We start from the raw sequence: 56,549 nt of genomic DNA, 5'->3' as shown, positions 1-56,549 counted from the left end.
GCCACCACGTCTACAGCCACCGACGCACCCTCAATCTGTTCAAGATGGAAGTGAGGGAATCAAGCTGACCAAATCACAAACTCGCCGGGGCCCTGAACCATCACCCGGGGGCTTCATTCGGTGATCGCGGTGTCGTGCGATCAGTTTCTCGAACAACTTCATCGTTGCGGCTGCGATCACGCCGTCTGCCGTGGATTGGGCGATGAAAAGCGTAACTTCGTGAAAGAGGCCGCTATCGGCTCCCCAGCTACCTCTACCTGCACGTTCTTCGATGATATGATTTACGTGATCACCCTGAAGATAGGTGCTCTCAACCTCATCTCGGATATATCGCGCTTCGCTTCGAGGGAGCGCTACGGTCAAGAGCCACACTCGGGAAGGTGATGAGACGAGCCATTCCTTCTCCGCAACACACACGGTGACTCCTACGCAATCGTTCACTGTCGCTTTCGATGGTCCCAGCACAGTTACCTCCAGACGTTTGCGACTCGGCGCTACCGCAGGTTCAAATCCTGTCGTCCCGACTAGGTTTTTCCTGATCACGCAAGGGGTTTCGGAGATGCTTCGCAGCCTCCTTTTCTGACCTCGGGAGCCATCAAGTGCGCCGGCCCTGCTTATTCATGACCCTTACCCGCGTTGCGCACCCTTGGTACTTCGGCTGGCTCCCCGAGCACCGCAAGAGAGAGAGAAGGGGTTGCACAGCGCAGCCTAGATGCCATGCGCGGTCCGCAGGTCCAAGATCCTGGACCGAGATCATCCAGGTGGTTAGTCGGTCGGCGCGCTCCCCGCCCGCACGGACTGACTAAAACGGGCAAAGCCCCCAGGAAGCCACCGCAAACACGAGTGTTACGTAACTGTGACTGATCATTTCTAGGGGGGCATAATCCGGATTATCGTCCTCTCTGAGCAGCACATCTATACGCGGACCTACGCTCTTGACCTGCATGATTGAGTCGAGGGTGTACGTACACCACGGGCTAAGTGCCTGTACAATTAGCGGCCTTTTTTCGACGCATTGATCGTCAATGAACGCATCGTATTCCGCGTAGAGTGCGATCTGCACCGCCCCGCCTGAGGTCTAACAACTCTGCCAGGAGCATCCTCAGACGTGGGCGGCTTCGAAACCCCTACGTGAGAGGAATCGCATGTGAGCAGCCTACCCCCACCTTGGCATCCTGTACTTACTGCTGGCATTCTGGCCACGCTTGCATTAGCTCTTGCCTTGGTCGGCTACACCGCAACGGACATCACTCAGATCATGAGCCAGGTCACAGCGCTCGTCGCTATGTATGTGATCAAGCAGCCACCCAGTCCGTCGGCATAGCTGTACATATAGAGCAGATCATGATGTAGAGCTGAGGGGTGCATGCACGAGGCGCGGCACCCCTCTCAGATGACAGTGCGAGAGCGGCAAGCCTCACAGGGGGACTAGACGGGGACCACGCTCCCCTACATGTGGCCCAAACGAACGGTCGCAGGCTGCAAGGCGCCATGGTGAACACGCTCAGGCAGTGGCCGAGATCTGACTTTCTTCATCCCGGCCAGATTACGTATCGGGCATGGAGCGGCCGCTACTACGCCGGCGCCGTCATGACCGGAATCCTGCCTTACCGTCCTCAGGCACGTCCCTTGGGCGACCTTAAGCTCTGCCTGGCCTCGTCTTCGAACCACAGCGAGGTGTCGGCGCCAGCGAGAACCGGCCCTCAGAGAACGGCCGAAACAACGTCTTGCCCCATGGAGAGCCTGCATAGATGTCACATGGTCAATGGACTTGCAGCATCCAACGGCCATGTGAGATCCTGATCGGCTGCCCAGTCGGGAAAGGATCTTCATGAAGCCTGAAGCGTCGCAATTTATTCAGATAATCACTCAAATTGCGAACTCGACTATATCCGCTCTTCCTCATCCCATAGGTGAAGAATCATACACCGACGCGGTTTCTGATGCAGTGTATCGCTGCATCAATAACACTGAGAGCCTTACTCCAGAGCAACATGCACGGAGCCTGGAACTGGCGAAGCAAGGTAGGGAACGTCGGAAGCGGCAGGCCAGAAGAGCCGAAGGCAAAATACGGAAGCACTTCAGCGCAGCATTCGATGCCTGGGAATTAGCCCTGGCGTCATCCGAGCTGGTAAATCAACTGCTTATCCAAGTACTGGTGCGTCAAATGCGATCGAGCGATCCGCAGGCAGAAAGCAGACTGTTCGACTTGGGTGAGGAGCTAGGAGGAGCCGCCCTTAAGACATTGGTCTTGGCGGGAATGCAAGCACGAATGACAACGTACTCTAGCGAGATACTGGTCTTACTACGCGGCGGCTACCACAATGGCGCACATGCGCGCTTAAGAACCCTTTACGAAATGGCAGTTAAGTCGTTCTTTATTTGTAACAACGAACCCCTGTTGGATGGCTACGAGCTTGCAGAGAGATATTACGTCTCTGCTCGGCTAGAAGCACTTGATCCTCTGCAGCTAGACTCCTATGACATGAAAGTCCTCGAAGAAGCCCGCAAGCGATGGGGAGACTCATTTTTTGGCGGCGATAACAACTGGGCCGAGCCCGGTCTTGGTATTCCACGTAGAAGACGCATCACCTTCCGAGACATCGAAGATGCCATTGAGGGCAGTCAACTTCGATATATATACCGAGCGTCCAATGCTGCCGTTCATGCTGGCTCGATGCAGGTTGTTACCGCCATGAACATGGAGCATGGGCCCATTTTCGGGATGCGCGGATCGGTGAACACACAGGAGGTCGCATACATAGGTGCGACATGTATCGAGATGCTTAAGATGGGTACAACGGAGATTTTGAAGCGAGTCGCGAGGAGCGCGAGTGAATGGGATATTTTACTGGAATCCGCCGCCTTCACGTGGCACACAACTATGGCACGGGATCATTTTGCCAGCAGACCAGAGATAACGACCCTTAGTTGGGATGAAATGGCGGATGGTTGAGATCACCAGCACTCGTCATAAGGATTAGCTCGCGGACTTACTCGGCAGGCTGTCATGGTAATCCAGCTTGCATGCCCAATGGCTGAAGGCGGATGTCATGAGCCGAACGTTGTCCCGGAGCTCCGACACTCCGGGACAATGGTATGTCAGCTCAAACCAAAGAGGATCTTGATGGGACCGATCGCGAAGTAGATCACGAAGAGGGCCGTTACTACCCACAGCAGAGGGTGAACCTCGCGTGCCTTGCCCTTCACCAGCTTGATCAAGACGTACGTGATGAACCCACTACCTATTCCGGTAGAGATTGAGTAGGTGAAGGGCATCAGGACGATTGTGAGAAAGGCGGGGATGGCGATCTCGTAGTCGTTGAAGTCGATCTCCCTGATGGCGGTCATCATCAGGAAGCCGACCACGACCAGGGCGGGCGCCGCGGCCTCGTAGGGGACGATGTCGACCAGCGGCGACAGGAAGACCGCCAGCAGGAAGAGGATTCCGGTGACCACGCTGGCGAAGCCCGTACGGGCGCCCTCGCCGACGCCGGCCGCCGACTCGATGTAGGTGGTGTTCGACGAGGTCGAGGCCGCGCCGCCGGCCACCGCCGCGAGGGAGTCGACCAGCAGGATCTCCCGCGTGCGGGGCAGCGTGCCGTCCTCGGCCACCAGACCCGCCTGGCGACCGACGCCCACGATCGTGCCCATCGTGTCGAAGAAGTCCGTGATGAGCAGGGTGAACACCAGCAGCACGGCCAGCACCACGCTGACCTTGCTGAACGAGCCGAACAGGCTGAACTGGCCGATCAGGCTGCGGTCGGGCCAGCCGACGATCTTTTCAGGGAACACCGGGACGACGAGGCTCCAGCCCAGCGGGTTCTTGCCCCCGTTGGACGGGCCGACCTTGGCGACCGCCTCGACGATGATCGCCAGGATGGTCGTGCCGACGATGCCGAGGAGGATCGCCCCCTTGACCTTGCGGGCTACCAGCAGCACGGTGAGCAGCAGGCCGATCACGAAGACGAAGATGGGCCAGCTGGTCAGCGCACCACCGATGCCGAGTTCGAGTGGCGTCCCCGCGGCCTTGCGGACGAATCCGGAGTCGACGAAGCCGATCAACGCGATGAACAGGCCGATGCCCACGCTGATCGCGGTCTTCAACTGGCTCGGAATCGCGTGGAACACGGCCGTGCGGAACCCCGTCAGCACGAGGATCGTGATGACGATGCCTTCCAGCACGATCAGGCCCATCGCGTCTTCCCACGACATGCTGGACGCGATGCCGAAGGCCACGAAGGCGTTCAGGCCGAGGCCCGCCGCCAGGGCGAAGGGCACCCTGGCGACGACGCCCATGAGGATCGTCAGGATCCCCGCCGTCAGCGCGGTCGCCGCGGCGATCATGGCGTAGTTGGGGACGCTTCCGTCCCCGAGGTACTGGCCGTCCGCGTCCTTGACGCCGCCCATGATCAGCGGGTTCAGGACGACGATGTACGCCATCGTGAAGAAGGTGGCCAGTCCGCCACGGATTTCACGGTTGAGCGTCGACTGGCGCTCGGAGATGTGGAAAAAGCGGTCGAGCCAGCCGAGAAGACCCGTCGGCTGGGACACGGGGGCAGTTATCTCGCTCACGCGGGCAGAGTGACAGGCGACATTACAGTCGGGAAGTCCCCTGAGGCGCTCGTGGTCCGAATGAGACCAACTTGTGTACGGTTCGGATCCTGCGGCGGGTTATCCGACCCGGGCAGCAATGTCAGGACCGTTCTCGCCTAGGCTGGAGTGCGTGAACGAGTCGCGCCCCCCGGATCCCGCCCCGTTGGAGACCAACGACACCGCGACCATTCTCGCGGGCACGGGCCTGTGGGTGGTCGCGCTGATCGTGCTCCTGATCATGAACCCCTCGCCCGACCACCGCTGGTGGATCTGGACCTGCGTGGCCGGCATCGGGTTCGGGCTCTTCGGCTGCTGGTTCGTACGGCGGCGTGACCGGCGCGGCGACGGCCCATCGGGCACCGGCGACCAGAAGGACGAGCCGGTCCCGGGCCGCGTGAACGGCCGCGCCTCGTCGTGAATGACCGCTCCACGCCGTGAACGCCCCGCGGCACAGACGGCCCCGTGCCGCGGGTCAGTGATCAGCCGTCAGCTGTCGAGGTCGGCCTCGGCCAGGAGCAGGGGTACGGCTTCCGGGTCGCGCAGCAGGGCGGCGACCGCGAGCCGGTCTCCCCACTGGCCGCTCGCCCAGGCGAGGCCCCTGGCCAGCCCTTCCACCCCACTGGCGTGGACGGCTCCCTCGAAGAAGCGCCACGGCACCTTGACGCCGTCGACCTCCAGATCGGCGTGCTCGACGTAGCTCGCCGGAGCCGAAGGCAGCAGTGAGCGCACCTGGGCGGGCACCTGCCGCTCCTGCCCGGACGAGGTGACGTCCCCGGTGACCTCCTCGCCGATGACCGGCAGGTCGAGGAGCTCCGACAGCGCCTCCGCGAGGTCGAAGGGCGCGAGCACGAGCGGGCGCGAGGCGACCAGAGGCAGCAGGTCGGGCGCCTCGACCACGACCGGCCCGCCCGTGGCGACCAGGCCCTCGGCCAGGGCGTGGCCGTTGCCGCCGATGGGGTGGCCGTCGTCGGCGTCCGCGACGACGATCTCGCCGTTCAGCACCGCCCGTACGGCCGTGGGGGGCGCGACGCGCGAGGGCTCGACGGCGGCCAGCGCGATCCACAGCGCCCGTAGCTGGGCCCGGTCGACCTCCAGCGAGGGGTCGGCCAGCAGTTCGAGCAGCTCATCGGGCCCGCCGTGCGAGGCGAGCAGGTCGGCGAGCGTCGTGCGCACGCCGATCATCGCGAGCGCCGTCTCGTCCACGCCCTGCGGCGCGTCGCCGTAGAGGCCGTACAGCAGGGGGTCGCCCGTGGCCAGGCGCAGGGCCGTCGGGCGCCTGCCGTCGAGCACGGGGTGGTGCGACAGCCACCAGGAGGTGTACGACGGAGCCTCGGCGATCTCGCCGTTGACCAGCGCGCGGAGCGGCTGGAGCGCGGCGCGCAGCGGCGGCCGGGACAGCAGCGCCAGCGCGTGCGGCCAGTCGGCGACGTACTCCAGGTCGCGGATCGCGGTGAACTCCCGCGCCACCGGAGGCACGTCGGCCTCGGGCAGCACGTCGAGCACGGCTTCGAGCCACTCGTCCTCGGCGTCGAGGTCGTGGTCGCACTCGTCGGGGTCGAGCAGCACGTCGGAGTCGTTGACCACGGCGAAGCCGTCGAGCACGCCCGCGGCCGACAGGACGCGCGAGCCGTACCGCTCGACCAGGTCGGGGGCGGCGACGCCGAACGGCACGTCCTGGTCGATCAGCTTGGCCAGCGAGCCCTCCCCCAGCAGCAGCTCGCCCGCGGGGTACAGCTCGCCGTCGGCTCCGCGCAGCGCCAGCGCCGACAGCCACGGAGCCTCCCCCGCCGTCAGCCCCGCCGCGTCGACCAGCGCCAGGACGGCCTGCGCCACCGGCTCAGGGTCGGCGCTGTCGAGCGACTCGGACACCGTCGCGCGCGTGAGCGGGTCCTCAAGGACGCTCCTCGGGCTGGCCTCCGCCGCGCCCAGCCGGAGCAGGAGCGGGTGGGCGGCCTCCGGGTGCACGACGCGCAGCCCGAGCGGACCGAGCAGCGCCGGATCGAGGGACGAGCCGTCCGTGAGCAGCAGCGTGCCGCGCGGGCCCCGTACGAGACGGCCGTCGGCCAGCGGGACCGGCACGGCGCCGAGTGCCTCGCGGTCGTCACCGGGCACCACGTCGTACAGCGCGTGCCACCAGGCGGCGGACCTGTCGTCGACGGCGTCGCCCGAGAGCATGTCGACGACGTCGGACAGCTCCACCCGCGTGACCCCGAGGGTGGTGAGGGCGGGATGCCTCGACGCCCACCCGGCCGGCAGCAGGCCGGGCACCACGTCGGCGATCATGGCGAGGAACTCGGCCGGGCCCGCCACTACGGAGGCCTCACGTCCGGAGACGACGAACGATCCCCCGGCGTCCGCGTCACGGGAGCCGTCGGGAACGTCGGCGGGCGGGGAGATCGCGGGCAGCAGAGGCGTGTCGGGAAGGCGGCGCAGGATCGCCCGCCGGATGGCCGCGTCCAGCTCGCCCTTGCCCATCAGGCCCGGTACCAGGTCGAGCAGGCGGGGAGTCTTCGGCAGCGACTTCAGAAGATCGAGGTAGGTGTCGGCGGCCCGCTCGATCAGGAAGTCGGCCAGCGGCCCCGAGGCCACGTGCCGCCGGTCGGTCGCCAGAGGGAAGCTCGCGATGAGCAGGGCGGGCAGGTCGAGCGGCTCGTCGCTCGGCGTCGGCGCGTGCACGACGGGGGCGACGTCCTTGGGCAGTCGTCCGTGGTCGGCGGGCACGGCCCAGCGGACCAGCCAGTATGGCCGGTTGCGCTCCTCGGTGGGCCGGTCGGCGAACAGCTCGGCCACCTGCTCGGCCGTGAAGGTCCCGGACTCCTCCCTCACCTGCCAGTCGCCGGCCATGACCGTGCGGATCTCGCCGTCGATCTCGATCTCGATCGTGGTTAGCGCGGGCATGGCCAGGGGCAGCGCCGGGCCCGTCTCGTCGAGCATCTGCCGTACGGCCTGCTCGACGGCCTTGTCACGCAGCGGCAGGCGCACGACGGTGTCGAAGCCGCCGGGCACCTCGACCGGCCCGGCCTCGAAAGGCAGGCGCAGCAGCGGCACATGCCCGCCACGGGTGGCGAGCTCCGCGGCCAGCGCGGGCTCCGCGGCGACGAGCGCGGCGGTCTCCGACCGCGACCAGCGGACGGCCCCGGTCGCGCGCGAGGCGATCAGCGGCTCGTCGCAGACGGAGACCACGGCCGCGAAGCCCACGCCGAACCGGCCGATCGAGCCGACCTCGTCGCGCTTGCCCGACACGCGGAGCGTGGCGAGCCCCTCGACGCCGGTCGCGTCCAACGGGGCGCCGGTGTTGGCGGCGCTCAGGACGCCGTTCTCCAAGGTGAGCCGGAGCCGTCCGGGGACGCCGGTACGTAGGGCCGCGTCGGCGGCGTTCTGCGCCAGCTCGACGATCAGCCGATCGCGGTACCCGCCGAGGGCGAAGTCCTCCTCGGCGTTGGCGTCCTCACGGAACCGCGCGGGCGAGGCCGTCCAGGCGGCGAGGACGGTGCCGCGCATGCGTTCGGTGCCAAAGATGTCAGTCACCAGTCATGTCCCAAGGGTGGAGGAGGTGGGCCGGGCTTTCCATACCAAAGGTTCGCAAAGCTTCTGCGCCCGGAAAGCATCTCCGGTCCCCGAGCCCCACGGGAGCCTTCGGCCGTAAAACTCGGAGAGAACTGGACTCAGGAATGGCCGAACGGCTCGGAGACCTCGTCGTCGACGGACCCGACGGCCGGGGTGCCCTCTTCCATCAGGTCGTAGCCGAGGTCGTCGAGGATGGGCGTCGCCTGCTCGACGCCGGCCGGCGTCACCACGGCCGCCTCAGAGTGGGCGCCGCAGCCGTGGTCGGCGGCCACGACCTTGCCGTCGTCGGGGGCGTACTCGTTGGCGCAGACGCCGAAGCCGAGGCGGAGGGCGCCGGCGAGCGGCCAGTAGAAACCGCAGGTGGAGCACTGCGCGGGGGCGGCGTGGGCGAGCGGGGTGTGGGGGCCGGAGTCGCCCGCGTGCCAGCGGTGGACGGCCCGGTCGCGCCCGATCGCCGAGAGGACCCGCGCCCGGCCGAGGCCGTACTCGAAGATCATCTGACGGTCGGAGTCGTCGTCGGTCTCGGTGAACCCGGGGGCCAGGCGGTCGTCGTCGTCGGAGGTCGGCAGCAGGTCGCCGACGCCGAGGTCGCCGGGGAGCAGGCGCTCGCTCCACGGCACCCACGCCGGGGGAAGGAGCGCGCCGCCGCCCGGCAGCAGCACGGTCTCGCTCACGGTGACGTTGCGGGCCCGGGAGGCGCGGGTCACGGTGATGGCCCAGCGCCACCCTCGGTAGGCGCGGTCGAGACAGGCGAAGTAGTGCGTGACGACCCGCTCGGCCTCGCTCTCGAAGCCGAGATGCTCGCCCACCTCGCCGGGTCGGGCGATCTCCTCGGCGGCGGCCCGGGCCGGCTCCACAGCGGCGGCGCAGGCCTGGTCGACGGCAAAGGTGCGGGAACGAGTGCGGCTCACACGTCAATTCTCACCCATGCTACGAGCGGACATCACTCGTATGGGTCGGGTAAGACTGTAAACCAAAGCCCCGCACGGGATTCTGGAGATCCATCACCAAGAACGAACATGATCGAGGGCATCGAGGGAGGAAGCGTGGGACGCCTGGCCACCGGTTCCGGTGACCCGCCCGCGCGCGCGTGATGGCGGGCGCCTGGGACAGAGCCCGGCATTCGCTGTCGCGTGCCGGCAAGGCCGCCGCCGCCGCGAGCCGCGGCACGGTCCGCGTCGGCCGTACGGCCGCGAAGAGGACGGCCGGCGCCGGGCGCACGGCCGCGAGGGGGACGGTACGCGCGGGCCGGGGCATCGGCCACGCCAGCCGCAAACTCACCCACGCGCAGGGCGCCGACCGCACCGGTCTCGGCCGCCTCATCGAGCTGACGGCCGCCCACGGCGCCGGGGACGCGCTCATCACCGTCAGCCTGGCGGGCACCCTGCTCTTCGGCCTGCCGGTGGACCAGGCGCGCGGCCAGGTGGCCCTCTACCTGCTGATCACGATGGTGCCCTTCACCGTCGTGGCCCCCTTCGTCGGGCCGGTGCTCGACCGGTTCCGGTCGGGACGCCGCTACATCATGGCGGGCACCCTGTTCGCTCGGGGGCTGCTCTGCTGGGCCATGGCGGCGGCGATCGGCCCGGCCGACGGGCTCACGCTCTTCCCGGCCGCCCTGGCCGTGCTCGTGCTGTCGAAGGCGTACAACGTCTCGCGGGCGGCGACCATGCCGAGCGTCCTGCCCGCCGACATCACGCTGGTGACCGCGAACGCCCGGGTGGCACTCTTTTCGCTGGTGTCCGCAGGGCTGGCCGCCCCGGTCGCCGTCGGCCTGACCGCGTGGCTGGGGGCCGACTGGGTGCTGCGCGGCACCATGGTGATCTTCCTGTCGGCGGGCGTGGTCGCCGTACGGCTGCCGCGCCACGTCGACGCGCCCGACCTGGACTTCGACGACGACGGGGAAGCGGACGATGCGAGGCCTCGCTGGCGCACCCTTCTGAACGTGGGCCCGGTGGTCGCCGAGGCCATGCGGGCGAACGCCGCGATCCGGCTGCTGTCGGGGTTCCTGGTGTTCTTCCTGCTCTTCCTCGTGCAGGACGGGCACCTTCGCGGCAGCGGCATCCCCGAGCAGATCGTGATCGCGATCCTCGCGGGCGGCGCCGGAGCGGGCGGCCTGATCGGAGCGGTGGTCGCCTCGTGGGTACGGGGCCACTCCCCGCAGGTCATCGTGCTGGTCTCGCTGGCGCTCGCCACGGCGACCGCGACGGTCAGCGCGTTCTTCTTCTCGCTGTGGACGGCCGTCGTGGTCGCCCTGGTCGCGGGGTTCGCGCAGGAGGTCGGCAAGCTGGCGCTGGACGCGATCGTCCAGCGGGAGATCGGCGAGGAGGTGCGCTCCTCGACCTTCGGCGTGGTGGAGGCGCTGCTGCAAATCGCCTGGGTGGGCGGTGGCCTCGCCGGACTGCTGCTGTCCCTGCTGAACGGCCGCTCCGCGGGGCCGATCGGGCTGGCCGTGGTCGCGGTGGGGCTCGTCGCCGCGCTGGCCTGGCTTCTCGTCGCCCGCCACCGCCGGCTGCGCGCCCGCTCCGAACGCATCCGCGCCGCGCGGACCTCGGGACCGTCGGCCAAAGGACCGTCTGCCTCGGGGTTGTCCGCCTCAGGGCCGTCCGCCTCGGGACCCTCCGCCTCGGGATCGCCCGCCTCGGCGCAGCCCGCTTCGTGGTCGTCCGCCGGGCCGTCGGGCACGGCCGCGCCGAAGCCGTTCACCGACGTCCACAGGACGCCCGTACCGCGCGAGGACGGCCCGTACCGCGAGAACTCCCCGCAGCGCGCGGACAGCCCGCACCGCGAGGGCACCACGCCCCGCGAGGACTCCTCGTACACCGAACGCCTCAGGCCCGAGGCCGCGAGGCCCCGGCCGGACTCGACCAAGCCTCTGACCAACCCGCACGGCTGATCCCGGAGCCCGGCTCTCCACCGGCCGGGACAAGCCGTATGGCGGCCCGGCAGGGCTTCGGGGAAGGGGGCTCCGGGAAAGGACCCGGGGAGGGGCGGTCAGGCGTCTATGTCGTCGGCGACGGCTCTCAGCACGGTCGCGATCTTCTTCGCGTGGGCGGCATCCGGGTGCTTGCCCCGCTGGTAGGAGTTGGAGACGTCGTCAAGCAGCTTGATCAGGTCCTCGACGATGACGACCAGCTCGTCGGGCTTCTTGCGCTTGCCCTTCGGCTTCACCGTCTTGGCGAGCGTCGGCGGCTGCTCCAGCACGTGCACAGAAAGCGCCTGCTGGCCACGGCGGCCTTCGGCCACACCGAACTCGACCTTCTGACCTGGCTTGAGCGCCTCCACGCCCTTGGGAAGCGCTGAGGAGTGCACGAAGACCTCACCGCCGTCGTCGCGGGTGAGGAAACCGAAGCCCTTGTCAGCGTCGTACCACTTGACCTTGCCAGTAGGCACAGGGGTGACCTCGTTCAGACTGTCATGAATGGTAATGGATAGAGGTTATGCCCACCCGGGGCATCACATGACCGTCGAAACGGCCCGATTTCCTAGACGCGCCAAGCTTCGTACCACCCTGCGAACCCCGTCAGATCCGGCAGGACGAAGTCGGCTCCGTGATCGCGCAGAGCCTCCTCGGTGTACGGACCGGTCGCCACGGTGACGCTCACCGCGCGCCCGGCCCTCGCGGCCTCGATATCGCCCACGTGATCTCCAACGTAGACGGCCGCCCCGAAGTTCGCGATGGCGGCGCCCTTCGCCGCCCCGAACACCGAACCGACGACCTCGTCGACGTCCAGGCCGAGGAACTCGACGGTCTGGCGGGCCGTGTCACCGTGCTTGCCGGTGACGACGATCACCCGCCCGCCGTGGCGGCGCACCTCGGCCACGGCCTCCATCGCTCCGGCCATGAGCGTGGTCATCGGGACGGCGGTGCCGGGATAGAGGGAGCGGTAGAGGGCGGCGGCGCCCGGGATCTCCTCGGGTGGAAGCCAGTAGGTCAGCTCATGCTCCAGAGGCGGGCCGAGCCGGCCGATCACGACGGCACTGTCGATCTCCACGCCGAGGCGGCGCGCCACCTCGTCGTAGACCGCCGCGATCCCCGCCCGGGTGTCCGCGAGCGTCAGATCAAGATCAAAACCTACCGAATACACCCTTGAAGGATGCCAAACCCCGGAGGGTCACGCGTACTCCTGCCGGTTATGGCACCCTTGGCGGCGAGAAAGGGCTTACTTATCGACGCGCGTCCCCGCGCCGGAAAGCGGGCGTTCATGACGAGATCGACGCGCGAACGGATCATCGGCGAGTCCCTGAGACTGTTCGCCGAACGGGGCTATTCGGCCACCTCGGTCGCCGAGATCGAGGCCGCCGCCGGGCTGTCGCCGGGAGCGGGCGGGCTCTACCGGCACTTCAAGTCCAAGTACGAGGTCCTCGCCGCCGCGATGAACGAGCACGCGACCCGCACACGCGCGCAGATCGCCGAGGAACTGGACGAGCTGAACGCCATCGGCGCGTCGGTCCCCGTCGAGGAGCGTCTCGCCCGCCTGTGCAGGGCGGGTCTCGCGAAGGCCCACGAGGAGAGCGAGCTGACCCGGGTCTTCTTCCGCGACCTGAGCCAGTTCCCCGAGCTGGTCGCCACCGTCCGCGAGGGACTGCTCCAACCCATGTTCGACGCGGTCACGACCTGGTTCCGCGCGCAGCCGGAGTACGCCGGAGCCGATCTCGACTGGGCCGCCATCGGCGCGGTGCTGGGCGGAGCGGTGGTCCACTACCAGCTGTTCCAGGAGACCGTCGGGGAGCCTCCCGGCCGGGCCGAGCGCGACAGGTTCGTGGCGTCCTGGGTGCGGTTGTCGACGGGCCTGCTCAGCGCACCGTCCCGAGCGGCTGCCGCCGGGGTGGCGGAGGTGGCGGGTTGAGCAGGCGGTAGGCCAGCCACATCACCCCGCCCACCGCTCCGAGCATGAACATCAGCCCGCTGACGTGCCAGAACGAGTCGACGAACGCCTGAAGCCCCACGGTGGGCTCCTCGGATGACCGCAGGGCGCCGAGCAGCAGGCCTCCGGCCAGATAGGCGGCGACCGGCGCCACCAGCCCGGTCAGGCGGTCCTTGAAGATCCAGCCCTCGCTCGCCAGCACCGTCAGCGCGCCCGCCGCCCACACCAGCACCGGGAACGGGAAGATCGCCACGTACGGCAGGGGGAACGGGATCAGCAGGCCGGCGAGGATGAGCAGGGCCATCCCGATCACCTCGCGGCGGTCGTTGCGCAGGATGGTGCCGATGTCACGCCCGTCGCTGGAAGTGGCGTTCACCCGGCCGCGCAGGCGTGCCGCCAGCGGGGTCCGTACGGCATCGGGAGGGGGGCCGAAGGAACCCCCGCGGGGCGCGGGAACGGCGCCGCGCGGCACCGGCCTCGCGGGCCTTGCGGGCCCTGCGGGCCTTGCGGGCCTGGGCGGCCGTGGCGGCTGGGCCGGGATGACCGCGGTCGCGTCGTCGGCCACGGCGGGGAAGACCTCCGTGGCCGAGTCGCCGAAGTCGTCCGCCGCCTTTGGACGGACGGCGGGCGGGCCCCCGGCCGAGCCGTTCTCAGCCGGACGCGACGCGCGGAAAGCCGGAGAGGACGCGGAAGACGCGGAGGACGGAGAGGACGCTGAGGACGCGGAGCCAGGCGCCGGACGTGACGCGCGGAGGGCCGGAGAGGACGGGGAGCCGGGCGCGGGGGACTCGCGGGAACGGCGCGCGGCCTCCTGCTCGCCTGCGGCCAGCCGCTGGATCTCCCGCTGGAGCAGCACCCCCGGATCGCCGAACCGGGCGATCACCTTGCGGACGGTCGCGAGATCGGCGCTGCCGCGACGCTCCTCCTCGATGCGGGTGCGGAGCCGCCCGACGAAATCGAGGCGCTGGTCGGTGCGCAGCACGCCGTGGGCGGCGTCCGCCACCTTGCTCACGTACTCCAGGACGAGCTGGTCGGCGCGCTCGATCACGCTCGCCATACTGCCCCAGCCCACCGGCCCGCGCGCCCTTTCGGCGAAATGGCTATCCGCCGGCCGGTGACGCTACCCGTTTCCGGTGGAATGACGGAAGTGCCGGTGATCGGGCAACTGGCGTGCGATGGCCCGTGGGCTCCTACGATGGAGGGGACGGTTCCACGGCGTGGGACGCGCATGCGGCGAACGGTGGACAGGGGGTTCGGTGGAGCGTGATGAACACCGAGTTCGCTGAGTGGCTGCGCGGCCTGGCCGACGACCGGCTGCGCGCCCTGGTGGCCGCCCGCCCCGAGCTCATCACCCCCGTTCCCGCGCACCTCGAAGGTCTCGTGATCCGGGCCACCAGCCCCTCGGCGACCGGCAGGGCGCTCGACCGGCTCAACCGCTTCGCCCTCGCGGTGGTCGAGACGCTCCTCGTCACGACCAGCGAGGAGGGGCCGGGGCAGGCTTACAAGGATCTCCGCGACACCGTGGCCAGGTCCGTTTCCCCCGAGGACGCCGCGCGCCTCGACGAGCCGCTGCGCGAGGCGATCGACCTGCTCCAGATGATGGCGCTGGTGTACGGCCCCGAAAGCGGGCTGCGGCTCGCCCCCGGCGTCCGCGACGTGTCCGAGACGCCCGCCGGGCTCGGACCGCCGGCCGCCGAGGCCTTCCGGCACCACCCGTCCGAGCGCGTGGAGGAGCTGATCCGGGCCGTCCGGGGCGGGCGGGCCGTCCAAGGCGGTCGGGCCGTCCGGGGGGAGGCGGTGCCCGAGCGCCTCGCCGCCCTGCTGGCCGGGGAAGGCGTCGTCGAACGCCTGCTGGAGGACGTCGCCCCCCAGGCGCGGGCCGCCCTTGAGGAGCTGGCCTGGGGCCCGCCCACCGGCCGCCTCCCCAACGCCCGGCGCGAGGTGAGCGTGGCCACCGCCCAGTCGCCCATCGAGCAGTTGCTCGCCCGTGGCCTGCTGGCCGCCACGGGCGACGAGAGCGTCGTGCTGCCCCGCGAGGTGGCGCTGGCCCTGCGGGGCGGCCGGGTGCATCGCGACCTGCGTCCCGAAGCGCCGCCGCTCGACGGGGCCGCGCGCGACCAGGCCCTGGCCGACCGTACGGCCGCGGGGCAGGCGTTCACCTTCGTCCGCACGGTCGAGGAGCTTTGCGAGCACTGGAGCGTCGACCCTCCGGGCACCCTGCGCGCCGGCGGGCTGTCGGTGCGCGACTGGAAGAAGGCCGCGCAGCTCCTCGACCTGCCCGAGTGGACCACCGCCCTGGTCGTCGAGGTGGTCCACGCCGCGGGTCTCATCGCGTCGAGCGCGCCCGTGGACGGCGAGTGGCTTCCCACCACGGCCTACGACGGCTGGCGCGTCAAGGCCACCGAGGACCGCTGGGAGGCGCTCGCGGCGGCCTGGCTGACCAGCGACCGCGTGCCCGGCCTCGTCGGCGAGCGGGACGACCGCGACCGCCTGATGAACGTCCTGCATCCCGAGCTGCGTCGTCCGGCCGCGCCCGAGGTCCGCCTGCGGACGCTGCGCGTGCTGGCCTCGGCGGGCCCCGGCCTGGCCCCGTCCGCGGAGTCGGTGCGCGAGCGGCTGGCCTTCGAGCAGCCCCGCCGCCGCGGCACCTACCGCGACCAGTTGGTCGGCTACACGCTGCGCGAGGCCGAGCAGCTCGGCCTCACCGGGCTCGGCGCCATGTCGGTCTTCGGCCGCGGACTGCTCCCCGGGGCGGCCCGCGAGGCGGAGGCCGCCAAGAGCTCCACCAGGGCGAGGGCCCTCGCGCCGGCCACCCCCGCCGAGCTGCTGGCGCCGCTGCTGCCCGAGCCCGTCGACCACGTGGTGCTCCAGGCCGACCTCACCGCCGTCGCCCCCGGCCCGCTGACCAGCGAGCTCGGACGCTGGCTGTCGCTCGCCGCCGACATCGAGTCCAAGGGCGGCGCGACCGTCTACCGGTTCGGCGACGGCTCGATCAGGCGTGCGCTGGACGCCGGATCCAGCGCCGACGAGCTGGTCGCCATGCTGGAGAAGCACTCGACCACCTCGGTCCCCCAGCCGCTGCGTTACCTGGTGACCGACGTGGCCCGCAGGCACGGCCGCCTCCGGGTGGGCACCGCCAGCGCCTACGTGCGCTGCGACGACCCTTCCGTGCTCGACGAGGTCATGGCCGACAAGCGGGCGGTCCCGCTACGCCTGCGGCGGCTCGCGCCCACCGTCGTGGCCTCACGGAGCTCCCGCGCGCTGGTGGTCGACTCGCTGCGCGCCATCGGCTACTCCCCCGTGGCCGAGTCGTCCGATGGCGACGTCGTGGTGACCCGGGCCGACGCGCGGCGTACCGAACGGCCTCCCACCGTACGGCCGGCGATCAGCTCGTCCGGTCCGGACGCCGATCTGGTGGCGGCGGCCGTACGGGCCATCAGGGCCGGGGACGAGGCCCACCTGGCGCGCCGTCATCCGGTCGCGGCGCCCGACGGGCAGGTGCCGCGCTCGCCCTCGACGAGCACGATCGTGGCGCTGCAGGACGCCATCCGGCAGGGGTCTCGCGTCTGGATCGGCTACCTCGACTCGCAGGGCCACGCCACCAGCCGCATCCTTGAGCCCGCCCGCATGGAGGGCGGCTATCTCACCGCCTACGACGAGACCCGCGCCGCTATACACCGCTTCGCGCTCCACCGCATCACCGGCGTCGCGGACGTCAACTGACCGGACTCCCGCCACCATAAGGGTTGACGGCCCTCATATGCCGCATCAGGTTGGCGTGCGAGGGCGTGAATCCCTGTGGGAGAAGGTGAGCATGATGGGCACGGAGCGGACGCTTGGCCGGTTGGCGGAGGAGTCGTGGAACAAGCTCGGAGACTTCGACGCGCTCCACTTCGAGGGGTCCTGGCACCGCGGCCACGATCTGGCGCAGCGCACGAGGCATGTCACCGGCGGGCTGAAGGCGCTCGGCGTGGAGCCTGGTGACCGCGTCGTCGTGATGATGGTGAACTGCCCCGAGGTCCAGATCGCCTACCAGGCGTTGTGGGCGGCGGGCGCGGTGGTGACCCCCGTCCTGTTCCTGGTCGCGGCCGAGGAGCTGCGGCACATCATCACCGACAGCGAGCCGCGCGCCCTCATCGTCTCCGCCGAGTTACTCCCCGCCGCGCTGACGGCGACGGACGGCCTCGACGTCGCGGTGGTCGTGGCCGGCGAGATCCCCGAAGGCGCCCCGCAGGGTGGGACACAGCGCGTCAGCGGCTTCGCGGAGCTGGAGGAGGCGCCCGAGGCGGGGGCCGCGGGCCGGGACGAGGACGACCTCGCCGCCCTGATGTACACCGGCGGCACGACGGGCCGCGCCAAGGGCGTCATGCTCAGCCACGGGGGCCTGTGGCACGTCTCCAAGGCCGCGCACGACCTCACCCACCGTCCCGGTGTCGACCGGGCCATCGTCCCGGTGCCGCTCTCGCACTCGTACGGCCTGATCATCACGATCGCCGCGATGCACGCTCCCGAGCCCCCGCACACGGTGCTCATGCGGTGGTTCGACCCGAAGGCGTTCCTGCGGCTCGCCGCCGGGCACCGCGTGCAGTACGGCGCGGTGGTGCCGACCATGCTCCAGGAGCTGCTGACGGAGCCGCTTGAGGCCACCCCGCTACCCGACCTGCAGTATCTGACGTGCGGCGCGGCGCCGCTTGGGCGCGAGGTGCTCACCGGCTTCGAGCGGCGGGTGCCCGGCGTGCGGATCATCGAGGGGTACGGCCTGACGGAGACGAGCGCGGTGACCACGTTCAACCCGCTGGACCGCAGGAAGACCGGGAGCGCCGGGCTGCCCCTGCCCGGATACACGATCACGATCAGGGACGAGGACGGCGAGCCGGTGGAGCCCGGGGACATCGGCGAGATCTGCGTCCGGGGAGACGCGATCATGCGGGGCTACTGGCGGTCTCCTGACGAGAGCGGGCACGCCCTGTTGGACGGCGAGCTGCGCACCGGAGACATCGGGTGCACCGACGACGACGGCTACCTCTACGTCGTCGACCGCAAGAAGGACCTCATCATCAGGGGCGGCTTCAACGTCTTCCCGCGCGACGTCGAGGACGCGCTGAACAGGCACCCCGACGTCGCGATGTCGGGGGTGGTGGGCCGTCCCGACCCGAGGCTCGGCGAGGAGGTCGTCGCCTTCGTCCAGCTGAACCCGGGGGGCGCGGCCACGGCCGAGAGCCTGATGGAGTGGGCCAGGGAACGGGTCGGCCGGGTGAGGTATCCCCGCGAGCTGCACTTCGTGGACACGATCCCGCTGACCAGCGTGATGAAGCTCGACAGGAAGGTGCTGCGGTCCCAGTTCGACCGATAAGCGGCGCGGCGGCCGTCCGCGACGTGGTAAGTGTTGATCCGCCTGGAAAGCCACAGAAGTGAGACGATCGTGAGCAGCGGCCCTCCCGAGTCCTCCGGCCACAATCCCAAGGACTGGCAAAGTCCCTACGGATCGCAAGGAGGGCACGACGCCTACGGCGCCCAGCCGGCGCACGGCGATGCCTACGCCGGCCCCGCCCGCAATACGCCGTACGGCGACCAGCCGCCCCGTGACCAGCCGTACGGGCAGCCTGGATACGACCAATACGGTTCACCCTACGACGCACCGGCCCAGCCCTCCTACGACCAGCAGCCCTACGACGCGCCCGCCCAGCCTCCATACGACCAGCCGGCATACGACCAGCCGGGCTACGACCAGGGGTACGGCCAACCGGCCTATGGCCAGCCCGGGTACGACCAGCAGGCCTACGGGCAACCCGCCTACGGCCAGCCCGGGTACGACCAACCTGGTTACGGCCAGCCGGGATACGGGCCGCCCGCATACGGCCAGCCTGGATACGGTCAGCCCGGCTACGGTCAGGCGGGGTACGGGCAGCCCGGTTACGGGTACCCGCCGAGGCCCGCGAGCGACGGCCCGCGCAGCCACGCGATCGTCGCCCTCGTCGTCAGCCTCGTGCTGGTGCTGAGCTGCTACGTCTCGCTGGGCGGCATCGCCGGGGCCGTCATCGCCGGCATCGCGCTCAGCAAAGTGGAGTCCGATCCCGCCCGTGCCAGAGGCATGCTCAAATGGACCTGGATCAGCATCGGGATCAACATCGGCCTGCTCGTCCTCGGGATCGTGGCCGTCGTCGTCCTCAGCGCCGCCTCGTAAAGGAGCAGGTCGCGGCGGCAAGCCGCGGGAAAACGGGACTGATCCGGCTCGTTCTCTTGTTGGATAAGCGGACGGGACCGCCAGCACGGTGGCCGTATGCGAACGGGAGAAGAGATCGTGTCTGATGGCCCGCTGATCGTTCAGTCGGACAAGACGCTGCTGCTGGAGGTGGAGCACGCCAGGGCCGACGACTGCCGCAAGGCGATCGCGCCCTTCGCCGAGCTGGAGCGCGCTCCCGAGCACGTCCACACCTACCGGGTGACCCCACTCGCGCTGTGGAACGCCAGGGCCGCCGGGCACGACGCCGAGCAGGTCATCGACGCGCTGATCAGCTTCAGCCGCTATCCCGTGCCCCACGCGCTGCTCGTGGACATCGCCGAGACGATGTCCAGGTACGGCAGGCTCAGGCTGCAGAAGAGCGAGCACCACGGGCTGACGCTGACCAGCACGGACAAGGCCGTCCTTGAGGAGGTGCTCAGGGCCAGGAAGATCCAGCCGATGCTGGGCGAGCGCATCGGCGACGACACGGTGGCCGTACACCCGAGCGAGCGCGGCAACATCAAGCAGGCTCTGCTGAAGCTCGGCTGGCCCGCCGAGGACCTCGCGGGGTACGTCGACGGCGAGCACCACCCGATCACGCTGGCCGAGGACACCTGGAAGCTGCGGCCCTACCAGCGCGAGGCGGCCGACTCGTTCTGGCACGGCGGGTCAGGTGTGGTGGTGCTGCCCTGCGGCGCCGGCAAGACGATCGTGGGCGCGGCGGCGATGGCGCACGCGAAGGCGACGACGCTCATCCTGGTCACCAACACGGTCTCCGCCCACCAGTGGAAGCAGGAGTTGCTGAAGCGCACCTCCCTCACCGAGGACGAGATCGGCGAGTACACCGGCACCAAGAAGGAGATCCGCCCGGTCACGATCGCCACCTACCAGGTGATGACGACCCGGCGGCAGGGCGTCTACCGGCACCTGGAGCTCTTCGACGCCCGCGACTGGGGGCTCGTGATCTACGACGAGGTCCACCTGCTGCCCGCGCCGATCTTCCGCATGACCGCCGACCTCCAGGCCAGGCGGCGGGTCGGGCTCACCGCGACGCTCGTACGCGAGGACGGCCGCGAGGGCGACGTCTTCTCCCTCATCGGCCCGAAACGGTACGACGCGCCGTGGAAGGAAATGGAGAACCAGGGCTGGATCGCGCCCGCCGACTGCGTCGAGGTCCGGGTCACCCTCACCGACCAGGAGCGGCTCGCGTACGCGATGGCCGAGTCTGAGGAGCGCTACCGCTTCTGCGCGACGACCCCCTCCAAGACCCGGGTGACCGAGACGCTGGTCAGGCGGCACGCGGGCGAGCAGGTGCTGGTCATCGGGCAGTACATCGACCAGCTCGACGAGCTGGCCGAGCACCTCAACGCGCCCGTCATCAAGGGCGAGACGCGGATCAAGGAGCGCGAGCGGCTGTTCCAGGCCTTCCGCGACAAGGAGATCCAGGTGCTGGTGGTCTCCAAGGTGGCGAACTTCTCCATCGACCTGCCGGAGGCCTCAGTGGCGATCCAGGTGTCGGGGACCTTCGGCTCGCGGCAGGAAGAGGCGCAGAGGCTCGGGCGGGTGCTCCGCCCGAAGGCGGACGGCGGCGGAGCGCGATTCTATTCGGTCGTCAGCAGAGACACGATCGACCAGGATTTCGCGGCGCACCGGCAACGTTTTCTCGCCGAACAGGGTTATGCGTACCAAATCATCGACGCGGACGACGTGCTCGCCAGCGAGTGACTCGTTTCGCTGAGCGGCACGCCGCCGGTCCCCCCAAACCTGTCCCAGGAAAAGCTTCGCCCAGGGGACAGGCATTCAGGTCCACGAAATACCGTCGGTCCTGTACAACCGCATCACCCCCTCGCCTATTGGCTCCCACGGCGCCAACTGCGACATACCCGATGATCTAACTAAATCACAAGGGCTGTCCTGGTTTTTCGCGATTTTGGTATACGCTAACGCAACGTGTTCGTCAGATCACCGACCGACTAACCCGCCGACGTAAAGCACACCCAGCGCGATTAGCCAGGAAGCCGTCGCGATCCCCACAAGCACCAAAGACTTTTCCGGATATCTACGCATTATCGGTGGTAATAGGCCGCCCACCGTGCCGCTCGCGGCCACGAGCGCGAACACCCCCGAGAGCGTGGACACCACCGTCAACCGGTCCATGCACGAGTCGAACGGCTCCCCGTTCCCGCAGAACGCGGCGAACCCCCACCCCGCGAAGACCGACAACGTCCACAGCCCGCCGAGAAGCAGATTGGCCATGGCGGGAATTACCGGAGAGACCGCCAACTGGGTACGCGTCGTCACCCTGACGGCTGTACCCAAAGGTCAAGAGTCGGCAAACTCCGGACAAGCAATACGTCGTACGTCCATCTGGGGACACGCGACATAGGGACGAGCCGACGGACGTGGCGTCAGCATATAGGCTTGCTGGTTCGCTGCCTTTGTCCACCGCCCCCGTCCCCCGAGGAGTCCTTCAGCATGCCCGGACATCAATTGGCCCCTGACATATCCGGAGAGGACCCCGGCACGCCGGAGAACGACCCCTCTCACCTCACGGAAAGCCCCTCAGGCGTCCCTTCCGAAGACCCCGCCGACCCTTCCCAGGTCCTCCAGGCCGAGCGCGCCCACCTGGCCGCGTCCCGCTCCGCGCTCCGCGCGATGCGCGAGCACGCCCAGTCGCTGTCGGCCGACGCGGCGGGTGACTGGGTCTCGCAACAGGTGCTGCAGGGCCTGCTCGACCAGCGTGTGGCGGCGCTCGCCGACCACGCCGACACCCCGCTGTTCTTCGGCCGGCTCGACAGGGCCGACGACGACGATCTCCCCGTCACCATCCACGTCGGGCGCCGGCACGTGCACGACGACAGCAGCCGTCCCCTGGTGATCGACTGGCGCGCCCCGGTGTCCCGGGCGTTCTACCAGGCGCGCCCGTCCGACCCGATGAGCGTGCGGCGCCGCCGGCGTTTCGGTTTCCACGGCGGCGAGCTGACCGCGTACGAAGACGAGCCGCTCGACCAGGGCGCGGCGCCCCAGATGGAGTCGAGGATCCTCACCGAGGAGATCGAGCGGCCCCGCACCGGCCCCATGCGCGACATCGTCGCCACGATCCAGCCCGACCAGGACGAGATCGTACGTGCGGACCTCGGCCAGACCGTCTGCGTCCAGGGCGCCCCCGGCACGGGGAAGACCGCCGTCGGCCTGCACCGGGCCGCCTACCTGCTCTTCACCCACCGCGAGAAGCTGGCGCGCTCGGGCGTGATGATCGTCGGGCCGAACCGCGCGTTCCTGTCCTACATCTCCTCGGTGCTGCCCGCCCTCGGCGAGGTCAAGGTCGACCAGACCACCGTCGCGGGCATCGTCGGCGACCACTCGGCCCCCGAGGACGCCGCCGTCGCCACGGTCAAGGGAGACGCCCGGCTGGCGCCGGTCCTCCACCGAGCCCTGTGGATGCACATCAGCAAGCCCGAGGAGGGTCTGCTGATCACCCGCGGCGTGAACCGCTTCCGCGTCCCCGACCACGAGGTGCGCGAGATCGTCGCCTCCCTGCGCGGCACCACGCGGTACGGCCCCGGCCGCGCGGCGCTCGCCCAGCGGCTGGCCCACGCGATCCTCGTCCGCATGGAGCAGCGCGGCGAATCCCCCGACGACCGCGTGCAGGACGCGGTCGCCAGGTCCAAGCCCGTCAAGCAGCTCGTCGACCAGGTGTGGCCGCGCGTGTCCCCTCAGCAGGTGCTGTTCCGGCTCCTGTCCGACGCCGGCTTCCTCGCCCGCGCCGCCAAGGACGATCTGACGCCCGAGGAGCAGGAGACCCTGCTCTGGGCCAAGCCTCCCCGCTCGTGGAAGTCCGCCAAGTGGTCCGCCGCGGACGCCGCGCTGCTGGACGAGCTGGCCGACTGCGTCGAGCGCACCCCCACGCTCGGGCACGTGGTCGTGGACGAGGCGCAGGACCTCTCCGCCATGCAGCTGCGCGCGCTCGGACGGCGCTGCCGTACCGGCTCGGCGACCGTCCTCGGCGACCTGGCCCAGGGCACCACCCCGTGGTCGGCCCGGTCGTGGGTGGAGGTGCTCGAACATCTCGGCTTCACCGAGGGCGCGGTCACCGAGCTGACGCTGGGCTTCCGCGTCCCGCGCGAGGTGCTCGACTTCGCGGCCCGCCTGCTCCCCTCGGTGGCCCCCACCCTGGCCGCCCCCAGGTCCCTGCGCCCGGGCGCCGGCTCGCTGTCCGTACGGCGCGCGACCGACCTGTCCGCGGCCGTCACGAAGGCCGTGGACGAGGCGATCGCGCACGAGGGCTCCATCGGCGTGATCGCCGCCGACGCCTCCATCGGAGTGATCGCATCCGCCCTGGCGGCGGCGGGCATCCCACACGATGTGCTCGGGCCCGATTCCTCCCCCGAGCAGCGGGTCTCGGTCATCCCCGCGTCGCTGGCCAAGGGTCTGGAGTACGACCACGTGGTCGTCGCGGAACCGGCGGACATCGTGGACGCCGAGGACCGCGGCCTGGCCCGCCTCTACGTCGTCCTCACCCGCGCCGTAACCTCCCTCAGAGTCCTCCACACCCGCGACCTCCCACCCCAGCTCGCCTAGCCGAGACAAGGGCCCATCCTCGGGCACTGGACTGACAACCTTTGTCGCCCACCCGGCACCCAGTGTCGTGGCACCCAGTGCCACCCACCCACCCAGCCGTGGCCCCCCAAGGCGGCGACGTCGACACGTCCCCCGCCAAGGGGCAGGCCATGGCCATCGATGCGGAGAGCGGTGCGCGTCAATCAATCGGCCCGAGCGGTCCGATGCTGCGCTTCAGCAGCACCGAATGGCAGGAGTTCATCCACGGCGTGAAGACCGGCGCTGACCAGCGCTCAAGCGTTGCCGGCGACCATGCCTTGCTACGTTGACGTTCATGACCAAAGCAGCGGAAACGGGACTTGCCGTACGGAACGGCATGGCCGAGGACGTCGAGGCGGTGCTCGCCTTCTGGCTCGTAGCCGCTGAAGGGACCGATCGGCATGACAGCGCTGAGAGCGTGCGCCGGCTGATCGAGCGGGATCCGGAGGCGTTGCTGGTCGCCGAGGTGGGCGGGCGGATGGTGGGCACACTGATCGCCGGGTGGGACGGGTGGCGCTGCCATCTCTACCGGCTGGCCGTCGATCCCGCGCACCGCCGCAGGGGCATCTCCCGCATGCTGCTCGACGCGGCCGAGAGACGCTTCGTGGAGCACGGCGGGATGCGGGCCGACGCCATGGTCCTCCACGACAACACCCTCGCCCACCACGCCTGGACCGCCGCGGGTTACGTACGCCAAGAGGAGTGGGGGCGGTGGGTCAAGCCCTTCGGGCCTCGGCGCGCCTGACACCCGCGTCGCCCCCCAGGGTGCGCGATGGCCATCCCGAAGAGCCAAAACGACCTCCGGCGGCGACCTCACGAATCGCTACCTGACGCGGTTGGACACATCATGCGACTACGTCCCACGGTGTGCCACGTAGTGGGACATGCTAGATGGCGAGCCTCAACGTGTGCGCCGATCCTGGAGGGTCCCGCGTAGAGCACGGATGGCGATGGAGTGGCACCATCCGTGGTGTCGCTCCAATTTTCCTCTCTAGGATCGAGGACATGGGAGAACAGCTCGGCCTGCGTGAACGCAAGAAGCGGGAGACGCGGCAGCACATCGCCGACATGGCCATGGGCCTGTTCATGACTCGAGGGTTCGAGAACGTGACCGTGGCGGAGGTCGCGCGGGTGGCCGACGTCTCCGTCAACACGGTTTTCAACTACTTCAGGACCAAGGAGGACCTCTTCCTCGACCGCCAGGACAGCTTTGTGGACGAGCCGAGCCGGGTGGTCCGCGAGCGGCGGGCGGGCGAGTCCGTGATCGCCGCGCTGCGCCGGGACTTCTTCGAGGCGCTCGACGAGGGCGACTGGCGCAGCGGGCTGAACGACGGGGCCGAAGTGGTCGTCCGTCTGATCAACGAGAGCCCATCGCTCATGTCCCGCATGCGGGAGCTGGCCGAACGCCGGGAGGAGCACCTCGCCGAGACCCTGGCGGAGGAGACCGACGCGGACGAGGACGACCTCAGGCCCGGCCTCGTCGCCGCCCAGGTCTGCGCGGCCATCCGCCGGCTCGCGGCGGACGGCATAAGGCGCAAGATTGCCGGAGAGAGCCACGACGACGTCGTCAGGGACGTGCGCGCCCAGGCGCGGCTCGCCTTCGACCTGCTGGAGAACGGCATCGGCGCCTACGGCGTGGCCTGACGGCCCTTCCTCCCAGTCCGGGCGCGCCGCCTCCGACGAGCCGGCGGTCACCGGGAAGGTCGTAGCGCCGCCGCATCTCATAGGACTCCAAAGGGCCACCCCCGGTGGATCCGGGGATGGCCCTTTTGGTGACTTGCGAGCCGGAGGCTCAGAAGTCCATGTCGCCGCCGCCGGGCATGGCGGGAGCGGCCGGGGTCTTCTCGGGCTTCTCGGCGATGACCGCCTCGGTGGTGAGGAACAGGGCCGCGATGGACGCGGCGTTCTGCAGCGCCGAGCGGGTGACCTTGGCGGGGTCGATGATGCCCGCCTCGAGCATGTTGACATACTCGCCGGTCGCCGCGTTGAGGCCGATGCCCACCTCGAGGTTGCGGACGCGCTCGACCACGACGCCGCCTTCGAGGCCGGCGTTCACGGCGATCTGCTTCAGCGGCTCCTCGAGCGCCTTGCGGACGATCGCGGCACCGGTGGCCTCGTCGTTGAAGAGCTCCAGCTTGTCGAACGCCTTGGCGCCCGCCTGCAGCAGAGCCACGCCACCGCCGGGCACGATGCCCTCCTCGACGGCCGCCTTCGCGTTGCGAACGGCGTCCTCGATGCGGTGCTTGCGCTCCTTGAGCTCGACCTCGGTCGCCGCGCCGGCCTTGATGACGGCGACGCCGCCGGCCAGCTTGGCGAGGCGCTCCTGGAGCTTCTCGCGGTCGTAGTCGGAGTCGGTGTTCTCGATCTCGGCGCGGATCTGGTTGACCCGGCCGGAGATCTGCTCGGGGTCACCGGCGCCGTCGACGATGGTGGTCTCGTCCTTGGTGATGATGACCTGGCGCGCGCGGCCGAGCAGGTCGAGCGTGGCGGTCTCAAGCTTGAGGCCCACGTCCTCGCTGATGACCTGGCCACCGGTGAGGATGGAGATGTCACCCAGCATGGCCTTGCGGCGGTCGCCGAAGCCGGGGGCCTTGACGGCCACGGACTTGAACAGGCCGCGGATCTTGTTGACGACCAGGGTGGCCAGGGCCTCGCCCTCGACGTCCTCAGCGATGATCACGAGCGGCTTGCCGGCCTGCACGACCTTGTCGAGCAGCGGGAGCAGGTCCTTGTTGGCCGACACCTTGGAGTTGACGATGAGGATGTAGGGGTCGTCGAGGACGGCCTCCATCCGCTCCGGGTCGGTCACGAAGTAACCGGAGATGTAGCCCTTGTCGAAGCGCATACCCTCGGTGAGCTCAAGCTCCAGGCCGAAGGCGTTGCTCTCCTCGACGGTGATGACGCCTTCCTTGCCGACCTTGTCCATCGCCTCGGCGATCATCTCGCCGATCTGCGTGTCGCCGGCGGAGATGGAGGCGGTCGAAGCGATCTGCTCCTTGGTCTCCACGTCCTTCGCGAGCTTGGAGAGCTCCTCGCTGACGCGCTCGACGGCGGCCTCGATGCCCTTCTTCAGGGACATCGGGTTGGCGCCGGCGGCGACGTTGCGCAGGCCCTCGCGCACCAGCGCCTGGGCGAGCACGGTGGCGGTGGTGGTGCCGTCACCCGCGACGTCGTCGGTCTTCTTCGCGACCTCCTTGACGAGCTCGGCCCCGATCTTCTCCCACGGGTCCTCAAGCTCGATCTCCTTGGCGATCGAGACGCCGTCGTTGGTGATCGTGGGAGCGCCCCACTTCTTCTCCAGCACGACGTTGCGGCCCTTGGGACCCAAGGTCACCTTGACGGCATCGGCGAGCTGGTTCATACCGCGCTCGAGACCGCGCCGGGCGTCCTCGTTAAACGCGATCATCTTGGCTGCCATACGGCTAGACCTCCCAGATACAGGGTGGCTTGCAGCGGATCGAGCCGACGCCCGCGACGGCATGTAGACCCGCGAATTCACGACACCTGTCGCCGTGAACCGCCAGGCCCCATCGCCTCGATCCAGGTTTGTCACTCTCCCCAGGAGAGTGCCAACGAACTGTTTAGCACTCTACCCTGCCGAGTGCAAGCGACAACCCCTATGACCTGGGCGGCACAAGGATTTCTCTGACCGTATGCCGAATATTGGACCTGACCTCACGTGCGGGAGAGCACGGACATGACGGAAGGCTCGGCCCGTCCTGATGCACGACGAACCGAACCTTCCAGCTACTGACTGAGAGAGACCAGTGGATCTTCGTCGACGACCGGACAGCGCCGGTGTCGTCACACAGTCCGCACGGACTCCGCCTGTGGACCCTTCTGGCCCTGTGTGATCTCGAACTCCACCCGCTGACCCTGCTCAAGGGACCGGTATCCCTCGGACATGATCGCTGAGTAGTGGACAAACACGTCCTTACCACCGTCTACCGCGATGAAGCCGTAGCCCTTGTCCGCGTTAAACCATTTGACGGTGCCCTGCGCCACTTTCCGACTCCTCTTGCTGGGCTCCGGACCCCACCCACTCCTCCGCGAGGCCCGTGACCTTCGGAACCGAGACGCATGCGAACTCCTCGGCCACGTCGATCGTTCTCGACCATACCTGTGGCAAGGCTTGGCGCAACAGTGTCAAACACCAAACTACTTCTTGACGTTCGCTGTAAGCGGGACGCTACTTTTTCCCGCTCTGGTGCGTTAGTTGATAATTAAACTACACAGAAGGGCCAGGTAAGAACTTCTATTATGATAGTCAGGCCGTTCCAGGCCCCCTGGACATGCCAACGCCCACCCGTCCCAGGGACGCGTGGGCGTTGGGAGTACCCGAGGGTCAGCCTCCGGCGACCGCGGGGATCACCGAGATCTGCGCCCCGTCCGGCGTGACGGTGTCGAGTCCGTCTACAAAACGGACGTCCTCTTCTCCGACATACACGTTGACAAAACGGCGAATCTTGCCCGTTTCGTCCAGAATTCGGGCACCGATTCCGGGGAAGTCGGTCTCCAGCTTCTGCAACACCTCGCGAAGTGTCGCGCCTTCACCGTTCACCTCCGCGGCACCGTCGGTGTACGTACGGAGAATCGTCGGAATCCGCACAGAAACGCTCATTTATCGTGACCTTTCAGGAGTTATCGGCGATAGCCGTGCGGAATGCGTCGAGCGAGGGCCGGATGACGGCGGTGGGCCGGGCCTTGGCGGAGACCGCGTCGAGGGTCTTCAGGCCGTCCCCAGTGTTGAGCACCACCGTCTCGGCCTCCGGGTCCAGGAGGCCGTTCTGGACCAGTTTGCGGAGCACTCCCACGGTGACGCCGCCGGCGGTCTCACCGAAGATGCCCTCGGTGCGGGCCAGCAGGTGGATCGCGTCCACGACCTCGGCGTCCGTGACGTCCTCGACCGCTCCGCCCGTACGGCGGGCGATGTCCAGGACGTACGGCCCGTCGGCGGGGTTGCCGATGGCGAGCGACTTGGCGATGGTGTCCGGCTTGACCGGCTGGACGATGTCGAGACCGGCCTTGAAGGCGGACGACACCGGCGAGCACCCCGCGGCCTGCGCCCCAAAGATCTTGTAAGGCCTGTCCTCGACGAGCCCCAGCTTGATCAGTTCCTTGAAGCCCTTGTCGATCTTCGTGAGCTGCGAGCCCGAGGCCACCGGCACGATGATCTGGTCGGGGATCCGCCAGCCCAGCTGCTCGGCGATCTCGTACGCCAGGGTCTTGGAGCCCTCCCCGTAGTAGGGACGGAGGTTCACGTTGACGAAGCCCCACTTGTCGCCCAGCGGGTCGCCGATGAGCTCCGAGCAGAAGCGGTTGACCTCGTCGTAGGTGCCCTCGATGCCCACCAGGCGCCCGCCGTACACCGAGGCCATGATGATCTTGGCCTCTTCGAGGTTCGACGGGATGAACACGCAGGAGTCGAGCCCCGCGCGGGCCGCGGCGGCGCCGACGGCGCCCGCGAGGTTGCCCGTGGAGGAGCACGACAGGGTGTGGAAGCCGAAGTTGCGCGCCGCCTCAAGGGCGATCGCGACGACCCGGTCCTTGAAGGAGTGGGTCGGGTTCCCGGAGTCGTCCTTGACGTGCAGGCTCCGGATCCCCAGCTCACGGGCCAGGTTGTCGGCCTTGACCAGCTTGGTCCAGCCGGGCGCGAGGTTGGGCTTGGAGATGACGTCGGCGGGCACCGGGAGGAGCGAGCGGTAGCGCCAGATGTTCTGCGGGCCGGACTCGATCTCCCGGCGGGTCACCGACGCGGCGCGGCCGGCCTCGGGGGTGTCCCAGGTGTAGGCCACTTCGAGTGGCCCGAAACACTCGATACAGGCGAAGATCGGTCCGAGGTCGTAGCGAGTGCCACATTCGCGGCAGGAGAGCGCGACGGCGGGGCCGAAGTCGAGTGTGGTCGTTGTCTCAGCTGTTGCGAGCGCCATGAAGCGAGGCCTTTCCCTCATCTTCGCCCGGACCACCTTGATCACGGGCCGGAATTGGCACCTGTCCCGGCTGGTCTCAGTTGGTCGGATGCCGCGTCGTTCGGAGACGCGTGTGACCACAGCCGGGAGGGTTGCCGGGGCTTCGCAGGGCCGGTCCCTCCACCCCTCTGGATGAGCAATATGAAGTTGTGATCCCGCCGATGTTTCAGGCAGGACAAAAGAACTGTACCTTGCCCGCCAGCGGGTTCGGCGAGTTGTCTCACCAAGCGAGACGACCGCGTATCACCGACGCGCGGCCGGAGTGACCGCGCGGTGGGATCGCGGGCTCACCTGTAGGCGTCGCCGAGGGCCGCCTGCACGTATTTGCGTGCCTGGTGGATGCGCGACTTGGCGGTGCCGAGAGGGATGCCGAGCTGCTCGGCGACCTCGTTGTAGTCGAGCTGGCAGATGTCGCGCAGCACGAGCGCCTGGGCCAGCTCGGGCTTGTCCGCCTCCAGCGCCTCCATGGCGTCGAGCAGGTCGAGCCGCGAGCCCGCGATGACGCTCACCCGGCGCGGGTCGGCCCGCATGTCGGGAAGGTCCTCGGAAGTCTGCTCGGCGCCCCGGCGCTTCAGCGTGCGATAGGTCGTGCGCGCGCAGTTGGCGGTGACGATGTGCAACCAGGTGGAAAAACGTGCCCGCCCTTCGAACCTTCCGATGTTGCGGGCGACGGCCAGCAACGTATCCTGGCTAGCCTCCTCCGCGTCCTGGTGGTAGGGCAGGAGCCTCGCGCAGTGGCGGAGCACGTCGGGCTCGATGCGGCGGAGGAGCTCTCCGAGGGAGCGGTGATCACCTTGGGCGGCGGCGCGGGCCAGCTCTTCGGTCGTCTCGTCAAGCGCCATGCCGGAGCTCCCCTCGACCGTCTCCACTTTGCCTCGACCAGACCATCAGCCCATCTTATTGGGAGCGTTAAATTCATTTAATCTGCGGCCGAGTGCGCATCACAGCGGAGATGAACGGCGAGGGACGACCGCCACCTGGCGGACGAGGAGTGGTGATGGGCAGATGAACACTGTTCTGCTGGCCTCCAACAGGGGCCCGGTGTCGTTCACGCTGGCCGACGACGGTGCGCTGACCATGCGCCGGGGCGGAGGCGGCATGGTCTCCGGCCTCTCGGAGGTCGCCAAGGACACGAACGTGCTGTGGGTGTGCGCCGCCCTCTCCGACGGCGACCGCAGCGCCGTACGGCTCGCTCCGAGCGGGCGCCTCGACCAGGCGGGCTACGACACCGGGCCCGTGCGCATGCTGGACATCCCGCCCGCGACGTTCCACCGCGCCTACAACGCCGTGGCGAACTCCACGCTGTGGTTCGTCAACCACCTGCTGTACGACATCCCGAACTCGCCGCAGTTCGACATGCGGTTCCGCAGAGAGTGGGAGTCCTACCAGGACTACAACGCCGCGTTCGCCCTCGCCCTGGCCGAGGAGGCCGCGCACGGCGCCCGGGTGATGATCCAGGACTACCACCTCACCCTCGCCCCGGCGATGCTCCGGGTCGAACGGCCCGACCTGCGCATCGCCCACTTCTCCCACACCCCGTGGGCGCCTCCGGAGTACTTCTCGCTGCTGCCCGACGACATCTCCGCCGAGCTGCTGTCGGGCATCCTCGGCGCCGACCACGCCGGCTTCCTCGCCGCCCGCTGGGCCTCGGCGTTCATGGACTGCTGCGAGACCCTGCTCGGCGCCCGGGTCGACCGCGTCGAACGCACCGTCACCTACGAGGGCCGGACGACGCGCATCGGCGTACACGCCCTCGGTGTCGACGGTGACGCGCTCTGGGCCCGTGCCCTGGAGCCCGATGTCGAGTCGCACATGACCGCCCTGCGCGAGCGGGTGGGCGACCGCAAGCTCATAGTGCGGATCGACAGGACCGAGCTGTCGAAGAACATCGTGCGCGGCCTGTCGGCCTACAAGCAGTTCCTGACCGACCATCCCGAGTGGCACGGCAAGGTCGTCCACCTCGCCTTCGCCTACCCCTCGCGGCACGACCTGCCCGAGTACCGCGAGTACACCGCCGCCGTGCAGCGCTGCGCGAAGGAGATCGAGGACCTGTTCGGCGGCGAGGACTGGGATCCCGTGATCCTCAACGTGGACGACGACTACGCCCGCTCCCTCGCCGCCTACCGCATGGCCGACGTGCTGCTGGTGAACCCCATCCGCGACGGCATGAACCTCGTCGCCAAGGAGGGCCCGATCCTCGCTCCCCAATGCGCGCTGGTGCTTTCCAGGGAGGCGGGCGCCGCGGCCGAGCTCGGCGGCGACGCTCTGCTGGTCAATCCGTACGACGTCTCGGGCACGGCGAACGCCCTGCACGAAGCGCTGGTCCTTCCCGAGGAGGAGCGCGCGGACCGGGGCACCCGGCTGCGCGCCGCCGCGACGGCGCTCCCCCCGAGCCGGTGGTTCGCCGACCAACTGGCCGCCCTCGAACGCTGACCCCGACCGTCCCAAATACGGGGTTACTCGCCGTAGAGCCACATTCCACTGATATGGGGGCGGTGATACGTTCTGACCGTTCGAGTGCTCCTAGGCACGGGGGATCTGTGAGCTCGACCATGTCCGCACGACCGCGCGCCAGGCTCACCAGGGACCGCCCGACCTGGCTCATCTACCTCCAGCTCGCGATCTTCTGCACCTACCTGTACGGGCTCTCCGCCGCGCTCCCGCTGCTCCGCATCGACCAGGGCGTGTCCCAGGCCGTCGCGGGGCTGCACGGCACCTCCATGGCCGTCGGGAGCATCATCTGCGGCATCGCCATACCGCATCTGACCTCCAAGATCGGCCGGCGCCGCACGACCTGGCTCGGCGTGGCCGCGATGGCCTGCGGCGTCGCGCTGGTCGCGGTCACCACGGCGCTGCCCGTCACCCTGCTCGGGTTCGGCCTGGCGAGCGGCGGCGGCTCCATCAGCCTCTACGTGGGCATGTCGGTGCTGAACGACCACCACCGGGCGGCCGGACCCGCGGCCATCAACGAGGCCAACGCGGTCGGCGTCACCGTCGGCATCGGCGTGTCCTACCTCGTCAGCGTGCTCGCCGACTCCCCGCTCGGCTGGCGGGCCGGCATCCTCGTCACCCCGATCGCGGCGCTGCTCCTGCTCGCGTTCATGGGCAGGGTGTGGGTGCCGGCCCTCCCGCCGGCCGGTGACCACGCGGAGGACGGCGTCACACATGCCGTGAGAGCCCCGTACGGCTGGCGCTTCCACGTCGCCTGCGGGGTGCTGTTCTGCCTGGTGGCCATGGAGTTCCTCTTCAACGTCTGGGCCGCGAAGCTGCTGGCCGACCAGACGGGCATGACCGCGGCCGTCGCGGCGACCGGGCTCACCGCGTTCACCGCCGGCATCGCCGTGGGCAGGTTCGCCGCAGGGCGGCTGGCCCTCCGCCTTGACCCGACGCCCATGCTGGCCGGCGCGCTGGTGGTGACCCTGACGGGCTGGTCGGTCTTCTGGTTCAGCGCCCATCCGGTGCTCTCGTACGCGGGCCTGGTCCTGAGCGGGCTCGGCGTCGCGGTGCAGTTCCCGCTGGGCCTCGCCAGGGTCCTCGCCATGGCCGCCGGACGGGCCGACAAGGCGAGCGCGGCGGCCTCCATCTGGTCCGGGGTCGCGGTCGGCATCGGGCCGTTCGCGCTGGGCGCCATCGCCGACGGCTTCGGCACGCGCACGGCGTTCCTCATGGTCCCGCTGCTGATAGCCCTCGCCATCGCCGGCATCGCCCTCAGCTCCCGGCCTCCCGCGCCTGCCCCCGCCTGAGAGCCTGGGCCGGCCCCGCGCGGGCTCCTGTCGTCCATGAGCGCCGCCCGGCCCTGATCAGTTCCCGCGCGTGCCCCTCTCGTCCACCGTGGTCACCCGACCCTGATCAGCTCCCGCCCGGGCTCCGCTCGTCCACCGCGTCGGCGAGCGCCGACAGCAGCGCCGCGACCCCGGCCGGGCCGTCGACGACGAGGTCCGCGCGCTCGGCGAGCGCGGTGACCTCCGTGGAGGCGCTGCACACCGTCACGCCGGGCAGCCCGGACAGCCGTACCGCCTCGAACGCCGCGAGGTCGCCGAGGTCGTCCCCGGCGAACAGCACGGACCGTGCGAAACGCTCGGCGAGGAACACTCCGAGCGCGTGCCCCTTGTCCATGCCCGAGGGGCGCAGCTCCAGCACCAGCCGCCCCGGCTCGACGAGCATGCCGCTCTCGGCGGCCAGCTTCGCCAGCGGCTCGCGCAGCGCCAGGAACGTCCCCTCCGGGTCCGGGGCCCTGCGGGTGTGGACGGCGACCGCCCTGCCCTTGTCCTCGATCGTCACCCCCGGTTCCGCCCCGTCGGTGACGGTGACGCCCAGCAGGGCCAGCAAACCGGGCAGTCCCGCACGCACGCGCTCGACCCCCGGTGGCGGCGGCGGGGACAGCACCTGGCCGTCCTCCCAGCGTTCGAGCCCGTACTGGCCGAGCACCACCAGGCCGGGCACATCCGCGAGACCGGGCCCGCCCGGCACCTCGCCGTAGGCGATGGCGGTGGCGGCGGGACGTCCGGTGACGATCACCACTCCCCCCACCAGGCCGCCGAGGCGTACGAGCGCCGCGGCGGCGTGCGGGTCGACCCGGGCGTCGGCGGGGTCGGGGACGATGGGCGCGAGCGTGCCGTCGAAGTCGAGCCCGACCACCGCCCCTGCGGGGTCGGCCTTGATGGCAGCCAAACCGGCGATATCCGGCAATACATCATGAGTCACGCGTGGAGCAGTACCCCAGGGATCAGGGGCGCATGCCCAGACGGCGCGCCGCGCGCTCGCGCTGGCGGGAGGCACGCAGCCGCCGCAGCCGCTTCACCGTCATCGGATCGTGGGCCAGGGCCTCGGGGCGGTCGACGAGCCCGCCGAGCAGTTGGTAGTAACGCGTCGAGGAGATGCCGAAGGTCTCGCGGATGGCCTGCTCCTTGGCGCCCGCGTGGCGCCACCACTGGCGCTCGAAGGCGAGCAGCTCGCGCTCACGCTCGGTGAGCTCTCCGGGGGTGTGGGGGGCGGATCGTTCTTCAGGGTCGCTGTCACCATGGTCGGGTGCGGTGTCCATGCTGTCCTCCTCGGTCGGGCACGCGGAGACGTCGGGCCGGGCCGGGCAGGGGAGGGCGGGAGACGAGCGAACGTGCGCCCGGGCGAGCGCGACCCTGAGCCACGACGCGCGCATGCGGCCCGTGGCAATCGTAGTCGGGAATTCGCGGCTGTTCATGACAGTTCGGGAGACGTACAGTCACCAGGTGTGACCTCAGTCATCACGCTTCTCACCGACTACGGTTTGGAAGACGGGTTCGTGGCGTCGTGCCACGGGGTGATCATCGGTATCTCCCCGGAGGCGCGGATCATCGACGTCTGTCATCTGGTTCCGGCCGGGGACATCCGACGTGGTGCCGCGATCCTCGCCCAGACACTGCCCTACCTCCCCGCCGGCGTGCACATCGCCGCCGTCGACCCGGCCGCCGCGAGCGCCCGGCGCTCGGTCGCCGTGGAGGCGGGCAACCGGGTGTTCATCGGGCCGGACAACGGCCTGCTCTCCTGGGCCTTACTGGCGTCGGGCGGGGCGCGGGTCGCGTACGAGATCACCAACGAGGAACTCTTCCTCACTCCGGTGTCGCCGACGTTCCACGGGCGCGACGTCTACGCGCCGGTCGCCGCGCACCTGTGCGCCGGGCGCAAGCCCGCGGACCTCGGCCCGGAGATCCCGCTCGACCGGCTGTTGTCGCTTCCCGCGCCCACCGCGCGCATCGGGGAAGGGGCGGCCGAGGGCGAGGTGCTGTCGCTCGACCGCTACGGGAACGTGCAACTCTCCGTGACCGCCGACGATCTGGTGACCCTCGGCGTCCGCGTCGGGGACAGCCTCGCGGTGTCCATGGGCAGGCGCCAGATCACGGTGCCGTTCCGGGACACCTACGCGGCCGTGCCGCCGGGGAACCTCGTCGCGTTCACGGACTCGGCCGGGCAGGTGGCGCTCGCGGTCAACTCGGGCGACGCCGCGCAGCGCCTCGGCCTGCCTCCGGGCGCCCACGTACGGCTCGCTCGGGCGGGCGTCGGGTGAGCTTCCGCACCGGCGGCTTGACGGTGACCCCCTCGTACGGTCGCGCGGGCGGGCGTGGGACGGGCTCTCGTATGTGAGCAAGCGCTTGTATCATATTGGGCACATGGCTGTGCTCGCGATCGACGGCTGGTTCACCATCGAGGATGGAGTCACACACCTGCTCGGCACCCGCTGTGCCGACTGTGGCACCGTCTCCTTCCCTCCCCGGGCCGGGTTCTGCCGCAATCCGCACTGTGACGGGGACTCGCCCGAGCCGGTACGGCTGTCGCGAAGGGGCACGGTCTGGTCGTACACCAACGCCTGCTACCCGCCGCCCCCGCCGTACGCCGCGGCGGAGCCGTACGCGCCGGTGACGCTCGCGGCGGTGGAGCTCGCGGCCGAGGGCATCGTGGTGCTCGGCCAGGTCGTCCCGGGCCTCACCGTGGACGATCTGCGCGTGGGCCTGGAGCTGGAGCTGACCTGCGGCCCGCTCGCCGACGGCCCGCTCGTGTGGATGTGGGGGCTCCCCGGCGACGAGGCGGTCACCGCATGACCCTGGTGGCCGGAGCGGGAATGCACCCCTGGGGCAAGTGGGGACGGCCCTTCGTCGAGTACGGGGTCGCCGCCGCCCGCGCGGCGCTGGCGGACGCGGGCCTGCACTGGACCGACGTGCAGTTCCTGGTCGGCGCGGACACCATCAGGAACGGCTATCCCGGCTTCGTCGCGGGGTCGGCGTTCGCCCAGGCGCTCGGCTGGACGGGCGCGCGCGTCGCCTCCTGCTACGCCGCCTGCGCCTCGGGCGCCCACGCGCTGGAGATCGCACGCACGCGGATCCTCGCCGGGCTCTGCGACGTGGCCCTGGTGGTCGGAGCGGACTCGGCTCCGAAGGGGTTCTTCAGGCCCGTCGGGGGCGACCGCCCCGACGATCCGGACTGGCTCAGGTTCCGCCTGCTCGGGGCCACCAATCCCGCCTACTTCGCCCTGTACGCGCGCCGCCGTATGGCTCTCTACGGTTCCACGGCGGAGGACTTCGCGGCGGTGAAGGTGAAGAACGCCAGGGCCGGGGCGCTGAACCCCAACGCGCGCTACCGCAAGACCGTGTCGGCGGAGGAGGTGCTGGCCTCGCCGATGGTCGCCGACCCGCTGCGTCTCATGGACATCTGCGCGACCTCCGACGGCGGCGCCGCCCTGGTGCTGGTCTCGGACTCCTTCGCCCGCCGCCGGGGGCTCTCGGGCGTGCGCATCGCGGCCGTCTCCACCGTGACCCCGGCCTTCCCCAACACCGTGCTGGAGATGCCGGACTTCGCCACGGACTCCTCGGCGGCGGTGCCCCCGCCGGACCCGGGGTTCCGGCCGTCGATCGCGGCGGCGGCCTACGAAGAGGCGGGGGTGGGACCGGGCGAGCTGTCCCTCGCCGAGGTGTACGACCTTTCCACCGCCCTGGAGCTCGACTGGTACGAGGACATCGGGCTCTGCGCCCGGGGCGAGGCGTCCGGGCTCGTCCGCTCGGGGGAGACCGCTCTGGGCGGCAAGGTGCCGGTGAACCCCTCAGGCGGCCTGGCGTCGTTCGGCGAGGCCATCCCGGCGCAGGCGATCGCGCAGGTGTGCGAGCTGACCTGGCAGCTGAGGGGCACGGCCGGTGCGCGCCAGGTGGAGGGCGCGCGGGCCGGCCTCGCCGTGAACCAAGGACTCTTCGGTCACGGCTCCGCAATCCTCGCCATCAGCTGACCATTCACCACCTTTACCAATGTTCTCACTCTGGGTATCTCATAACGGTCACACAGCGTCACCCGGTGCGGAACATAACGGATGCTCCAGGGATCGTGGTCCCAACGGCTCCGCGGCGGGTTTTCAACGGGGGGGGAACACACCATGATTCGCCGTCTTCTGATCACTTCGGCCTGTGCCGCCATCGCCATCGTGGCTCCGGCCACCGCCGCGTCCGCCGCGGGCTCCGTACTGACCGGTGGCAACTGGGCGGAGGATGACGACACCGACACCGGACTCGGCACGGACGTCGGGCTGGACACAGGTCTCGGACTGGGCACCGAGGGGGAGGCCGGCACGGGGACCGGCGACATCGGAGGTGACTTCGGCGGCGACGTGAGCGCCGACGCCTCCGGGGATGTCAGCGTCGCGAGGGTGTCGGGGCTCACCGGCACGGGCCTCACGGCCTAACGCCGCCAGGCGTGCGTGATCCTCCACAGGCGCAGCCGGCCTGTGGAGGATCCGGACGTCGTTACGCCTCGGCCACCGCGTGGATGATGTCGTACTCCTCCGCGAAGTGGCAGGCACTCAGGTGCCCGCCCGCGCGGATCTCCAGCGGCGGCTCCTGCGTGGCGCAGATGTCCTGCGCCTTCCAGCACCGCGTACGGAACCGGCAGCCCGACGGCGGGTCGGCCGGGGACGGCGGGTCGCCCTGCAGGATGATCCGCTCGCGCTGCTCGCGGCCCTCGGGGTCCGGCACGGGCACGGCCGACAGCAGTGCCTGGGTGTACGGATGCGCGGGCCGCTCGTAGATCGCGACGTCCTTGCCCAGCTCCACGATCTTGCCCAGGTACATCACCGCGACGCGGTCGGAGATGTGCCGGACGACCGACAGGTCGTGGGCGATGAAGATGTAGGCCAGGTTGAACTCGTTCTGCAGCCGCTCCAGCAGGTTCATCACCTGTGCCTGGATCGACACGTCGAGCGCGGAGACCGGCTCGTCGCAGATGATCACCTCGGGCTGGAGCGCCAGCCCTCGGGCGATGCCGATGCGCTGCCGCTGACCGCCCGAGAACTGGTGCGGGTAGCGGTTGATGTGCTCGGGGTTGAGGCCGACCACCTCCAGCAGCTCCTGCACCTTCTTGCGCCGGTCGCCCTTGGGCGCCACGTCGGAGTGGATCTCGAACGGTTCGCCGACGATGTCGCCGACCGTCATGCGGGGGTTCAGCGAGGTGTACGGGTCCTGCATGACCATCTGGATGTTGCGGCGCATGCGCTTCAGCTCGGCGCCGTGCGCCTTGGCCATGTCGACGCCGTTGATCTTCACCTCGCCCGAGGTGGGCCGCTCAAGCGCCATCAGCAGCTTGGCCAGCGTGGACTTGCCACAGCCCGACTCGCCCACGACACCGAGCGTCTCGCCGCGGTGCAGGTCGAAGGAGACCCCGTCCACGGCCTTGATCGCACCGATCTGGCGCTTGAGGAGGATGCCCTGGCTCAGCGGAAAGTGCTTGACCAGATCACGAACCTCAAGGATCCGCTCAGCCGACGGTGCCATCGAGGACCTCCCGGTAGTAGTGGCAGGCGCTTCCGCGTGTCCCACTGATCTCGTACAGCGGGGGCACGTCGGTCACGCAGTTGGGTCGGCCGTACGGGCAGCGGGGGTGGAAGGCACAGCCCGAAGGCATGTCGAGCAGGTTGGGCGGCAGACCCTTGATGGCGTAGAGCTCCTGGCCCTTCTGGTCGACCCTGGGGATCGAGTCCAGCAGGCCCTTGGAGTACGGGTGCGCCGGATTCTTGTAGAGATCGTGGACCGGGGCGTGCTCCACGATGCGCCCGCCGTACATGACCGCGATCTTGTCCGCGACGTCGGCGACCACGCCGAGGTCGTGGGTGATCAGGATCAGCCCCATGTTGCTCTCTCGCTGCAACTCGGCGAGCAGCTCCATGATCTGGGCCTGCACGGTCACGTCGAGCGCGGTGGTCGGCTCGTCCGCGATCAGCACCTCGGGGTCGAGCGCGATCGACATCGCGATCATGATGCGCTGGCGCATGCCCCCGGAGAACTGGTGAGGATAGTCGTTCACGCGCGCCTTGGCGGCCGGGATGCGCACCCGGTCCATGAGCTCGACGGCCTTCTTCAAGCCGTCTCGCTTGGACATGCCGCGGTGCACCCGGAACATCTCGCTGATCTGCCAGCCCACGGTGAACACCGGGTTCAGCGCCGACAGAGCGTCCTGGAAGATCATCGCGATGCGCTGCCCGCGGATCTGACTGCGCGCCTGGTCGGAGAGCTTGAGCATGTCCGTACCCCGGAAGCGGATCTCCCCCTTGGGGATCCGGGCGGGCGGCATGTCGAGGATGCCCATGATGGCCTGCGCGGTCACCGACTTGCCCGAACCGGACTCGCCGAGCACCGCGAGGGACTCGCCGGCGTTCACCGTGTAGCTCACGCCGTTCACGGCCCTGACCACACCCTGCCTGGTCGTGAACTCCACGTGCAGGTTGTCCACGGCGAGCAGGGGTTCGTTTCCCAGTTGGTCCGACAGCGGGTGCGTGTCGGCTGACGGGTTGTTCACCTTCGGTGCCCTCTCCTACCGCAGCTTCGGGTCGAGCGCGTCACGAACCGCGTCACCCAGCATGACCACGCTGAGGATGATGAGGCTCAGGAACAGCGCGGGGAACAGCAACGGCAGCGGCGCCTCCAGGAAGCGGTTGCGCGCGTCCGCGATCATCAGGCCCCAGGAGATCTGGGGTGACTGGATGCCCACGCCGAGAAAGGACAGGGCCGCCTCCGCGGCGATGAACGCACCCAGGTTGATCGTGGACACCACGATCACCGGCGCGATCGCGTTGGGCAGGATGTGCCGCATCATGATCCGCCCGGGGCCCGCGCCGAGCGCGCGGGCCGCCATGACGTAGTCCTGGTGCTTGGCCGTGATGACCGACGCCCGCATGATGCGCAGGATCATCGGCCAGGCCAGCAGGGCGAGAGCGAGCACGACGCTGGCGATACCCGCGTTGTCGCGTCCGATCACGGCCAGGATCAGCAGGGCGCCGAGAATGGAGGGGATCGCGAAGAAGATCTCGGCGGCACGCGAGAGGATCACGTCGACCCAGCGCCCGTAGAAGCCCGCGAGCAGGCCGAGCGCGCCGCCGACGATACCGGTCACCACCGCGCTGACGATGCCGACGATGATCGAGACCCGGGCGCCGTGGATCACGCGGGAGTAGACGTCACAGCCGAGGTTGTCCGTGCCGAACCAGTGCTCGCCGGTGATCCCCTTGCGAGCCTGCGCGAGGGAGCAGGTCGACGGGTCCACGCCCACGGTGTCGAACACGCCGGGGAACGCGGAGATGGCCACGAACAGGGTGATCATGGCGGCGCCGATGAGGAACACCGGGTTGCGCCGCAGGTCGTACCACGCGTCCGACCACAGGCTCGCGGGCCTCTTGCCCTTCGCCGGCTTGACGGGCTGCGCCGGTGCGGTAGCCGGGAGAGTGTCGTTACTCATAGCGGATCCTGGGGTCGAGTACGGCGTACAGCAGGTCGACGACGAGGTTCGCCACGATGTAGATCAGAACCAGGACCGTGACGATGCCCACCACCACGGGGTTCTCCCGCAGGTAGACCGACTGGAAGAGCTGCTGGCCGATGCCGGGCAGGTTGAAGATGGTCTCGGTGATCACCGCACCTCCCATCAGCGTGCCGAGGTCCGCTCCCAGGTAGGTCACCAGGGGGATCAGCGAGTTCCGCAGGGCGTGCCGTCCCAGCACCCGTCGCCGCGGCATGCCCTTCGCGATGGCCGTACGGATGTAGTCGGCGCGGAGCGTCTCCATGAGGCTCGTCCGCGTCAGCCGCGTGAGGTAGGCGATCGAGACCATGGCGAGGACGAAGCCCGGCAGGAGGTAGCTGCGCATCCCGTCCTGCACTCCGGCGACGGGGAAGAAGTCGATGCCCGTGCCCAGCTTCAGCTTCACGCCGAGAACCAACTGGAGGACGAAGCCGCTGACCAGGGTGGGGATCGACACCATCAGCAGCGTGATGGCGAGGATGAACTTGTCCTCCCACCTACCCCGGCGCAGCGCCGCCCACAGGCCGAGACCGATGCCGATGATCGCCTCGAAGATGAGGGCGGTGATGGCCAGCTTGAAGGTGACCTGGAACTTGCCCTCGAAGATGGTCGACACGGGAAGCCCACGGAAGGTGGTCCCGAAATTGCCGGTCACGATGTCACGGATGTAGTAGCCGTACCGGACGATGAGCGGCTCGTTGAGGTGGAACTGTTCTCTCATCGCCGCCGCGAAGACAGGGTCTACGCGTTTCTCGCCGGCCAGCGCCTGGAGGGGGTCACCCGGCAGCGCGTAGACGATGGCGAAGATGAGGAAGGTGGTGCCCAGCAGCACAGGGATCGCCTGGAGCAGGCGCCTGACGACGTAGCGGCCCATTCAGTCTCCCGATCATTACAAAGGGCAGCCCGCCGCAACCAACTGGGCTGCCCTCGTGGGGTGGTCGCCCACTCCGGGTGGTTCAGGGTACCGAACCACCCGGAACGGTTGACGTTAGGCCTTCTCTACGTTGAACAGGTCGATCCGCTCGAACGGGTCAATCTTGACGTTCTTCACGTGCTGCGAGTAGGCGCCGTTCGTCTGGTAGAAGTACACCGGAATGTACGGCAGTTCCTTGATGAGAAGGTCATCGGCCTGCTGGTAGGACTTGATGCCCTCGTCCAGCGTCTTGGCCGCGTCACCCGCGGTGATCAGGTCGTCGAACTGCTTGCTCTTGTAGCCCGAGTAGTTCGAGCTGCCGCCGGAGCCGAAGATCGGGCGCAGGAAGTTCTCCGGGGACGGGTAGTCCATGATCCACGCCATACGGAAGCCGCCCTGCCACTTCTTGGCGCCCAGGTCGTCCAGGATGGTGGCGAACTTCTCCACCGGCTTCGGCGTCACCTCGGCACCGAGGTTGGTGCGCAGGTTGTTGGCGATGGCCTCGATCCACTCCTTGTGGCCGCCGTCACCGTTGTAGCCGATCTCGATGGCGCCCATCTTCGGGCCACCGGCCTGCTCGAACAGCGCCTTGGCCTTGGCGGGGTCGTAGGTGCAGGCCTCGCCGCAGGCGCCCTGGCGGTAACCGGAGACGACCGGGCTGATGAAGTCGTCGGCGGGGACGCGGGTGCCGGAGAAGACGGTCTCGGTGATCGTCTTGCGGTCGATCGCCATGGAGATCGCCTTGCGGACGTCCGCGCTCTTGGAGTAGTCGGCACCGTTGTGGATCGGGAAGCCGATGTAGCCGATGCCGGAGGACGGCTGCTCGATGTACCGGTCGCCGAACTCCTGCTTGGCCGTGGAGATGGCCTCGGCGGGCAGCTGGTCCATGATGTCCAGGTTGCCGGCGCGCAGGTCGTTGAACGCGGTGTTCAGGTCGGTGTAGATCTTGAAGTCGACCGCGTCGATCTTGGCCTTGCCCTCCTTGAAGTCCTCGTTGCGGACCAAGGAGATGGTCTGGTCCGTGCCGCGCTTCCACGGCTTGGAGACCTTGAAGGGACCGTTGCCGATCGGGTTGCCGCCGAAGTCGGCCTTCAGCTTGCCCTCGGTCTCGAAGGCGGCCTTGGGAAGCGGGTAGAACGCCGTGTAGCCCAGCATCGTCGGGAAGCCGGAGAAGGGGTTCTTCAGCTCGACGGTGAAGGTCTTGTCGTCGACGACCTTCAGACCACTCAGTGCGGTCGCCGTCGGCGTCTTGCCCTCGCCCGGGTTCAGATCGTCGTAGCCGGTGATGCTGCCGAAGAAGTAGTTGCCCTCCTGGGCGTTGGCACCGTTGGCGGTGAAGTTCCAGGAGTCGACGAAGTTCTGGGCGACAACGGGCTCACCGTTGTGCCACTTGTACCCATCCTTGAGTTTGATCGTCCACGTCGTGGAGTCGGGCGACTCAATGGACTCGGCCACGCGGTTGAAGGGTTTCTTGTCCGCGTCGTAGTCAACGAGACCGACGAACAGCGCGTTCAGCACTTCAGCGCCGCTGGACTCAGTGGTGTTGCCCGGAATCAGGTCGTGCTGGGGTTCAGCGATCTCGACCCGGACCGCCCCGGCGTTTCCGGCGGCGCTCGAGCTGGAGCCGGACGTGTCGCCGCTGCCGCCGCACGCCGCAACCGCCAGCGCGAGCAGCGCGGTCCCGGCGACGATCTGTGCGCCCTTGGTCACACGCATCGTGGATTAATCCTCCCTCTAAGGTGGGCAATGGCACTGAATCGCCCATGTCGCATGCGCTTCCAAGGGATCCGTCCCTGGAATTCGCGGACACGGTCAAATCAGTTGACGCCCTGCCAGTCGACCGTGAGCATCCCTCACTACTTCTCACCAGCGAGTCTCTGGCGCATTGCAGTTCGGTCACACGTGTCCCTGTCGGACGTCACACGCATACCAACTACGCTGTCAACAATGCCTTGATCAGGCATAAAGACCTCACCAAGGTACACACGCACTGGCAGTGGTCGCATCCTGGGGCAGGCCAGGACATAAGCATCCAACCCTCAACGGACCTGCGGCGACGCCATGGGTTGGCCTTGACCGGCTCCCTGTGTTCTCATGATCCAGGGTGGTCAAGCGGCACCGCAGGCATGTCATTCACCCGTATCCAATAGAGTCCATGCCATGAGTCAGCCGGAATCCGCTGTCGCGGACTCCCGGGCGGGCGACCGGGCGAGCGGCTCCTCCCCCAGCGGGAAGGAATCGCTGTCCGCGCTCGCCGAGCGCCACGGGTTGCGACGCGCCATCGCGCGTCCCAGTCTGCCCGCCTACCTGCGTCAATTGTGGGACAGGCGACACTTCGTCTTCACGTACGCCACGTCGCGCAACGTCTCGAAGTACTCCGACTCGGCACTCGGCCAGCTGTGGCAGGTGCTGACGCCGCTCCTGAACGCCGGGGTCTACTTCCTCATGTTCGGCGTGATCATGGGGCAGAAGGCGGACATCACCAACTACACCGCCTTCCTGATAACTGGCGTCTTCGTGTACTCGTACACGCAGCGGTCCATCACCGGCGGCGCCAAGTCGATCTCGGGGAACCTCTCGCTGATCCGGGCGCTCCACTTCCCGAGGGCCGCGCTCCCGCTGGCGTACACCATCCAGGAGTTCCAGCAGCTGGCCATCTCGATGGGCGTGCTGGCCGTCATCGTGCTCGTCACGGGCGAGTCGCTGACCTGGCTGTGGCTGCTCGTCCCGTTCGCCCTGCTGCTTCAGACGATCTTCAACGTCGGCGTGAGCCTGCTCCTGGCGCGTGTCGGGGCCTTCGTCCGCGACATGAACCAACTGCTCCCGTTCATCCTGCGCACCTGGCTCTACACATCGGGTGTCTTCTACAGCATCCCGGCCCGCATGAAGGACGCCCCCGAGTGGGCGCGCTTCCTGCTGGAGTTCAACCCTCCTTCGGTCTTCATCGACCTGATACGGCACCTGATCCTCAGCACCTACCCGCAGGACCTGGCCAAGCATCATTTCCCCCACAGCAGCCTCCCCCAACTGTGGCTATACGCTGGCTTTTGGGCCGCGGTCGCGTTGATCGGCGGCTTCTGGTACTTCTGGCGGGCCGAGGAGAGGTATGGCCGTGGCTGAGCTGACCAAGGAGCTGTCCCAGATGGCCCACCCGAACGATGAGGCGGCGTCCCAGCCCGCGGCGGAGCCGGTGGACGCACCCGGCGCGCCGACGGTCATCGTCGACGGCCTCCACATCGTCTACCGCGTGTACGGCGCGGCCAGCGCGGCCGAGAAGGGCAACGCCGCCAACGCCCTCATGCGCATCATCCGGCGCCAGGGACGGCCGCAGATGAAGGAGGTCCACGCCGTCAAGGGCGTCTCCTTCGTCGCCCGTCACGGCGACGCCATCGGCATCATCGGGCGCAACGGCTCCGGCAAGTCGACGCTGCTGCGGGCCATCGCCGGCCTGCTGCCCCCGCACAAGGGCTCGGTCTACACCGACGGCCAGCCCTCGCTGCTCGGCGTCAACGCCGCGCTCATGAAGGAGCTGACGGGCGAGCGCAACATCGTGCTCGGCTGCTACGCCATGGGCATGACCCCCGCCCAGGTCAGGGAGCGTTACGACGAGATCGTCGAGTTCTCCGGCATCGGCGAGTTCGTGCAGTTCCCGATGTCGACGTACTCCTCCGGCATGGGCGCCCGGCTCCGCTTCGCCATCGCCTCGGCCAAGGTCCACAACGTGCTGCTCATCGACGAGGCGCTCGCCACCGGCGACCGCGACTTCAAGCGCAAGAGCCAGGAGCGCATCCACCAGATGCGCGAGCAGGCCGGCACGGTGTTCCTGGTCGCCCATAACCTCGACGTCATCGAGGAGACCTGCAACCGGGTCATCTGGCTGCACAAGGGGCAGATCAAGATGGACGGCGACCCGGCGACGGTGCTCGCCGCCTACAACTCCTGATCGTCCGCCCGGGGACCGACGGCGCTCACCCGGGCCACCGAATCATCCGCCCGGGGACCGACGGCGCTCACCCGGGCCGCTGATCGTCTGAGCCGCGCGGCACGGGGCAAGATGGGGGCGACCGAAACCGCCCTTCCATCGGAGGTCCACCGTGGCCAAGCAACCGCCGATTCCCTATGACTTCCTCCCCGAGGTCCCCTCGCTGACCGTCGAGAGCGACGACGTGAGCGACGGGGAGCGCATGTCGGACGACCATGTCTTCGACGACTGGGGGATGACGGGGCGCAACCTGTCGCCTCACCTGCGCTGGTCGGGCGCGCCCGAGGGCACCAAGAGCTACGCCGTGACGTGCTTCGACCCCGACGCCCCGACCGGCAGCGGATTCTGGCACTGGGTCCTGTTCGACATCCCCGCCGAGGTGACCGAACTCCCGACCGGGGCCGGCTCGGGCGACATGAAGGGCCTGCCCGAGGGCGCCGTCCACGGCCGTACCGACTACGGCACGCGCGCGTACGGCGGCGCCGCGCCGCCTCCCGGCGCCCCGCACCGCTACCTGTTCGCCGTGCACGCCCTCGGGGTGGAGAGGCTCGGCCTCGACGGCGACACGCCCTCGGCCGTCGTGGGCTTCAACATCACCGGCAACACGCTCGCCCGCGGGTACATCGCCCCGGTCTACGAGACCTGAGCCCGGTCCTGGGGCGGGCTGCCACCCGGCGGGCTAGACCGTACAGAAGTCCGAACACGCGGGGTGAATCTGCTGACACTTCAGACGGCGTTCCACTATGATTCGAACGTAGATTCGATCTGAAGGAAACCGTGATGGAGTGGGGGTGCGGGGTGCGAGAGCTGGCGAACGCGATCGATCACCTGTCCGCCGAGGACCCGTCGGACATTCCACGTGGCCTGCTCGCCGAGCAGCTCATCGAGCTGCACTGGCAGATGGCCCGCCTGCAGGCCCAGATCGCCCGCCGCACCTACGTGCGCGCCCCGGGCGCCTGACACCGAGTTCATCGTCCAACCGATATCCGCCCGTTCCTTCGCCCACCGTTCGAACACCGGCCCGGCCGGCACCCCCCGCCTGGGGGCGCCGGCCGGTCTTCTCCGGCTCGCTCAGCGCGCCACGAGATCGTCCGCGCCCACCGTGGCGGGGTCGAAGGGGAAGCGGTCGGCGAAGGCCGGCCGCAGGTCGCCGATCCAGACCGCCTCCGGGTCGTAGCGCGCGAAGAACGGCCTCCCGACCAGGCTCGGATCCCGGGCCTGTATGAGGTGGAGCACGAAGACCTTCTGGCCCGCCACCTCGGTGACGCCGTCGACGCACACCTTCCCCGGCGTCGACGACATCGAGGGCCCCCGCACCGTGCGGCACAGCCCGGAAACCCGCGCGTAGGCGTCACGGAAGATCTCGTACGCCCGGGCCAGCGGCACCGCGAAGTAGTCCTGCGGGCCCGTGTCGCGCTCGACGAACATGTAGTACGGCACCATGCCCAGCGCGTGCTGGGTGCGCCACATCTCCACCCACGTGTCCGGGTGGTCGTTGATCGACCTGATCAGCGGCGCCTGGGTCCTGATCACCGCGCCCGTGTCCCTGATCGCGCGCACGGCGGTCTGCACGAGCCGCGAGTCCATCTCCCGGGGGTGGGAGAAGTGTGCCATGAAGGCGAGGTTCTTGCCCGACTCCACCACGGCGGAGAACAGGCGCAGCGTCTCCGCCGCGTCCGGGTCGGTCACGAAGCGCCCGGGCCAGTACGCGAGCGACTTGGTACCGATGCGGATCGACTCAAGCTGCTCCAGCGCGAGCAGCGGCTCGACGTACCGCCGCAGCACCGGACCGCTCATGATCATCGGGTCGCCGCCCGTGAACAGCACGCTGGTGACCTGCGGATGCTCCCGCAGATACCGCACGAGGCCCTCGATGTCGTCGGTGGCCATCTTCAGGTCGGGCTCGCCGACGAACTGCGCCCAGCGGAAGCAGTACGTGCAGTACGCGTGACAGGTCTGCCCCTGCTTGGGGAAGAACAGGACGGTCTCCGGGTACTTGTGCTGCATGCCCGGCACCGGTTCGCTTCCGGCCTTCGGAATGTTGAGCTCCATCTGCCCCGCCGGGTGGGGGTTGAGCCTCATCCGCACCGCGTTCGCGGCCACCTGGATCTCACGGGCAGGCGCGTCGGCGCGGAGGAGTCCGGCGATACGGGTCACGTCGGCCTCGGGGAGCATGTTCTCCTGCGGGAACACCAACCGGTATATCGGGTCGTCGGGGATGTCCGACCAGTCGATCAGCTCGTCGACGACGTACGCGTTGGTCCGGAAGGGGAGCACGGACGCCACCGCCCGGATGCGCAGCCGGGTCTCGTAGTCGAACTCGGCTCGCTTCAGAAGATCGTCCAGGTGTTTGGCCGTGTAGGCCCTGAATCCTCGTGTACCGGTGTGTGTAAGGGTCACTCGAGATTTTTCCTCTCTTGTGTGCTCTCCGGTAAACCTGATGCCCCTGTCATGCGTCTGTCACTTTCCTTAACGGACGCGCCAGCGAGTCGGCTCGGTTCCGTACGACCGAAAAGGCTTGGTAAAACCTTTCAGCTATCGCGACATATCTTGAGTTGGGTTAGTCTGGCGTCTGTGAGCTCCCTTACGCCCTTCGAGGCAGGCGAAACAGCCTCGCGCGCAGCGGATACCTCGCAGCGCGCCTCCGACGCCGATCGTGATCGAGTCGCCGCCGTTCTCGGCGAGGGGCTCGCGACCGGCCGCCTCACCAGCGTCGAGCACGCCGACCGGCTTGAGGCGGCCTACACCGCTGTTACCATCGGCGACCTGGTCCCGCTGACCCGCGACCTGGCCGACGTCGCCAGAACGCCCGGGGCGGCGTTCAGCGCGGACCAGCAAGAGGTCGCGGCGGTGTTCAGCAAGGTCATCCGGTCCGGCCGCTGGGTCGCCGGGCGCCACACCGTACTGCGCTCGACCTTCGGAGCGCTGATCATCGACCTCACCGACGCCGTGCTCCCTGGCCGCGAGGTCACCCTGGAGCTCAACTCGTTCTGCGGGAAGCTGATCGTGCGCGTGCCCGGCAACGCGCGGGTGATCGACGAGGGCAAAGCGATCTTCTCCAAGCGCCACGTCTCCGGCGGCGAGCAGGGCGGCGACGCGAGCGGCCCTCTCATCCGCGTAACCGGCACGGCGATGTTCGGCAAGGTCGTGGTCTCGCGCGGCGCCGCCGACTGGCACTGGCCCTGGCGCGCACAGTAGTCCGCCGGGCCACCTACGATGCGGGACACGCACTCATTCCGCACGAGGTGACCGCTTGGATGGCATTCCGCCGATAGCCCTTGACGCCATGGGAGGCGACCACGCCCCTGGCGAGATCGTGGCGGGAGCCGTGCGGGCCGTACGGGAGCACGGGGTGCCCATCGTCCTCGTCGGCGCGCCCCCGGCCATCTCCGAGGCCCTCGCCGAGTTGGACGCGGCCGGGGAGATCCCCATCGTCCGGGCGGAGGAGACCCTCACCATGGACGAGGGCGCCCTCGCCAGCCTGCGCCGTCCACGCTCCAGCATCGCCGTGGCCTGCCATCTCGTACGGCGGGGCGACGCGTCCGCCGTCGTGTCCGCCGGATCCACCGCCGGGGTGGTGGCGACGGGCAAGCTCCGCCTGCGGGCCCAGCCGGGCGTGCTCCGGCCGGCGATCGCCGTCCCCCTGCCGACCAGGCCCCATCCCACGATCCTGCTGGACGCGGGCGCCACCGCCGACGTCAAGCCGGAGATCCTGGTGCAGTTCGCCCACCTGGGAGTGGCCTACGCCGAGACGGCCCTCACGATCGAGCGGCCACGGGTGGGGCTGCTCACCATCGGCGGGGAGGCCGAGAAGGGCAACAAGCTCGCCAAGCGGGCACACGAGCTCCTCTCCGCCTCCCCCGGCCTGAACTTCACGGGCAACGTCGAGGGCCACGATCTGCTGAAGGGCGTCGTGGACGTCATCGTCACCGACGGCTTCACGGGCAACGTGGCCCTCAAGACCATGGAGGGCACCGTCCGCTACGCGTTCACCGAGCTGCGCGAGACGCTGGAGGGCGGCCGTATGGCGCGGTTCGGCGCGCTCTTCCAGCGGGGGCGGCTGCGCGAGCTGCGCGGCCGGCTCGACCCCGAGGCGTACGGCGGCGCGGTCCTGCTCGGCCTGAACGGCACCGTGGTCATCGCCCACGGCTCCTCGACGGCCAAGGGCGTCGCCGCGGCCTGCGTGCTCGCCGCGACACTCGCCCGCCAGGGCACCGTCGGCCACGTCGGCGAGCGCATCGCGACCACGCAGAAGTCGCATCGCCTCTGGTGAGGACCTCCGGTGTCACTTCAGCCCCAGTGTCATGGAGGCGGCCGGATATCCACGTTCGGTGCTGATGATCAGCAGATATCCTTGGAGCATGACCGACCCGCAGCTCGTGCTCACCGAGCGGGTCCAGCAAGCGCTGGGCACCGCGTTCGGTCCGGAGTACGCAGGCGCTGACCCGCTGATCCGGCCCTCCCAGTTCGCCGACTACCAGGCGAACGTGGCATTGAGCCTGGCCAAGCGGCTGCGACGAGCGCCGCGGGAGGTCGCCCAGGCCATCGCCGACGCGCTCGGCTCCGGCGGAACCGGCGACGTCTTCGAAAGCGTCGAGATCAGCGGGCCCGGCTTCCTCAACATCACGCTCAAGGACGACTGGATCGCCGCCCAGGCCCTGGCGACCCTTGAGGACCCCCGCAGCGGGGTCGGGCTGACCACGCCCCCGCAGACGGTCATCGTCGACTACTCCGCGCCCAACGCCGCCAAGGAGATGCACGTCGGGCACCTCCGCACCACCATCGTCGGCGACTCCCTGGTCCGCATGCTGGAGCACCTCGGCAACCGCGCCGTCCGGCAGAACCATCTGGGCGACTGGGGCACTCCGTTCGGCATGCTCATCGAGCACCTGCTCGACATCGGCGAGGCCAACGCGATCGCCCGGCTTGAGGCCGGCGAGGGCAACGACTACTACCAGGAGGCCCGCACCAAGTTCGACGCCGACGCCGCGTTCAAGGAGCGCTCGCGCCGGCGCGTGGCGACCCTCCAGGCCGAGGAGCCCGAGACCATCCGGCTCTGGCACCTGTTCATGGACGCCACGCTCCGCTATTTCAACAAGGTCTACTCCACGCTGGGCGTCACGCTGACCGACAGCGACATCGCCGGCGAGAGCATGTACAACCCCATGCTCGCGGAGACCTGCGCCGACCTTGAGGCCTCCGGGGTCGCCGTGATGAGCGAGGGCGCGCTGTGCGTGTTCCCGCCGGGCTTCAAGGGCAGCGACGACAAGCCGCTGCCCTTGATCATCAGGAAGAGCGACGGCGGGTACGGCTACGCCACCACCGACCTCGCCGCAATCCGCTACCGGGTGCGCGACGTCAAGGCCGACCGCATCCTGTACGTCGTGGGCAACGAGCAGGCGCTCCACTTCCAGATGGTCTTCGCCGCCGCCCGGCAGGCCGGCTGGCTGACCGACGACGTCTCCGCCGAGCACATCCAGATCGGCATGATGCTGGGCTCCGACGGCCGCAGGTTCAGGACCCGCAGCGGCCAGTCGATCAAGCTGACCGACCTGCTCGACGAGGCCATCGAGCGCGCCTCGGCCGCCATCGCCGAGCGGGGGTACGACGAGGCGACCCGCTCCGAGATCGCCCGCACGGTCGGCATAGGCGCCGTGAAGTACGCCGACCTGTCGGTCAGCCACGACAGCGAGTACATCTTCGACTTCGACCGCATGCTGGCGTTCACCGGCAACACCGGGCCCTACATGCAGTACGCCACGGCCAGAATCCGCTCGATCTTCCGCAAGGGCGGCGTCGACCCGGCCGAGGTGACCGGGCCGATCGTCCTCGGCGAGCCGGCCGAGCGCGATCTGGCGCTCCAGCTGCTGGGCTTCGGCACGGTGGTCGAGAACGCCGCGGCCACGGCCGAGCCCCACCGCGTCTGCGCCTACCTCTACGAGACCGCGAGCGCGTTCACCACGTTCTACGAGAAGTGCCCGGTGCTGAAGGACGACGTCGACCCGCGGACGAGGGCCTCGCGTCTCGCGCTGTGCGCGCTGAGCCTGCGCGTGCTGCAGTCCGGTCTGAACCTTCTCGGCGTCCCTGTGCCCGATCGCATGTAGTCATGCCGGTCCGGCCGCGTCCGATCGCGGCCGGGCCAACTTCCTCGCTGTTCCTCGCTCCCGTCGGCGTGCCGCCCTACACTGCCGCGCCCAAAGAACTAACCTGGGCGCGGTCATGGGAGTGTCCGCCGAACCCTCGCCGCCGGGGGCCTTCCTCACGCCTTCGGGGAGCTGTCCGTTTTGAGCATGGATCTGACCGCGAACCCCGACGTCCCCGGGACCGCGGAGCCGACGAAGCCACAGCGCCACGCCGAAGGGCCTCCCGGGCACCCGGCGGAGCCGGCCGACCGCGACGGCGACGTCTCCGAGCTGCGGCGGTACGCCGAGGCCCTGTTCACCCATCTCGCGGCCGACGGCACCGTGCCACCGCCGCCTCCGAACACCCTTGACGTGCCGGGGCACTGGCTCGCCCCCGCCACCGAGGCCCTCGTACTGATCCTCACCGGTGAGGACGCCCTGAAGCCGCTCACCCGCGCGGCCCAGCTCGACGAGGCCGCGACCGCGCTGTTCCTCTGCCTGTCGCTCGCCGTGAGCGGGCACGGCGACCGTGTCCACGCCTCCTGGCTCGGCACCGCGTTCGGCGACCTGTCGACCGAGCGTCCCGTCACGCCCGGTCAGCGCGCCCTCTGGACGGCCGCCGCCCGCGGCGCGTACGGGCCCGCAGGGAAGATCTTCGTACTGCGCAAGCTCGACGCCGCCGCCGTGCCCTCGACCGCGGAGCCCGAGCGCTGGCTGCGTGCCCTCGTCCCGGCCGAGACGTCCGTCGCCGTGTCGCCGGCGCTCAGCGCCCTGCCCGACCTCGCCGAGGTGCCCTCGCTCGCCGAGCCCGTCCAGGCGGCGGCCCGGCTGTCCCGCCTGCTCGAACGGTGCACCGAGATCACCGCCACCCGCCCGTCCGTGATCCCGCGATCCAAGAGCCCCGGCCCGTGGCCGGACGCCGAGCCGCTGACCGTGCTCCGGTCCCTCATCGGATCGGAGGAGCCGGGCCCGATGGGCTCCCTCACGGGGCACCTGCTCGACGACGTCCAGTCGGGCTCAGACCCGCACCTGGCGGCCATCGCCTTCCACGTGGCCGCGCCCGTCGTACGCTCGGCCGCCGGCGAGCTCGCGCAGGCGACCCAGGTGGCGCCACCCACCGAGATCACCGTGCCGATCCTCGGGCACGACGTCACACTCCGGCCCGAGGGACCGGACGCGGCCTCGCTCGCGACGGCCGAGGAGCGCGTCAGAGCCGAGGCCGCGTCGCGCGGATCCGGGCGCTGGCTCGTGTACGGGCCGGCGTTGCTGCCGATCGTGGCACTGGTGCTCGCGTTCACGGTCTCCGAGCTTTTCGCCATCGCCGCGCTGGTCCTCGGAGGGATCGTCGGCTACCTGCTGTGGCGCCTCAACAGCCGCGAGCAGGCGGAGGCGCGGCGCGTCGAGGCCGAGGTGACACAGCTGCGCGAGCAGGCCGAGCAGGCGGTGTGGGCATTACACGACTACGCCCGCGAGGCCGCCCAGCGGTCCGAGACCTCGGCCGCGAACCTCTCGGCGCTCACCCGCCTGCTCCGCCGAGGTCCGGCGGTCGCCGACCAGCGGTGACGACCACCCGCTCGACCTCTTCCCTCTGCCATTCGCCGACCTCGTGCGAGTCGCCCGGAGCGCTCCGATCTCGGAGCGTACGCAGAGCGAGCAGCAGGGCCAGCACGCCGTGCATGAAGAAGACCGTGAACGCGCGCGTCTCGGGCATGGTGAGGCCGGGGATCTCCACGCCCGGGAACTGCGGTGCCAGGGCCACCCAGAACCACGGAGAACGGGCCACCGAGCGTCGGTCGACGGCGGTGGCGGCGAGCGGCAGAAGGATCACCAGCGAGTAGTGCCCGAACGCCGGGGTGAAGACCAGGAAGACCGTCAGCATGATCATGCTGACGGTCTCGACCAGCCTGAGCTCCAGGGACCCGAGGACTTCTCCTGCTCCGAGACCGGCCGGCCCCCTCAGCGGAACGAAACGGTCCAGAGGAACGGTGTCGTCGGGGAGGTGCCAGCGCGTCCAGGCGAGCAGCAGGCCCACGAGCCCGACCACGCTCCTGACCGCCAGAGTGACCTCGCCGCCCGCACCCAGCCGGGGCAGGATCGAGGCCAGCGACGCGTCGTACGGTCTCGCGTACTCGTCCTGCCCGTGGAGCAGGAACGGCAGCGTACTGGACACGAACCTCCCCGGCTCGGGCGTGAAGGGCAGGGAGAGGAGGACGAGGACCAGCGGCACCGCGACCAGCGTGACGAGCGCCCGGCGCCGCCGGGCGAACAGGAAGAGCAGCGCGAGCGGCACGAGCATGGGCTTCAGCGCGATGGACACCCCGGCGACCACCGCGGCGGCGCTCCAGCGGTTCCGCGAGCACAGCAGCAGCGCCGCCGGCAGCGCCACCACCGCGACCACGCTCCAGTTCCCCACGGTGAGCAGGCTGCGATAGCCGAAGAGCAGGGCGGTGGCGGCCATCCCGAGGACTCCCAGGCGGCTCCCCACCCGCACCCCGCAGAGCCCGAGAGCCAGCGACCACCCCGCCAGGGTGAGCACCGCCAGGACGAAGGGGAACACCAGGTGGATCGTCCGATCGTCGAGCCAGGCCTCGGAGAGCGCCGCGACCGCGCTGCTCGGCAGGTAGAGGAAGCGCTCGTCGGCGTAGGGGGAGTGCCCGCTCAGGAGGGCTCTGGCGGCCTTCACGACGTACCCGTTGTCCCGCATCGAGCTGCCCCTGCGGATCGCTCCCGCGGCGGGAAGCATGAGCACCACGGCCGCGGCGATCCGCGCGGGCAGGGACGCCTGGGTCGTCAACCACGAAGCGAGTCCGTGGTCCGGGCGACGACCCTGGCCATCGTCCGAGCCGCCGGCGGAGCCGGGGCCGTGGTGGCTAGGTGGTCGAGATCTCGACGTCGGCAGGGGCCAGCAGGAAGACCTTGTCGGCGATCCGCTCAATGCGTCCCTCGCAGCCATACGTCAGGCCGGCGGCGAAATCGACCATCCGCGTCGCCTCGGCCATGGACATCCCCGCGACGTCCATGATGACCGCCTGGCCCTCCCGGAAGTGCTGTCCCACGGTAAGCGCGTCGGAATACTTCCGCGGGCGGATCATGATGATCCGTGCGGGATCCCCACCCGACCCCCAGCGCCTGGCGGCCCGTTCCGACGCGGGCATGTACTCATCCTCGTACTCGTCGTAGTCGTAGGGCTCGTCGTACTGATCCCCATCGCCCAGGCCAAGGTAGCTCACCACCCTGCGCACTGCCCCCATCGGCTGTCCTTTCCGCGAGAACCGGCCAGTTTCGCCGTGCCCCGACACAAATGACCGTAACTCACGTATCGGCTGGGGCCGCGCGACACGCCCACGTAGTTTTGATTTTGCACGGTTTTCGCTGCCGTTTCGACCGGTTATCTGGGGGTGGATAGGATCGTCGGCATGCGTATCTTCACCGTCGATTCGTTCACGGATCAGGCCTTCAAGGGTAACCCGGCGGCCGTCTGCCTGCTGGACTCTCCGAGATCCGCCGACTGGATGCAGGCGCTGGCCAGCGAGATGCGACACTCCGAGACGGCCTTCGTGGCGGACCAGGGCGAGGGCCGGCCGTACTCCCTGCGGTGGTTCACCCCGGCCGTCGAGGTGGCGCTGTGCGGCCACGCGACGCTCGCCTCCGCGCACGTTCTGTATTCGACGGGCGCCGCCTCCGGCTCGATCGAGTTTTCTACAAAGAGTGGAATTCTGACCACTAATCAGCTTGATCACGGCCGTATCTCGATGGATTTCCCGTCATATCTTCCGGAAGAGATTTCCGCTCCGGCGACCCTGGTCAAGGCGCTCGGGGTGTCCCCGGCGTGGGTCGGCATGGGCCGCATGGACGTGCTCGTCGAGCTGGAGTCCGAGAAGGTCGTCCACGACCTGGCCCCCGACATCGACGCCCTGACCGCGCTCGAAGCGCGGGCCGTGTGCGTCACCGCCCGCGCCTCGGATCCCTCAGGGGACGTCGACTACGTCTCACGGTTCTTCGCGCCCAGCGCCGGCGTTCCCGAGGATCCGGTCACCGGCTCCGCCCACTGCATGCTCGGGCCCTACTGGTCGGCGAAGCTCGGCCGCGATTCCCTGGTGGGTGCGCAGCTGTCCCAGCGGGGCGGCATCGTCCACACCACCGTGCGCGGCGAACGCACCGAGATCAGCGGGAATGCCATCACCATCTGGTCCGGAGAGCTGCACGTCTGAATGTGGTCCCTGGAGAACCGCACGTCTGATCTTCCGTTTCCTTCGCTTCGGCAGGTACGTGCCGTCTCCGACGCTTGGGACGGACGTGAAAATGGTCCATCGCTTCGATGCGTACGAGGAAAAGACCCCATAACGCAGGGAAGCCACCCACAATGTGGATGGCTTCCCTACCAATCAAATATTTGTCCGGCGGTGTCCTACTCT

Annotated in this window: 49 protein-coding genes and 1 riboswitch; of the genes, 27 read left to right on the top strand and 22 right to left on the bottom strand. The window is 69.0% G+C overall.

Annotation, left to right across the window (positions count from 1 at the left end; genetic code table 11):
• Positions 1 to 1,831: 1,831 nt before the first annotated feature.
• Positions 1,832 to 2,956 carry a DUF5677 domain-containing protein gene (locus ACGFIV_RS31955; RefSeq protein ID WP_392838562.1) on the top strand — a complete coding sequence of 375 codons (1,125 nt, stop codon included), beginning with the start codon at positions 1,832 to 1,834 and terminating at the stop codon, positions 2,954 to 2,956.
• Between the two features lie 146 nt (positions 2,957 to 3,102).
• Here the strand turns inward: ACGFIV_RS31955 and ACGFIV_RS31950 are convergent, their stop codons facing one another.
• Positions 3,103 to 4,443: an NCS2 family permease gene (locus ACGFIV_RS31950; RefSeq protein WP_392838567.1), complete on the bottom strand. Its 1,341-nt coding sequence runs from the start codon at positions 4,441 to 4,443 to the stop codon at positions 3,103 to 3,105.
• 283 nt (positions 4,444 to 4,726) lie between these two features.
• Here ACGFIV_RS31950 and ACGFIV_RS31945 point away from each other — a divergent pair, with 283 nt between their 5' ends.
• Positions 4,727 to 5,014, top strand: a complete 288-nt coding sequence (locus ACGFIV_RS31945) for a DUF2530 domain-containing protein (RefSeq protein ID WP_358550768.1) — start codon at positions 4,727 to 4,729, stop codon at positions 5,012 to 5,014.
• A 68-nt stretch (positions 5,015 to 5,082) separates the two neighbouring features.
• On the opposite strand, the gene ACGFIV_RS31940 is transcribed toward ACGFIV_RS31945, so the two are convergent.
• Together ACGFIV_RS31940 and ACGFIV_RS31935 are read right to left on the bottom strand one after the other, a co-directional pair.
• The gene (locus ACGFIV_RS31940; RefSeq protein WP_392838560.1) at positions 5,083 to 8,124 is read right to left on the bottom strand and encodes a sacsin N-terminal ATP-binding-like domain-containing protein; all 3,042 of its coding nucleotides are present in this window, start codon (positions 8,122 to 8,124) and stop codon (positions 5,083 to 5,085) included.
• Positions 8,125 to 8,261: 137 nt separating this feature from the next.
• Positions 8,262 to 9,074, bottom strand: a complete 813-nt coding sequence (locus ACGFIV_RS31935) for a DUF3027 domain-containing protein (protein WP_358550764.1) — start codon at positions 9,072 to 9,074, stop codon at positions 8,262 to 8,264.
• Between the two features lie 182 nt (positions 9,075 to 9,256).
• Between ACGFIV_RS31935 and ACGFIV_RS31930 the strand changes: the two genes are divergently transcribed.
• Positions 9,257 to 11,056 (top strand): MFS transporter, encoded by a 1,800-nt coding sequence (locus ACGFIV_RS31930; RefSeq protein ID WP_392838557.1) that lies wholly within the window; start codon positions 9,257 to 9,259, stop codon positions 11,054 to 11,056.
• A 98-nt stretch (positions 11,057 to 11,154) separates the two neighbouring features.
• Here ACGFIV_RS31930 and ACGFIV_RS31925 read toward each other — a convergent pair whose 3' ends face one another.
• Both ACGFIV_RS31925 and ACGFIV_RS31920 read right to left on the bottom strand, forming a co-directional pair.
• Positions 11,155 to 11,553, bottom strand: a complete 399-nt coding sequence (locus tag ACGFIV_RS31925; RefSeq protein ID WP_358550760.1) for a cold-shock protein — start codon at positions 11,551 to 11,553, stop codon at positions 11,155 to 11,157.
• A gap of 92 nt (positions 11,554 to 11,645) precedes the next feature.
• Entirely contained in the window at positions 11,646 to 12,248 is a 603-nt protein-coding gene (locus ACGFIV_RS31920; protein ID WP_358550758.1) for an HAD hydrolase-like protein, read from the bottom strand.
• Between the two features lie 117 nt (positions 12,249 to 12,365).
• On the opposite strand from ACGFIV_RS31920, the gene ACGFIV_RS31915 reads away from it, so the two are divergent.
• The gene (locus ACGFIV_RS31915; RefSeq protein ID WP_358550756.1) at positions 12,366 to 13,010 is read left to right on the top strand and encodes a helix-turn-helix domain-containing protein; all 645 of its coding nucleotides are present in this window, start codon (positions 12,366 to 12,368) and stop codon (positions 13,008 to 13,010) included.
• On the opposite strand, the gene ACGFIV_RS31910 is transcribed toward ACGFIV_RS31915, so the two are convergent.
• Entirely contained in the window at positions 12,958 to 14,076 is a 1,119-nt protein-coding gene (locus ACGFIV_RS31910; protein WP_358550754.1) for a hypothetical protein, read from the bottom strand. The genes ACGFIV_RS31915 and ACGFIV_RS31910 overlap by 53 nt on opposite strands.
• Positions 14,077 to 14,294: 218 nt before the next feature.
• Between ACGFIV_RS31910 and ACGFIV_RS31905 the strand changes: the two genes are divergently transcribed.
• The 4 genes from ACGFIV_RS31905 to ACGFIV_RS31890 all read left to right on the top strand — a co-directional run bounded on the left by ACGFIV_RS31905 (position 14,295) and on the right by ACGFIV_RS31890 (position 20,976).
• Positions 14,295 to 16,751, top strand: a complete 2,457-nt coding sequence (locus ACGFIV_RS31905) for a helicase C-terminal domain-containing protein (protein WP_358550752.1) — start codon at positions 14,295 to 14,297, stop codon at positions 16,749 to 16,751.
• 55 nt (positions 16,752 to 16,806) lie between these two features.
• Positions 16,807 to 18,381, top strand: a complete 1,575-nt coding sequence (locus ACGFIV_RS31900) for an AMP-binding protein (protein ID WP_358550750.1) — start codon at positions 16,807 to 16,809, stop codon at positions 18,379 to 18,381.
• A gap of 69 nt (positions 18,382 to 18,450) precedes the next feature.
• Positions 18,451 to 19,212, top strand: a complete 762-nt coding sequence (locus ACGFIV_RS31895; protein ID WP_358550748.1) for a hypothetical protein — start codon at positions 18,451 to 18,453, stop codon at positions 19,210 to 19,212.
• Between the two features lie 96 nt (positions 19,213 to 19,308).
• The gene (locus tag ACGFIV_RS31890) at positions 19,309 to 20,976 is read left to right on the top strand and encodes a DNA repair helicase XPB (protein ID WP_392838552.1); all 1,668 of its coding nucleotides are present in this window, start codon (positions 19,309 to 19,311) and stop codon (positions 20,974 to 20,976) included.
• 237 nt (positions 20,977 to 21,213) lie between these two features.
• On the opposite strand, the gene ACGFIV_RS31885 is transcribed toward ACGFIV_RS31890, so the two are convergent.
• Positions 21,214 to 21,507 carry a hypothetical protein gene (locus ACGFIV_RS31885; RefSeq protein ID WP_358550744.1) on the bottom strand — a complete coding sequence of 98 codons (294 nt, stop codon included), beginning with the start codon at positions 21,505 to 21,507 and terminating at the stop codon, positions 21,214 to 21,216.
• A 219-nt stretch (positions 21,508 to 21,726) separates the two neighbouring features.
• Here ACGFIV_RS31885 and ACGFIV_RS31880 point away from each other — a divergent pair, with 219 nt between their 5' ends.
• From ACGFIV_RS31880 to ACGFIV_RS31865, 4 genes are all read left to right on the top strand, one after another.
• Positions 21,727 to 23,832: a HelD family protein gene (locus ACGFIV_RS31880; RefSeq protein WP_392838549.1), complete on the top strand. Its 2,106-nt coding sequence runs from the start codon at positions 21,727 to 21,729 to the stop codon at positions 23,830 to 23,832.
• A 149-nt stretch (positions 23,833 to 23,981) separates the two neighbouring features.
• Positions 23,982 to 24,140, top strand: a complete 159-nt coding sequence (locus ACGFIV_RS31875; RefSeq protein WP_392838547.1) for a DUF397 domain-containing protein — start codon at positions 23,982 to 23,984, stop codon at positions 24,138 to 24,140.
• Positions 24,141 to 24,145: 5 nt separating this feature from the next.
• A complete protein-coding gene (locus ACGFIV_RS31870) occupies positions 24,146 to 24,595 on the top strand; it encodes a GNAT family N-acetyltransferase (protein WP_358556016.1) in 450 nt (149 codons plus the stop codon).
• A 260-nt stretch (positions 24,596 to 24,855) separates the two neighbouring features.
• Positions 24,856 to 25,494 (top strand): TetR/AcrR family transcriptional regulator, encoded by a 639-nt coding sequence (locus ACGFIV_RS31865; protein WP_392838545.1) that lies wholly within the window; start codon positions 24,856 to 24,858, stop codon positions 25,492 to 25,494.
• A gap of 148 nt (positions 25,495 to 25,642) precedes the next feature.
• On the opposite strand, the gene groL is transcribed toward ACGFIV_RS31865, so the two are convergent.
• The 5 genes from groL to ACGFIV_RS31840 all read right to left on the bottom strand — a co-directional run bounded on the left by groL (position 25,643) and on the right by ACGFIV_RS31840 (position 30,661).
• Positions 25,643 to 27,268 (bottom strand): chaperonin GroEL, encoded by a 1,626-nt coding sequence (gene groL / locus ACGFIV_RS31860; protein WP_358556005.1) that lies wholly within the window; start codon positions 27,266 to 27,268, stop codon positions 25,643 to 25,645.
• Between the two features lie 386 nt (positions 27,269 to 27,654).
• The gene (locus ACGFIV_RS31855; RefSeq protein ID WP_248960783.1) at positions 27,655 to 27,855 is read right to left on the bottom strand and encodes a cold-shock protein; all 201 of its coding nucleotides are present in this window, start codon (positions 27,853 to 27,855) and stop codon (positions 27,655 to 27,657) included.
• Between the two features lie 340 nt (positions 27,856 to 28,195).
• Positions 28,196 to 28,471, bottom strand: coding sequence for a MoaD/ThiS family protein (locus tag ACGFIV_RS31850; protein WP_358556001.1), 276 nt, complete (start codon positions 28,469 to 28,471; stop codon positions 28,196 to 28,198).
• 13 nt (positions 28,472 to 28,484) lie between these two features.
• A complete protein-coding gene (gene thrC / locus ACGFIV_RS31845) occupies positions 28,485 to 29,780 on the bottom strand; it encodes a threonine synthase (protein WP_358555998.1) in 1,296 nt (431 codons plus the stop codon).
• Between the two features lie 14 nt (positions 29,781 to 29,794).
• Positions 29,795 to 29,958: riboswitch (SAM riboswitch) on the bottom strand.
• 148 nt (positions 29,959 to 30,106) lie between these two features.
• Positions 30,107 to 30,661, bottom strand: a complete 555-nt coding sequence (locus tag ACGFIV_RS31840; RefSeq protein ID WP_358555995.1) for an RNA polymerase sigma factor — start codon at positions 30,659 to 30,661, stop codon at positions 30,107 to 30,109.
• A 163-nt stretch (positions 30,662 to 30,824) separates the two neighbouring features.
• On the opposite strand from ACGFIV_RS31840, the gene ACGFIV_RS31835 reads away from it, so the two are divergent.
• A complete protein-coding gene (locus ACGFIV_RS31835) occupies positions 30,825 to 32,252 on the top strand; it encodes a trehalose-6-phosphate synthase (RefSeq protein ID WP_392838542.1) in 1,428 nt (475 codons plus the stop codon).
• A 119-nt stretch (positions 32,253 to 32,371) separates the two neighbouring features.
• Positions 32,372 to 33,562 carry an MFS transporter gene (locus tag ACGFIV_RS31830; protein ID WP_358555989.1) on the top strand — a complete coding sequence of 397 codons (1,191 nt, stop codon included), beginning with the start codon at positions 32,372 to 32,374 and terminating at the stop codon, positions 33,560 to 33,562.
• A 106-nt stretch (positions 33,563 to 33,668) separates the two neighbouring features.
• Here ACGFIV_RS31830 and otsB read toward each other — a convergent pair whose 3' ends face one another.
• Together otsB and ACGFIV_RS31820 are read right to left on the bottom strand one after the other, a co-directional pair.
• Complete coding sequence (otsB, locus tag ACGFIV_RS31825; RefSeq protein ID WP_358556040.1) at positions 33,669 to 34,499, bottom strand: trehalose-phosphatase; 831 nt, start codon at positions 34,497 to 34,499, stop codon at positions 33,669 to 33,671.
• Positions 34,500 to 34,545: 46 nt separating this feature from the next.
• Positions 34,546 to 34,860, bottom strand: coding sequence for a DUF3263 domain-containing protein (locus ACGFIV_RS31820; protein WP_358556037.1), 315 nt, complete (start codon positions 34,858 to 34,860; stop codon positions 34,546 to 34,548).
• Between the two features lie 186 nt (positions 34,861 to 35,046).
• Here ACGFIV_RS31820 and ACGFIV_RS31815 point away from each other — a divergent pair, with 186 nt between their 5' ends.
• The 4 genes from ACGFIV_RS31815 (at position 35,047) to ACGFIV_RS31800 (ending at position 38,016) form a co-directional block, all read left to right on the top strand.
• A complete protein-coding gene (locus ACGFIV_RS31815; RefSeq protein ID WP_358555986.1) occupies positions 35,047 to 35,859 on the top strand; it encodes an SAM-dependent chlorinase/fluorinase in 813 nt (270 codons plus the stop codon).
• A gap of 103 nt (positions 35,860 to 35,962) precedes the next feature.
• A complete protein-coding gene (locus tag ACGFIV_RS31810; RefSeq protein ID WP_392838539.1) occupies positions 35,963 to 36,391 on the top strand; it encodes a Zn-ribbon domain-containing OB-fold protein in 429 nt (142 codons plus the stop codon).
• Positions 36,388 to 37,566 (top strand): lipid-transfer protein, encoded by a 1,179-nt coding sequence (locus ACGFIV_RS31805; RefSeq protein WP_392838538.1) that lies wholly within the window; start codon positions 36,388 to 36,390, stop codon positions 37,564 to 37,566. The genes ACGFIV_RS31810 and ACGFIV_RS31805 overlap by 4 nt, the downstream gene beginning before the upstream one ends.
• A 144-nt stretch (positions 37,567 to 37,710) precedes the next feature.
• On the top strand, positions 37,711 to 38,016 hold the full coding sequence (locus ACGFIV_RS31800) for a hypothetical protein (RefSeq protein ID WP_358555980.1): 306 nt from the start codon (positions 37,711 to 37,713) through the stop codon (positions 38,014 to 38,016).
• Between the two features lie 61 nt (positions 38,017 to 38,077).
• Here ACGFIV_RS31800 and ACGFIV_RS31795 read toward each other — a convergent pair whose 3' ends face one another.
• The 5 genes from ACGFIV_RS31795 to ACGFIV_RS31775 all read right to left on the bottom strand — a co-directional run bounded on the left by ACGFIV_RS31795 (position 38,078) and on the right by ACGFIV_RS31775 (position 43,746).
• Positions 38,078 to 39,100, bottom strand: a complete 1,023-nt coding sequence (locus ACGFIV_RS31795; protein WP_392838535.1) for an ABC transporter ATP-binding protein — start codon at positions 39,098 to 39,100, stop codon at positions 38,078 to 38,080.
• Positions 39,084 to 40,121: an ABC transporter ATP-binding protein gene (locus ACGFIV_RS31790; RefSeq protein ID WP_358558147.1), complete on the bottom strand. Its 1,038-nt coding sequence runs from the start codon at positions 40,119 to 40,121 to the stop codon at positions 39,084 to 39,086. Before ACGFIV_RS31790 ends, ACGFIV_RS31795 begins: the two co-directional genes overlap by 17 nt.
• A gap of 15 nt (positions 40,122 to 40,136) precedes the next feature.
• The gene (locus tag ACGFIV_RS31785) at positions 40,137 to 41,057 is read right to left on the bottom strand and encodes an ABC transporter permease (RefSeq protein WP_358558150.1); all 921 of its coding nucleotides are present in this window, start codon (positions 41,055 to 41,057) and stop codon (positions 40,137 to 40,139) included.
• Entirely contained in the window at positions 41,050 to 41,991 is a 942-nt protein-coding gene (locus ACGFIV_RS31780) for an ABC transporter permease (RefSeq protein WP_358558153.1), read from the bottom strand. The genes ACGFIV_RS31785 and ACGFIV_RS31780 overlap by 8 nt, the downstream gene beginning before the upstream one ends.
• 114 nt (positions 41,992 to 42,105) lie before the next feature.
• Complete coding sequence (locus tag ACGFIV_RS31775; protein WP_358558156.1) at positions 42,106 to 43,746, bottom strand: ABC transporter substrate-binding protein; 1,641 nt, start codon at positions 43,744 to 43,746, stop codon at positions 42,106 to 42,108.
• Between the two features lie 444 nt (positions 43,747 to 44,190).
• Between ACGFIV_RS31775 and ACGFIV_RS31770 the strand changes: the two genes are divergently transcribed.
• The 4 genes from ACGFIV_RS31770 to ACGFIV_RS31755 all read left to right on the top strand — a co-directional run bounded on the left by ACGFIV_RS31770 (position 44,191) and on the right by ACGFIV_RS31755 (position 46,972).
• Positions 44,191 to 45,150 carry an ABC transporter permease gene (locus ACGFIV_RS31770; RefSeq protein WP_358558159.1) on the top strand — a complete coding sequence of 320 codons (960 nt, stop codon included), beginning with the start codon at positions 44,191 to 44,193 and terminating at the stop codon, positions 45,148 to 45,150.
• A 22-nt stretch (positions 45,151 to 45,172) separates the two neighbouring features.
• On the top strand, positions 45,173 to 45,973 hold the full coding sequence (locus ACGFIV_RS31765) for an ABC transporter ATP-binding protein (RefSeq protein WP_392838564.1): 801 nt from the start codon (positions 45,173 to 45,175) through the stop codon (positions 45,971 to 45,973).
• Between the two features lie 151 nt (positions 45,974 to 46,124).
• Positions 46,125 to 46,658, top strand: coding sequence for a YbhB/YbcL family Raf kinase inhibitor-like protein (locus tag ACGFIV_RS31760; RefSeq protein WP_358558165.1), 534 nt, complete (start codon positions 46,125 to 46,127; stop codon positions 46,656 to 46,658).
• A gap of 134 nt (positions 46,659 to 46,792) precedes the next feature.
• Entirely contained in the window at positions 46,793 to 46,972 is a 180-nt protein-coding gene (locus tag ACGFIV_RS31755; protein WP_358558168.1) for a hypothetical protein, read from the top strand.
• Positions 46,973 to 47,083: 111 nt separating this feature from the next.
• Here the strand turns inward: ACGFIV_RS31755 and ACGFIV_RS31750 are convergent, their stop codons facing one another.
• The gene (locus ACGFIV_RS31750; protein ID WP_358558171.1) at positions 47,084 to 48,412 is read right to left on the bottom strand and encodes a lysine 2,3-aminomutase; all 1,329 of its coding nucleotides are present in this window, start codon (positions 48,410 to 48,412) and stop codon (positions 47,084 to 47,086) included.
• 174 nt (positions 48,413 to 48,586) lie between these two features.
• On the opposite strand from ACGFIV_RS31750, the gene ACGFIV_RS31745 reads away from it, so the two are divergent.
• The 4 genes from ACGFIV_RS31745 (at position 48,587) to ACGFIV_RS31730 (ending at position 53,697) form a co-directional block, all read left to right on the top strand.
• Positions 48,587 to 49,210, top strand: a complete 624-nt coding sequence (locus tag ACGFIV_RS31745; RefSeq protein ID WP_358558174.1) for a DUF1707 domain-containing protein — start codon at positions 48,587 to 48,589, stop codon at positions 49,208 to 49,210.
• Positions 49,211 to 49,265: 55 nt separating this feature from the next.
• Positions 49,266 to 50,285: a phosphate acyltransferase PlsX gene (plsX, locus tag ACGFIV_RS31740; RefSeq protein WP_358558177.1), complete on the top strand. Its 1,020-nt coding sequence runs from the start codon at positions 49,266 to 49,268 to the stop codon at positions 50,283 to 50,285.
• An 88-nt stretch (positions 50,286 to 50,373) separates the two neighbouring features.
• Positions 50,374 to 52,116 (top strand): arginine--tRNA ligase, encoded by a 1,743-nt coding sequence (argS, locus tag ACGFIV_RS31735; protein ID WP_358558180.1) that lies wholly within the window; start codon positions 50,374 to 50,376, stop codon positions 52,114 to 52,116.
• A 186-nt stretch (positions 52,117 to 52,302) separates the two neighbouring features.
• Positions 52,303 to 53,697, top strand: coding sequence for a hypothetical protein (locus tag ACGFIV_RS31730; RefSeq protein ID WP_358558183.1), 1,395 nt, complete (start codon positions 52,303 to 52,305; stop codon positions 53,695 to 53,697).
• Here the strand turns inward: ACGFIV_RS31730 and ACGFIV_RS31725 are convergent.
• Together ACGFIV_RS31725 and ACGFIV_RS31720 are read right to left on the bottom strand one after the other, a co-directional pair.
• Complete coding sequence (locus tag ACGFIV_RS31725) at positions 53,651 to 54,928, bottom strand: glycosyltransferase 87 family protein (RefSeq protein WP_358558186.1); 1,278 nt, start codon at positions 54,926 to 54,928, stop codon at positions 53,651 to 53,653. The two genes, ACGFIV_RS31730 and ACGFIV_RS31725, sit on opposite strands and share 47 nt — an antisense overlap.
• A 76-nt stretch (positions 54,929 to 55,004) precedes the next feature.
• Positions 55,005 to 55,385 carry a cell division protein SepF gene (locus tag ACGFIV_RS31720; RefSeq protein WP_358558189.1) on the bottom strand — a complete coding sequence of 127 codons (381 nt, stop codon included), beginning with the start codon at positions 55,383 to 55,385 and terminating at the stop codon, positions 55,005 to 55,007.
• A 165-nt stretch (positions 55,386 to 55,550) separates the two neighbouring features.
• On the opposite strand from ACGFIV_RS31720, the gene ACGFIV_RS31715 reads away from it, so the two are divergent.
• Positions 55,551 to 56,345, top strand: a complete 795-nt coding sequence (locus ACGFIV_RS31715) for a PhzF family phenazine biosynthesis protein (RefSeq protein WP_358558192.1) — start codon at positions 55,551 to 55,553, stop codon at positions 56,343 to 56,345.
• Positions 56,346 to 56,549 lie beyond the last annotated feature (204 nt).

It is taken from the genome of Sphaerisporangium sp. NPDC049003 (assembly GCF_043197795.1).
Lineage (GTDB): Bacteria > Actinomycetota > Actinomycetes > Streptosporangiales > Streptosporangiaceae > Sphaerisporangium.
This window is presented reverse-complemented; position numbering and strand designations above follow the sequence as displayed.

What these genes read in the sequence shown, in the direction of transcription:
- ACGFIV_RS31850 (WP_358556001.1), bottom strand. Translation starts at nt 28,471, where the DNA reads ATGAGCGTTTCTGTGCGGATTCCGACGATTCTCCGTACGTACACCGAC.
- ACGFIV_RS31870 (WP_358556016.1), top strand. Translation starts at nt 24,146, where the DNA reads ATGACCAAAGCAGCGGAAACGGGACTTGCCGTACGGAACGGCATGGCC.
- ACGFIV_RS31770 (WP_358558159.1), top strand. Translation starts at nt 44,191, where the DNA reads ATGAGTCAGCCGGAATCCGCTGTCGCGGACTCCCGGGCGGGCGACCGG.
- ACGFIV_RS31865 (WP_392838545.1), top strand. Translation starts at nt 24,856, where the DNA reads ATGGGAGAACAGCTCGGCCTGCGTGAACGCAAGAAGCGGGAGACGCGG.
- ACGFIV_RS31715 (WP_358558192.1), top strand. Translation starts at nt 55,551, where the DNA reads ATGCGTATCTTCACCGTCGATTCGTTCACGGATCAGGCCTTCAAGGGT.
- ACGFIV_RS31755 (WP_358558168.1), top strand. Translation starts at nt 46,793, where the DNA reads ATGGAGTGGGGGTGCGGGGTGCGAGAGCTGGCGAACGCGATCGATCAC.
- argS (WP_358558180.1), top strand. Translation starts at nt 50,374, where the DNA reads ATGACCGACCCGCAGCTCGTGCTCACCGAGCGGGTCCAGCAAGCGCTG.
- thrC (WP_358555998.1), bottom strand. Translation starts at nt 29,780, where the DNA reads ATGGCGCTCGCAACAGCTGAGACAACGACCACACTCGACTTCGGCCCC.
- ACGFIV_RS31805 (WP_392838538.1), top strand. Translation starts at nt 36,388, where the DNA reads ATGACCCTGGTGGCCGGAGCGGGAATGCACCCCTGGGGCAAGTGGGGA.
- ACGFIV_RS31875 (WP_392838547.1), top strand. Translation starts at nt 23,982, where the DNA reads ATGGCCATCGATGCGGAGAGCGGTGCGCGTCAATCAATCGGCCCGAGC.
- ACGFIV_RS31830 (WP_358555989.1), top strand. Translation starts at nt 32,372, where the DNA reads ATGTCCGCACGACCGCGCGCCAGGCTCACCAGGGACCGCCCGACCTGG.
- ACGFIV_RS31835 (WP_392838542.1), top strand. Translation starts at nt 30,825, where the DNA reads ATGAACACTGTTCTGCTGGCCTCCAACAGGGGCCCGGTGTCGTTCACG.
- ACGFIV_RS31885 (WP_358550744.1), bottom strand. Translation starts at nt 21,507, where the DNA reads ATGGCCAATCTGCTTCTCGGCGGGCTGTGGACGTTGTCGGTCTTCGCG.
- ACGFIV_RS31905 (WP_358550752.1), top strand. Translation starts at nt 14,295, where the DNA reads ATGAACACCGAGTTCGCTGAGTGGCTGCGCGGCCTGGCCGACGACCGG.
- groL (WP_358556005.1), bottom strand. Translation starts at nt 27,268, where the DNA reads ATGGCAGCCAAGATGATCGCGTTTAACGAGGACGCCCGGCGCGGTCTC.
- ACGFIV_RS31930 (WP_392838557.1), top strand. Translation starts at nt 9,257, where the DNA reads ATGGCGGGCGCCTGGGACAGAGCCCGGCATTCGCTGTCGCGTGCCGGC.
- ACGFIV_RS31800 (WP_358555980.1), top strand. Translation starts at nt 37,711, where the DNA reads ATGATTCGCCGTCTTCTGATCACTTCGGCCTGTGCCGCCATCGCCATC.
- ACGFIV_RS31950 (WP_392838567.1), bottom strand. Translation starts at nt 4,443, where the DNA reads ATGGCGTACATCGTCGTCCTGAACCCGCTGATCATGGGCGGCGTCAAG.
- ACGFIV_RS31955 (WP_392838562.1), top strand. Translation starts at nt 1,832, where the DNA reads ATGAAGCCTGAAGCGTCGCAATTTATTCAGATAATCACTCAAATTGCG.
- ACGFIV_RS31780 (WP_358558153.1), bottom strand. Translation starts at nt 41,991, where the DNA reads ATGGGCCGCTACGTCGTCAGGCGCCTGCTCCAGGCGATCCCTGTGCTG.
- ACGFIV_RS31765 (WP_392838564.1), top strand. Translation starts at nt 45,173, where the DNA reads ATGGCCCACCCGAACGATGAGGCGGCGTCCCAGCCCGCGGCGGAGCCG.
- ACGFIV_RS31880 (WP_392838549.1), top strand. Translation starts at nt 21,727, where the DNA reads ATGCCCGGACATCAATTGGCCCCTGACATATCCGGAGAGGACCCCGGC.
- ACGFIV_RS31810 (WP_392838539.1), top strand. Translation starts at nt 35,963, where the DNA reads ATGGCTGTGCTCGCGATCGACGGCTGGTTCACCATCGAGGATGGAGTC.
- ACGFIV_RS31890 (WP_392838552.1), top strand. Translation starts at nt 19,309, where the DNA reads ATGCGAACGGGAGAAGAGATCGTGTCTGATGGCCCGCTGATCGTTCAG.
- ACGFIV_RS31785 (WP_358558150.1), bottom strand. Translation starts at nt 41,057, where the DNA reads ATGAGTAACGACACTCTCCCGGCTACCGCACCGGCGCAGCCCGTCAAG.
- ACGFIV_RS31730 (WP_358558183.1), top strand. Translation starts at nt 52,303, where the DNA reads ATGGATCTGACCGCGAACCCCGACGTCCCCGGGACCGCGGAGCCGACG.
- ACGFIV_RS31820 (WP_358556037.1), bottom strand. Translation starts at nt 34,860, where the DNA reads ATGGACACCGCACCCGACCATGGTGACAGCGACCCTGAAGAACGATCC.
- ACGFIV_RS31840 (WP_358555995.1), bottom strand. Translation starts at nt 30,661, where the DNA reads ATGGCGCTTGACGAGACGACCGAAGAGCTGGCCCGCGCCGCCGCCCAA.
- ACGFIV_RS31915 (WP_358550756.1), top strand. Translation starts at nt 12,366, where the DNA reads ATGACGAGATCGACGCGCGAACGGATCATCGGCGAGTCCCTGAGACTG.
- ACGFIV_RS31720 (WP_358558189.1), bottom strand. Translation starts at nt 55,385, where the DNA reads ATGGGGGCAGTGCGCAGGGTGGTGAGCTACCTTGGCCTGGGCGATGGG.
- ACGFIV_RS31795 (WP_392838535.1), bottom strand. Translation starts at nt 39,100, where the DNA reads ATGGCACCGTCGGCTGAGCGGATCCTTGAGGTTCGTGATCTGGTCAAG.
- ACGFIV_RS31775 (WP_358558156.1), bottom strand. Translation starts at nt 43,746, where the DNA reads ATGCGTGTGACCAAGGGCGCACAGATCGTCGCCGGGACCGCGCTGCTC.